Origin of the sequence: Pseudoalteromonas sp. DL2-H2.2 (genome assembly GCF_021532535.1) — a bacterium.
Taxonomy (GTDB): domain Bacteria; phylum Pseudomonadota; class Gammaproteobacteria; order Enterobacterales; family Alteromonadaceae; genus Pseudoalteromonas; species Pseudoalteromonas rubra_A.
In genome coordinates this window covers 230,687-288,357 of sequence record NZ_JAKGBD010000003.1, presented here as the reverse complement: position 1 = coordinate 288,357, position 57,671 = coordinate 230,687, and the positions used below count along the sequence as shown (strand labels likewise).

Sequence of the window (57,671 nt, the reverse complement as noted above, 5' to 3'; positions counted from 1 at the left end):
TTGGGTGACCTTTGCACTGGGTGTGCACACGGATCTGGTGGGTGCGTCCCGTGACAGGCGATGCCTGAACCAAAGTCGCACCATTGAAGCGCTCCAGTACCCGAAAACGCGTATGCGACGCTTTGCCTTCTTCGTGATCAACTCGCACCACGCGCTCGCCGGATTGCAGGGTGTTTTTGCGCAGCGGCTCAGTGACATTTTTATGCTTTGCAGACCACTCACCACACACCAGTGCCCAGTAATTCTTTTCCATGGTTTTTTCTCTGAGCTGTTCGTGCAACCCTTTGAGAATGGAGCGACGTTTTGAGATCAATAAACAGCCGGAGGTATCACGATCGAGACGGTGTACTAGCTCCAGATTTCTTTCTTCCGGGCGCAATGCACGAATTGCTTCAATCAGCCCATAGCTCAGACCGCTACCGCCGTGCACCGCCATACCAGATGGCTTATTCATGACAATCAGATACTTATCCTCATACAGAATCGCATCTTCAAGCCCGGCTACTTTGTCCAGATTTTTCGGTACAAACTCTGACTTCTCTGCCACTTTAATCGGCGGAATACGCACTTCGTCGTTCAGTTGCAGCTTATAAACCGGCTTGACCCGCTTTTTGTTAACCCTGACCTCCCCTTTGCGAAGAATTTTGTAGATTGCACTCTTTGGTACCCCCTTGAGGTGGGTAAGCAAAAAGTTATCTATGCGCTGACCGAGTTGGTCTTCTGTTATGGTTACAAAACTTACCTTTAAGCCGGTTTTTTCTGACATTGCCTAATCACTGAATTGAGTAATAATTTAGTTGCTATCACGGAGGTATTAGTGGGATAATCGGCCCGCCTATCTTTGCGAGCGTGCTTTTTATCGCATTGATGCCGCTGTGATGCACATCTTGGGTGGAGGATCATACAGATTAGAGCTGAGATTTCCACAGCTTTATCGACCCGGCCCAGTGACAAATACGTGCGTTTAATCTGAAATGAAGCGTGTAATAGTTCATTGTACTGATTAAACACAGCTAAATAACCGAAATTAAAAGCAATAATTATTAATGTCTTGTGTAGTTTAGTCGGGATATGTTTAGGCCCGTGCGACATCCGTAAGTTGAGTAAAACACTCAGTAACCCGCCACTTAAAAAGCAGTGTGGCATAAGCGTTACATGCGGAAGTAAATGATTGTTCCCGTCTCCCAGTCGTGAGACTGCATTATAAAAATAGGAACACTAAACACCTGAACTAGCGTGCACAGGCAAAGTGTAAAAAAATTAAGTAGAGTAAAAATATGAAACGTATGCTGATCAATGCGACGCAGCAAGAAGAAATGCGCGTTGCACTGGTTGACGGCCAGCGTCTGTACGATCTTGATATCGAAAGCCCTGGTCATGAACAGAAAAAAGCTAATATTTACAAAGGTAAAATCACTCGTATAGAACCTTCCCTAGAAGCCGCTTTTGTTGATTATGGTGCTGAGCGCCACGGTTTCCTCCCTCTCAAAGAAATAGCCAAAACATACTTCCCATCAGGTTATACCTTCAACGGTCGTCCAAACATCAAAGATGTGATCAAAGAAGGTCAGGAAGTCATTGTTCAGGTTGATAAAGAGGAACGAGGCCAAAAAGGTGCGGCACTGACCACTTTTATCAGTGTTGCCGGTAGCTACCTGGTACTGATGCCAAATAACCCTCGGGCAGGTGGTATTTCTCGCCGTATCGAAGGTGATGAGCGTATCGAACTAAAAGAAGCACTGAGCCGCCTGAATCTACCTAAAGGCATGGGTCTGATCGTACGTACAGCGGGTGTGGGTAAGTCTTTTGAAGAATTAGAGTATGACCTGAAAGCCTTGCTGGTACACTGGGAAGCTATCCAAAATGCTGCGGACAGCGGCAAAGCACCTTTCTTAATCCACCAGGAAAGTAACGTTATCTTCCGTGCTATCCGCGACTATTTGCGCCGCGATATCGGTGAGATCCTGATTGATAAAGCCCGTGTATTCGAAGAAGCGAAAGCCCATATTGAGCGCTTCCGCCCAGACTTTATTAACCGCGTTAAGTTGTACCAGAACGACGTTCCGCTGTTCACGCACTACCAAATCGAAAGCCAGATCGAATCAGCTTTCCAGCGTGAAGTGCGTTTGCCTTCTGGCGGTTCAATCGTCATTGATCCAACTGAAGCACTGACCTCTATTGATATCAACTCCTCTAAGGCAACCAAAGGGGGTGATATTGAAGAAACGGCACTCAACACCAACCTCGAAGCGGCAGACGAAATTGCTCGTCAACTACGTTTGCGTGACCTGGGTGGTCTGATAGTGATCGACTTCATAGATATGACGCCACCGCGTCACCAGCGTGAAGTAGAAAACCGCTTGAAAGATGCAGTACGTGCCGACCGCGCCCGCGTACAAATTGGTAAAATTTCACGCTTCGGTCTGCTAGAAATGTCACGCCAGCGCTTGCGCCCTTCACTGGGTGAAGCCAGCCAGCATTCTTGTCCTCGTTGTGACGGCCAGGGCACGATCCGTTCAAACGAATCGATTGCTTTGTCTATCCTGCGTCTAATCGAAGAAGAAGCGATTAAAGAAAACACGGCTCAGGTTAACGCACAGGTACCTGTAAAAGTGGGCTCTTACCTGCTTAACGAAAAGCGCCGTGCGGTTCAGCGCATTGAAAAGCGCCATAACTGTGACGTTGTGATCATTCCTAACCAGCATATGGAAACACCACATTATGATGTGGTTCGTCTGCGCAAAGACGATGTGCCAGAGAGTGTGAGCTACGAGCAGGTTGTTACCCCTGAAATTGAAGAGATAGCCGCACCTATCGCTGCACCAGTGGTAAAAGAAGAGCCGGTTCTTAAAGGCGTTGCAATGCCAACTGCACCAGCGCCAGCACCTGCAGCAGCGCCACAAGCTGCACAAACAGCCAAGCGGCCAGAGACTCAAAACAAAGCACAAGAGGAAGCGGGCCTGCTAAGCCGCATCGGAACTTGGCTGAAAGGCCTGTTTGGTGGTGAGGAAGAGCAAAAAGAGGAAGAGCAACCTAAGCAGCAACCTCGACAGCGCCAGGACAATCGTCGTCGTAACCAGCAACGTCGCAAAAACCGTAACCGTAATGACCGTCGTAACGATGGTCGTAACGATGGTCGTAACGATGGTCGTAACGATGGTCGTAACGAAAACCGCAGCGATGAGCGTAACGACAGCCGTAAAACTGAGTTAGACAATAACGACAGCAAGACACGCAAAGATGAACGTAACGACAACCAGGAACGCAGCGAAGGCCGTAACAAGCGCCGTCGTCAGAACCAGCGTCGTCGCAACGATTCAGATAAAGCAAAGCAAAGTGCAGAGCCAGTTACTGAACAAAAGCAAGACAATACTGAAAACGCAACTCAGGAGAAAGCGAATAAGCCACGTCGCCAGCGCCGCAACCTGAAAAAGAAAGTACGTATTGAGGGTGAAGTAAAAGCCTCTCAGGCCAAAGATGAGAGCGCTAAAACGCAACCTGAGTATGCACAGACTCCAGAGCAGCAGCCTGAGCCAGTAACTGAGCAAAGCAATGACGCTACCGTCAAAGCCGCTGCCCCGCGAGAAGCCGTGGAGCAAGTGCAAACAGCAGATGCACCGGCTGATGAAGTGGTAACACAGGCTCAAGCATTGAACCAGAATAATGCGCAAGGTGAAGAGGCAAGCGAAGAGGACAAAGAGCAGCGAGAGCAACCTCGTACTCGTTCACGTCGTTCGCCGCGCCACCTGAGAGCAGCAGGCCAAAAGCGTAAACGCAACGACAATAAGGATGCAACACCAGCGTTTGTACCTGTTGCTGATCAGGCTGCCGCTGAGTTTGAAGCTGAGCTAAACGCTACAGCAAAAACATCAGACTCAGAGCCACAGCAAGTGGCGAGTGAAACTGAAGCGCCTGTTGTAGGCGCGCCAGTAGCGGAGCAAGTGGAATCATCGGTTGCTAAAGCGCCTGCTACAGAGCAAGTGGAAGCACCTGCTGCTGAAACACCAGCTACAGAGCAAGTAGAAGCGCCTGCTGCTGAAGCACCAGCTACAGAGCAAGAGGAAGCGCCTGCTGCTGAAGCGCCTGCTACAGAGCAAGTGGAAGCACCTACTGCTGAAGCGCCTGCTACAGAGCAAGTGGAAGTAGCTACTGCTGAAGCACCTGTGACAGAGCAAGTAGAAGCAACTGCTGATGAAGCGCCTGCTACAGAGCAAGTGGAAGTAGCTACTGCTGAAGCACCTGTGACAGAGCAAGTAGAAGCACCTGCTGATGAAGCACCTGCTGATGAAGCGCCTGCTACTGAGCAAGTAGAAGCAACTGCTGATGAAGCGCCTGCTACAGAGCAAGTGGAAGCACCTACTGCTGAAGCGCCAGCTACAGAGCAAGTAGAAGTAGCTCCTGTTGTTGAAGCGCAGGAAGTTCCTGTAACTGCAACTCCTGCCGAGCAAGTTGTATCGGGCCGGGCACGTTATCAATACGGCGCCGAAGCGCCAATGACAAAAGCAGCAGCTGATAACAGTGCAGAGATTGCTATTACTGTCTCGGTAATGCCAGACTCAATGCGTGAAAAGGTCAGTGACAGTGGTCAGGGTTCTGGCTCTAAGTCGCCAACAGCACGAGCCAGCTCAGCCATGGCATCGCCAGCAAGCTACGAATAAGCGTTGCGTAACCACTTAAAAGGGCCGCCCAAGCGGCCCTTTTTGATCCTCCCTAAAGTCCCCATGAACGCTGAAAGTTCATAGCGCATACTCAGTCAACCAATGTTAAATCAAGCTCAGAAAAAAGCACCGTACATTCATCCGCTCGCCTCAATAGCTTTAGTTCCTATGCACAAGGTTCAAGATGATGGGAGCCACCCGCTTGTTTAAACAGTCAGCAAGGCAGGAATATCTCGCTGCTAAACAAGTAAACTTTGCTGTTTTGCACCTATTGACTAGACCTATGCCCAATAAATATCAGAGGTTTTCTGCTTAGATATGGCTTTCAGGTAAATGGTGATGGGTATCAGGTGGCAGCGATCAGCCAGGAGCGCAAAGAATTGCATCAGGCTGGTCATTCGATAAAAGAGAAGCGCAATGAGCCGGGAATACCAGCTCTGTTCGAACTGTTATTCCCGTGAGGAATTAAATATAGAGTTTTTCAGTCGCCAGTACTTTTTTCAGATAACGGCGCGTTTCGTTGTAAGGCAAACCCTGCTGCAATGCCTCTAGCACACGCTCAGGAGACAATGAGTTAATCACCCTCGCCGCACGCTTGATATTGCGAGAGCCGTCAGCATTAAACACACTCGCGACATTACCAGCACCCGTATTATACGCAGCAATCATGCAGTACTTACGGCTCAAGGGATCCTTAATCGCACTCAGATAACGATCATTGAGCAAGTGTAGGTAGGCTGTGCCGGCCTCGATGTTATTATCAACAACATACAAATAAGGCGGACTCATTGGCTCATCCAGCTTGTGCAGGAAGCGATTAACATCAACCCCCGCGCTGGTAGGCACGATTTGCATTAAGCCAAATGCCGGAATATGTGATTTTGCTAACGGATTAAAGTGGCTTTCTGTATGCATAACCGCCAGTACCAGACTGGGTTCTATTTCAAAACGCTCACTTTGCTTTGCTATCTGGCCTTGGTACTGGGCTGCACGTTTATGTGCCAGGCCATTTTTCGGCATTTTAATCCGGACCTGGGTGACCTGCTGAGGCTCAGTCTTTGAGATTTGTTTAACAGATTTGGTCAGGTTTTTAATGCGCTTGGTAGCTAGTTGATCCAGCTCCGTCTTTTTGGTTGTAAGCTGCTTGCTCGCGGCTTCAACTACTTGCGGATCAGACTCCAGCGCCAGTGCTTCGTCGGCTTGTTGTTCTGCGAGCTTCTTCTGCTCCTGAGTTTGCTGCTTGATCTGGGCTTTTGCCGCTATAATGGACTTTACACGAAGTCCATTATCTATCGCAACTTGTTTGCGCTCACTCACGCCATCGTCCAGAGCACCGCCACTGAGAAATGAATGAAACAGCTCATCTTCAGATTGTTTAAATCTCTCAATCGCCTGTGAAACCTGCTCATCCGAGACATGAGAGCCGGCATGATGCCGTACACTGAGTACGATTTCATTGTTTTCAAAATCGACCTCCAGGCGCTCCCGGTTATCCTCAGAATAACTAACAAACTGGCTTTGGTCAGAAACCTTCGCTTCTCCCCACTGTTGGATCAGTTGGTCACGAAACGCATCGAACTCCTCAAAATGTGCCTCAACATAGTCATTAAATTCTTGTAAATGCTGCGCCTTATAGCGCTCAAATTCCGTTTGTTCCTGGGCGCTGTTGTCATAGGTTTGCATTGCCGCTTCCAGCTCATTAAATAAACTGGATGTACTGGCAACCGCTGCCGCGGCGGCAAACTGAGATGCAATCGTCAATGCAAGTATGGTTTTCACAGCCCACTCCTATCAATGAATAGCGCACCTTTCGGTGCGCTAACGAGTCGATTAATTGGTTAATCTGGCGATTTCTTTTTCCAGATCTTTTTCTGCTTTAAATGCCTTGAACTCCTGATACAGGAACTGCTCATCTTGCGGATTAATTTGTTTCTTGCTCTCTTTCACCAGGTCTTTAAACAGACTTTTTGTCAGTGCCGGTGATAATGTCGTCAGTGCACAGAAATAATCTTTGCCGCCAATTTCAACGACGTCGGCTTTAATCACGCGAGAGCCATTAAGCGTTTGCTTTGTTAGCTGCTTTGAAACTGAGCTAAACGTCGCGCCCACTGTGGTTTCTTCGTTCGCATCGGTACGGTTAGCAAAGGTTTTGTCTAGCCCTTCAATGCGTGTTTCAATCTGTTGAGCTAACGCCAGTCTTGCGTTAGCCACTGCCATTTTCTGGTCAATCGAGATGTTTCCAGAGAACTTCACACAATCGGCAGCTGCGATGCCATTTTCAACAGCCGGGTTCAAAACCCAGTCTGGTATATTTATCTTCGACTCAGAGGCAGTTTTTTCTCCAGTCGAGCTACAGGCTGTTAACATCCCTGCCACGAGCATAGTAGTAATAAGCGGTTTGATCTTCATGATATTGTCCTTCGAGCTATTGATTGCTAAGCGATGAATTAAATTTAACAAAAGCCAGATTGCTTTACAGTAATAAATTGTAAGAACGATTTCTTACAATATTCAGCTTCAAAAAAAGCAAAATAATCTTTAAGTTAGTGCAAATATATCCAACTTTTTTGGTATAGTCACCGTAAACTTTATTACAAGCAAAGGAAGCGTAATGCTATCTCTATTCAATACTTTGCATTATCGAGCTTGGTTAACCGTGACACTGATTGTGGTTCTGACTGGATGCAATACAACACCCGCTAACAAAAATGCAATTCTGCTTGCCCAGCAAGGCCAGTTTGAACAAGCAAAGACTGCGATTGAAACCTCGTACCCGGCTTCAGGCAAAAACAAACTGTTACGCCACCTTGAGCTCGGCACTTTGTATCATCTTGAGCAAAGATACCAGCTAAGTAACGAAAACCTCGACAAAGCCAAAGCGATTATTGAAGAGCAATACACCATCAGTGTTTCGGAGCAAGCGCTGGCATTGCTAAGCGGCCCGACTTACACTACGTTCTCCGGGAAAGAGTTCCACCGCCCGCTGATCAATGTTTTTAAAGCACTGAACTATAACGCTTTGGCAAATCAATACCCCGCACAAAGACAATATTACCTGGATGCCGCTCTGGTTGAAATGCGCCAGCTTGATACCTACTTATCAACGCTCACTGATGAAACAGGAGGTTATGACGGAAAACCAAGCGGTGACGGCCTCACTGACCGAGTGATGCGCATTTTGCAGCCGCTACTGGCACCAAACGACCTGCTCAAAGACATCGATTATAAGGATGACGCCTTCGCTCATTACATCAGTGGCATTCTTTATGAGAGCAGCAACGAGCTGGATGCAGCCCGTATTCAGTATCAAAGGGCCGCAGAGGCATTTGAGCAAGGTTTTGCAGACCAATACGACTTAGGCACTCACGCTACAAAACAGGCTTATACGGATCTCGCACGCGTCATGCGAAAAGCCGGTGGCTATCGTAATGAGCTGAACGAACTCGAGGAAAAATGGGGCGACAGCATTAATGAAGCCAGGCAAGCGGGTCCCCGCCTGACCGTGGTTCAAAATGCGGGCATTGGCCCGCAGCGTAAAGAGTTCAATTTACTGCTACGCGCAGATCACAGTGCTAAAGCATTGGTTGTTACCCCTATCCTGTGGGGAACATCAGCGGAGCGAAAAGCGCAAATGTGGTGGTTCCAGATGCTGTACGCAGACACCAGCCTGTTCGATATGATGCAAAACTACGCCACCGGCGACCTGGGTGACGTTGCCATGGGGGCATTGACCAAACGCCTGCCATTAGGCGACACTCTGTGGCAAAGCGCAAAAACGGCTGGATTGATAGATGCACTGGAGCACGGTAGTCGTATTGCGGTGACCTACCTCGAGCCATTCGAGCAGAAAATAGATAAATCTGAACTTTGGATTGAAGGTAAAAAAGTCGCTGAACTGGATAACTATCACTCTGTTAGCCTGCTGACCTTACAAAGCGCGCTGAAAAATGCCAACCGGGAAATGCAAATTGCACTTACCCGTGAAGTGGTTAAAGCCATGACTGCCCATAAAGCAATACAAAGCACCGGGCTGCAGGCATTTGATGGCTTTGCTAAATTGGCAACCAGCGTAGTAAACGCGGTCACGGCCGGTGCCGACCTACGCCAGTGGCAGTCACTCCCAGCGCAGATCAAGCTCACTCAGGTACCGGTAACCTTGGGCACAGTTAATATCACGCTCAAAACCAAACTGCGCTCGGGCAAAGTAATAGAACAATCTGACACACTTGAGATCAACAAAAATATGACGCTGTGGCATACCCGTACTTTCATTGAAAGTGCCCAATCCGCAGCACCAATCACTCTGCTTACAATGGAATAATTGTTATGAACTGTAAAACCACACTTTTAAAGCTAACTCCTTTGGTTGTTGCATGTAGCTTAGCTATTACTGGCTGCTCGTCAACAAAAGTACAAAGAGTAGATGCAAATCAAGAGGTTGCTCTTTCTGACAAGTGGAACGGTAAGGACTCGCAACTGGTTGCAGAGGCCATGATCAACGATATGTTGAGCTTTCCATGGGTTAACGATCACTTACAAAAAGAAGGCACTCGCCCTGCTATTATAATCCAGTCAGTACGCAACAAGTCGCATCAGCATATTGCGGTTGATACCTTTTTAAATGACTTAAAACGTTCAATTTTACGCAGCGGCCAGGCGGACTTTGTTGCAAACAAAGATGTTCGTCAGGAGATCCGCGACGAAAGGAAAGATCAGGAGCTTAACGCCAGCCTCGAGACACAAAATGAGATGGGTCAGGAACAAGGTGCGGATTATGCCCTGTCAGGCACCATCAACTCATTCGTTGACGAGCAAGGCGGCGATCGCGTGACTTTTTATCAGGTCGACCTGAGATTGATCGATATGACCACAAACCGTGAGGTATGGAATGGACAGAAGAAAATTCAAAAACTGCAGGAGCGCTCGCGCTTTGGTTTCTAAGCCGCTGCTTGCCACTTTGCTAACAGCCGCAATTCTTAGCGGCTGTAGCGCAAATAACGCAAGCCAGACACCTGCTGATACTAAGCCTGCATGGATCACAGCCATGCCCAGTTCTAGCTACATGATTTATGGTGTTGGCAGTGCGAAAAATACCGGTGACTTGCAGCAGGCCAAACTGGCGGCTCAGGAGTCAGCCAGACTTGCTTTGGCTAAACAGCTCAATGTAACCATCTCAGCCAATACCCGGATTGAGCAATCCGCCACTGAGAAGTCAATGCAGTTTCACGTCGATGAGCTCATTAACTCTCAGGTGCCTGACATTCATTTGCAGGGGGTTAAAATTGAAGATGAATACATCAGTGCGGATCAGCAAACAGCGTTTGCATTAGCCGCCTTTAACCGCACCGAAGCCGCCATGCAAACTGAGTTGACCATTCGTGCACTCGATGAAGAGATTGCTCAGTTCAGATTGGCAACCGGTGGCAGTAAGTCTCAGCGGTTAAAAAAAGCCGTCGCGCTTAAAGAGCTGTTAGTCAAACGCAGCAAGCAGAATCGTTACCTGACACAGCTACAAACAGCCCCAATCGCTTTGTCTGACGCTGTTCGCGCTAAGCAAGATGAAGCGGATGCAATCATCAATAGCATCAGCTTTAGTATCGAGGGTGACACTGCAGCACATCGCAAGGTCCGCGATATCCTGGCAAAAGCGCTCAGTTCTCAGGGGATCAAGGTCACCACCGGTGAGGCGGACTTTACCCTAAAGTTTACCGTAGACTGGCAGGACATGAGCAAGGCTAACACTTTTTACAGTGTGGCTGAGAGCTACTTAGTCGTAATGGAAAACGGCGAAGAGCAGGCACACTTTAATACCAAAGTGAAAGCAGCATCGGGTTATAAAGATACGGCCAGAAGCAACGCCATGACTAAGCTGGCAAACAAACTAGGCACTCAACTGGCGCAGTTTGTGGTGACCGGCAAATCCTAAGCTGAACAATCCATATTGTCGGCTTAACGAAAAGGGCTAACACAAGTTAGCCCTTTTTAATTTACTCACTGTCTTCTTGATAGAATTTTTCCAGCTGATCTTTGAGGTTTGGCGGCACACCCTTAATGGTTAAAGTGTCATTTTGCGGGTCATATAATACCCGCTCACCTAAGTGCTTGCGCTCGAATCCCACGCTAACGCCTCCACCGAGGCCGGAGAATTTAACCATCGTAGTGACCGTCTTTTTATCCAGCGGAAATGACTCCTCCAGCTCATAGCCTTGTTGCTTATAAAAGTCTTCAAACTGAACATCCGAAGACTTAGACACTGTGTCTGACAAAGATTCGACATCGGCATCTTCGCCACTATTGATACAGTCATTACAATAATCAAAGACCTCTTTGCGGATCGCGTCTTTCTCTTCTTTACCAAACTGTTGTTCAGCCAGGTAGTCTTCTACCGCGTGCAGCATAGTCTGCGACTGCTGTTTAGGGTCAATGCCTTCAGCACAGCCCAGAAAATCGAGGAAAAAATCCGCTACTTTTCTGCCCGCACGGCCTTTAATGAACGAGATATAGCGGTTTTCGTCCGCTTGCGTATCCCAGGCTGTCAGGTCTATACGTGCCGCCAGCTGCATACGCGAAATATCTAAATGTCTTGATGCCGCCAGGTCCAGCTCAGAGGTAATCGAGTAGTGCTCTTTGATGTTGATCATGGCTATCAAAAGATAGTCGCTGGCAACATACTGATAATGACAAAACACCAGATAGCCGGTCTCGTTGAACGCATATTTGTTCAACTCTTCTTTCAACACTTCGGTTGCTTGCTGTGTAAGATGCCAAAAGGCCAGCTCATTATTGCGGTAGCTTTGCATTGCTGAGGCAACGCGGCTGTCTTTATCGGGATCAAAAGCACAAAAGCCTTTTCCGGGCTTGCCATTGTAGGCGTGATGGAGCTGCTCGATAAATACCGCGACCCTATCATTAACCTGCATCTCATCTTCGCGTAAATGAATTTGTGTTTCTTCGTCTTGCTTGTCTACATAGTGTACAACAAGCTTGTTCACCTCAATGCTCATCTTTGTTTTTAACGCCTCTGGTGTTAGAATAGAAAGAATTATAACTCTTTTTATTTGAACCAACCGATGCCTATCCAGTCAAAATATTCCAACGAACAAGTAGAACAAATTGTCGACCAACTGTTAAACGTACTGACAGAGAATCAGGCAACCGTTGATTTAAGCTTAATGTGTTTAGGAAATTCTATCACGCACATCATTAAAGAGCATGTGCCAGAACAGAAAAGACAAGCGGTTGCTGAAAATTTTGCCAAGGCGTTGACACAGTCGGTAAAGTAACTGAATGAATCTTTCTTCGCACAGCCCTTTTTCTTCAAAGGCCAGTCAGCTATTAAGCTGGGGACATTGGTTTACCTTTGCCAACATCGGCTTGGTATTACTCATTACCTTAAGCTATCTGGCCGCTGATAAAGCCCCTACAACTATGCTTGGCTGGATCTACATGCTAGTCACTTGGCTCAGTCATACCAGCTTTATCACTTTTTGTGTTTTTGTACTGAGTATTTTTCCACTCAGCCTGATATTTCCCTATCCAAGGCATATTCGGGGCATGGCTGCCTGCATCGCCACACTGGGCATTACCGTGCTCAGTGTCGACGCCTTCGTCTATTTCCAGCTCGGGTACCATTTGAATCTTCAGGCATTGCCAGAGATATTATCCCTATTCTGGAAAACCATCAGTGGCTCCCCAGCAGTTAACAGCCTGATTGTACTGGCTATGATCGCCGCAATTTTGGGGTTTGAGCTTATCGTTGGCAATCATGCCTGGCGCCACCTGGAGCGATTAAAGAGCTACGCCTTTCCAAAGTTCGCCAGCACGGTACTGGTCACTTGCTTTGCAACCAGCCATATTATGCACATCTGGGCAGATGCCAATAGCTACTTCGACATTACGATGCAAGACAATGTACTGCCATTATCCTACCCAACAACGGCTAAGACGCTGCTTGCCAGGCATGAGCTGCTCGATATGCAAAAGTATAATCAGGCAAGATCGCTGAATGTCGGGCCTAACGAAGTAAGCTATCATCCACCGGCTTCACTGGCGTCATGCCCAGCTCAGGATACACCGGTCAACCTGTATATTGTCAAAACGCTCTCTGAACAAACCGATACAAGCCTGATGCAACTTGGTTGGCATCGCTCCGAACAGCTGCTTGTACCCACGTTGGCGGAGGATTTTCAGTTTAACCTGCTCTACGCTCTGCCAGCCTATTATAAACGGCCGCTGATGGACAACAGAGTACCGCCGGTATGGTCGAGCCGCCTGTCTTTATCCGTTACTGGCCTGGACAAATTTGCTTATATTGACGACACCAAGAGTGCCGATGTGCGGGTATCGTATCAAACGCAAAGCCCTGCTTTTAATGAAGACACCACACCCACCGTCGTCATTGTCGAGCCTGCAAGTTCAGATATGGTGACCACCACTCGTTTTTATACCAATATCCCGGCCTTTGCAGGCTACTCTGAACTGTTCCAAATCAGTGATGTGCTGACGACAATCACAGCCGAGCATTTCCAGTGTAGCGCACTCGCAACGGCGAGTATGTTGGGCAACAACATAGCAACCGACACGCTCAATGAAGGCGTCAACTACTCTCGCGGCGTGCTGGTTGCATACAAAAAGGACCGCATCACACTGATAGCTCAGGATGGTAGTTATAAACAAATTTCTGCAAAAGAAGGCTTTACGTTGGATCAGAAGTTGGATGTTCCTTTCTTAATCCAAAGTATTAAGCGTCTTAAGCAATTCAACCAGACGCCGGCTACTAAGTAGCTCGGCGTCCGCCTTCACACTTGCGATATCGAACAAATTTACTATCTTGAAATGTAAATACAGGTTTCAGGGAAGCACTTGCTATGAGGGTATTTATCATCATCTTTGGGCTGCTTTTGCCCATACTAGGCCAGGCAAAAACAACCTTCAGCTACTACAAATGTGTCACTAACAAGACCATAGTGTACAGCCAACATCCGTGCGCGGCCAATGCTGAGCAGCATACTTTGAGCCACTCAGATCCAAAAGCCCCCCCGCCCGATGGCCAACACACTAAAACACTGAACAACATTGAGCGCCAGCAAATGGTACTCAGGTTAAAAAAAACACTCAGGGCAAAAAAGCATCAGGCTGCAATCCTGGGCAGAAAGCGAGACGAGGCGACCCGGGATGAGCAACGGCGAATTTCCCGTCTGATGGAGAAAAGTGAGCGTGCCAAAATGCTCAAAGATGTCAAACGTAATATCAAATCCATCAATACCGCCTACCTCAAAGAGGTAAAGCTGCTTAATAAAGAAATAGCCCGTCTGGAAAAACGTCTCAAGCGATTAGAGTAGAAGTGCTTATGACGCTCATTGAGTGCCTGAAAATCTGTGGTTGAGCGCCTGACATTTATGCGCTAGAGTAACTCGGCAGATTAGGAGGTCCGATGAGTTACCAGGTTCAAACAATTGCACAACATATTCTGTCCGGGTTCCATACGCACTACGCGTTATTTCAGCAGATAACCGCACGCGCGCCACAGGCGTTTGCACTGCAGAAATGGGGCGAAATTGAGCAGATCAGCAAACAAAGGATCAGCCTCTATGATGCACGTGTTAACGACACGGTCACTGAGCTAAAAAAGCATACGCCACAACACACCCCCGACGAAGCATTGTGGCATCAAGTTAAGCAACATTACGCAGAGCTGTTGTCTTTTCACCCACAAGCGGAGCTGGCTGAAACCTTTTTTAACTCTGTGTTTTGTCGATTGTTTCACCGGCGCTACTACAAAAATGATTTTATCTTTGTTGAAACAACCCTAACAAAACCAACAACGTTACCTATTGAGGCCGAATTTCGCAGTTATTTCCCGGTTATTTCGGGGCTTAAACCCACCATCCGCAATATGATCTCGCACATGGACTTACAATGTGGCTTTCGCGACCTGGAACAAGACATTAGACTGCTGGTAAAAGCTTTCATTAAGCAGGCGCCAAGCACACACCATAGCCATCACGGGCTACGTTTCGATATCCTTACAGCGCCTTTTTATCGTAATAAAGGGGCGTACATCGTTGGCCGGGTCGTGTCTAAATCGGGCGTACAACCTTTTATTATTGCCCTATTACACCACCCTCAGGGCGGCTTGTATATCGACGCGCTGTTAACCAAAAGTGCACAGATGCGCATTATTTTTGGCTTTGCCCGGGCCTATTTTCTGGTTGAAACCCATGCCCCTTCGGCAATGGTTGGCTTTTTACAACAATTAATGCCAAATAAAACCACCGCAGAGCTCTATAATGCCATCGGCTTTCATAAACAGGGGAAAACCGAATTCTATCGTGATTTTCTGTTTCACTTACAACATAGTGAAGACGTTTTCACTATCGCCCCCGGCACACCTGGTATGGTCATGATGGTTTTTACCTTACCCAATTTCCCTTTTGTGTTTAAAGTGATCAAAGATGTCTTCGCCGAAAGTAAGCCGTTTGGCAGAGATACCGTACTGGCACGCTATCAGCTGGTAAAAAGTCACGACCGTGTAGGTCGCATGGCCGACACCATAGAGTATTCTGAGGTGGTGATCCCCAAAAAGAAATTTTCCCCGTCATTGCTGGAAACGCTCAAAGCCACAATCAGCAACAGTTTGCGAGACGAAGGGGATTACCTGGTGATCAAACATCTGTATATTGAACGCCGTATGACGCCACTGAATCTCTTTTTACAAACCGCTGATGAACAAACCGCCAAAAAAGTGATTGAAGACTATGGCCATGCCATCCGGGAAATGCTCAGTGTAAACATTTTCCCGGGGGATATGCTGCTCAAGAACTTCGGTGTTACCAAGCATCACAGAGTCATTTTTTATGATTATGATGAAGTTCAATATCTGACTGACATGAATTTCAGGCCCATGCCAAGTCCATCTCTGGAGGACTTATATAGCGGTGTGGCCGAACCCTCAGCAGCCCCAAATGACGTATTTCCTCAGCAGCTGTGTACATTTGTTCTCACAGACCCTAAACTCAGAGCGGTGTTTGAACACTCGCATGAAGCCTTATTAAAGGTGGAGTATTGGCAACAGGCGCAGCGGGATATTCAAACCCATGTGGTTAAACAGATTTATCCCTACCCTGCTTCACAGCGCTTCTATCGACACATAAAATAATAAAGGAACACAGTGAACATAAGTAAAATTGATCTGAACCTACTGGTCTACCTAGATACACTATTACGAGAGTGTAACGTCACCCGTGCGGCAAACCAGCTGAGTATTACCCAGCCTGCAATGAGTAATGGCCTGAAGCGGCTCAGAAACTTGTTTAACGATCCGATCCTTGTGCGTACCAGTGAGGGCATGGTCCCGACAGAGCGGGCCCTCGAACTCCAGCCTGTGATCCGTGGTATTTTGATGACACTGGAAGAAACTCTGGCACCTAACCGCGAATTCGATCCCCGACAGAGTAAACGCGTATTTCGCATCATGGCCAGTGATTACGCAGCCAGTACATTGGCTCCTAGGCTACTTAATAAACTGCATATGGAAGCGCCGGATACCACACTCGACATCCTTACGCCAAGTGACGTGACTTTTCACGATGTGGAAAATGGTAAGGTTGACATGGCCATCAACCGCTTTGAGAACTTGCCTCAGTCTTTTCATCACAAACGTATCTGGAAAGACAGCTTTTGCTGCCTGGTTAAGTCGGATAACCCAATCAAAGCAAATTTTAATTTGGATGCTTATCTCAAAGCTAGGCATATCTGGGTGAGTAAAACCGGTTTCGGGGTCGGTGTCGGGATGGATCCAGCAGATGTACAAAAGCTGGGCTGGGTAGACGAAGCGTTGGCCCACTTCGGCAAACACCGTAACATCGCCACATTTACGCGAAATTATCACGTTGCCATCCACCTTGCCAAAGAACAAAACCTGATTGCAACCTTGCCATCAAAAGCGGCGAATATCTACAGTGACGACCCAAACCTGGCGATACTGGAGCCACCTTTTCCTATTCCCCCATTTGAGTTAGATATGATCTGGAGCCCGCTGCTACACCGCGACGCCAGCCACATCTGGCTCAGACAGAAGATAGCCGAAGTAGCGGACGCACTTAAGTAAACACTTATCTGCAGTCAGATATAGGGGACCTTCCCTATATCTCGCTTTCCAGCATAGCCAATGCACGCTTTTCACTGTCGCAAACCTCGCCGTTGGCTTCGCTGATCCTGTGGGCTATCGACACTGCCAGCTCACGCATGGGTTTATCGACAATGTGACTCAATCTGTGCTGAATAAAACACTCTGTCTCATCTTGCTTAATCGCTATCAGGCACTTACCCAAGGCATCATCCATATAGTCCTGCAGTGCAATAGCAGAGTTCCAATGAAGCGTATTTGCCCAATCCCGAACAATCTCCATTTCCTCGGTTTCAATCTTTTCATCGATACAAACAAACAGCAACGCAATATCCAACAAGGATTCTTTTTGCAATTGCTCCACACATATTCCCATATCAAAGTGGTTCAACAGTTGTTCAAATTTCATATTGGTTTCCTTGTAATTGAGATAACGCCGACCAATCAAGACACAGGTATCTGCGCCGATCCACCTGACCCATTTAAGATACCTGACGCCCAGGTGCTGACAAAAACAACAACACCCATAGCATTCAAACATATTCTACAAAACTCGGGTTGTCACTTTAAAAATAGTCAACTGATTGGCTGTGAACTAGACTAGCCTTAGTACTTACAGGAAGTCGCTATGTCTTGGCTGAATCGTTTATATTTGAAACTACTACTTTTTTTGAGCTTGGTAATGCCCGCGCACGCACGAATCTCAATTTCAATAGAGCAAGACATATATGAATACGCAAAGGAAATACTGGCCGATCAACCCATTGCTGAATTCTCAGCTGAAATTTTCGATCACCCCAAATGTCAGCGCGATGTCGTTGAATTTCTGATCGCACAGCGCGCCCTGTTAGAAGGAGGCTTTTCGCATCCCTTTCATTTTACGCTCGGAAACTATGATGCAAGGAACCTGAAACTGCTGGAATCTGGGTTGCTACTAATGAGCTTTGACACAAAGCTGGCTGTCTCAGGCACAAACAATCAAGGACGATATTTATATTCCAGAACCGATAATAGAAAAAGGCGCATATTTTGCCGGGATCTATACGTCAGGCTCCAACAAAGTATCTTTACGGAACAAAATCTCAAAGGTTCTGAGCCAGATAAGTGTCGTAAGCAGCCGTGCCAGGCTCGTTGACTGGGTCACCCTGAAAGCACTGAAACCCAAACAGCTGCACCACGAAGATGACTGGATCACCATGGCGAAACTGGTCAGCTATGGCTGGGTTGATGCCATGCTGGTTTCGTTTAACAACACTCACCCTTTTTTCTATGAAGGACAAGGATACCGAATAGAAGCCATCGAAGGTATTAAGGTCGCACTGCGCGATAGCCGACATTTTGTGATCTCCAGGCATCACCCATACGCAAAAGAAGCCTATAACGCGTTGCAACTTGGTCTGGAAAAACTCAAAGCACACAAGTTCATTTATCAGGCTTATCACCAGTGCGGGTTTATCACCCCTTTGGTTGACGAGTGGTACACTCTTTAGCCCTAAAATCGCAATTATCTGGTTTAATTTCGGGTATTCATATTTCTTCCATTTTCTTCTCCTAAATTTCCAGCCTCTCGGGAATATGTCAATTTAGGAACAACTAATGAATGAATTAAAACTGGAAGTAAATACGGCTTTTTACAGCGTTGTTGGTGTTTTCGTTATTACGTTATTGGCACTGTCGGGGCTGTTTACTGAACTCAACCTGTCATTTCTGGCAACAGTACAAATCGCGATAGCCAGCGTAGTAACTGTTGCATTGGTTATTCACTTACTACTGAGTATGGCAGGGCATAAACGCGTCACACTGTGTAACCAGGGGCTGTCATTTTTCAGTCTGACCGGGCGCCAACGTTACGTTCCAGCCGAAAACATTCAATCCATTGAATTTGTTAGCTACATTGGTCTGACGATGACCCATGTTAAGACCAATAACGGGGTGATTAAGCTGCTGGCATTCAGAGTACGCAAAGAACAGCAACAGCGTCTGAAAAGTATGGGTTACCTGGCGTAACCCCCTTGCCCTTGGCCCACAATCAAATTAGCATTCAGATACAAATAAAAAAGAGACATGTTATGACTGATCAGTACCCGATAGGGCAAACCGGCAAACCTTGGCAAGCAGCAGAAAAACAGCAGTGGTTCGCGACACAAATCAAGAAACGTGACTACTTCGAGGATATTGAACCACTTATCAATGCCCTCAAAGCAGACTTGCGAGTTGAGCAATACGGTGTACTCAGTTACGATACCCAGTATCCGCTATATGCACTGAAATCCGCCAACTGGCATGCAGAACTACCTGTAGTACTGGTGACTGGTGGGGTACATGGCTATGAAACCAGTGGCGTGCTTGGTGCATTGGCGTTTGCAAAGCAGCATGCTCAAACTTTTGAGGGTCAGTTCAACCTACTCATACTGCCCTGTATCAGTCCCTGGGGTTATGAAACCATTAACCGCTGGAACCCAGAAGCAGTAGACCCTAACCGTTCCTTTTATACAAACAGCCCTGCTCAGGAATCACAGCTTGCAATGGATTACGTCAATCAATATCAGGGGTCCATTGCCCTGCATATCGACCTGCATGAAACCACAGACACAGACAACAGCGAATTTAGACCGGCACTGGCTGCACGCGATGGGAAAGTAAATCATAACTGGAATATTCCGGACGGATTTTATCTGGTTGGTCATACCCAGAAACCACAAGCGGCATTTCAAAAGGCAATCATTCATGCCGTACAACAGGTCACACATATTGCCGAAGCGGATGAGCATAATGCGCTCATTGGCGTACCGGTAGAACAATTTGGTGTTATCAACTACGACGCCACGCACCTTGGTTTGTGTATGGGCATGACTAATGCGCCCTATGTCACAACTACCGAAGTTTATCCGGACAGCCCCAACACAACACCGCAAAATTGCATCGATGGCCAAGTTGCTGCCATCGAAGGCGCAATCGCCTACCTGGCAGCCCAATAGTAGTCTAAAGGTAATTTAGGCCATCAACTCCCCGTGCTCGTGAATGATTTCAAAGATATCTCTAAAAGAGTGTGCTTTTTGAAAGATATTCACGGGTACATGCAAGGCTCGGGCAATATCTGACGACGAAATCATCCCCCTCAGGCCCCCTTTTTCGTCCATTAATAAAACATGCTGCTGACCAAGCTCTTTCAGCGTCTCTAAGACATCCCCTATTTTTGCTTTAGCAACGGTGGTAAAGCGCATTGCATGTAAGTCCTGTTTTTTGGTCATGACATCTTCAACCGTTAAATCACTGCGCGATACTTGCCGCTTCTGGGCAATGGACAAAACCCGCCGACCCGACAAGTCTTTTGAATTAACCACGCCAAGAAAGGTATCGTCATGATCAACAACCAGCTTTGAGCGCACATGGCCGTTTAACATCATATAAACGGCATGATCTATGTCGACGTCCTTTTGGATCATCTGAGGCTGACGTTTGGCAAAGTCGGTGATCACTTTGATGGCAGGACTCGATAAACTCAGCGGCTCTGCATCAGAGTAATCACAAAACTGATAAACCCCTTCTAATTTAAGTGTTTTTAGCGATTTATATTCACTCATATCCCCTCCGCTGCCGGCGCTGCGACCGAACCTTGTGATGCCACTCTAGTAAAAATATGGAACATAGTTGTGTTTTATGCAAGGGAGTAGGTTACGCGGTGTAATCTGCTGTAATGGCGAGATACCTGTGTTCTGGTTACAATGATAGTGTTCGCAATTGTCTTTGCCCAGACATGATAATTGCCTGTTTCAGGTCGATTATTATTGTGAATATTTCCTGAAATAACAGTACCCTCTGCGGCGGGTTCTTTTTATAAATTGAAGGTAACTAAGGAAATAGTGCCTTCAACAAGGTAGAATCTCCACCGAAAAGCAAATTCGCGTGCGTCACTTATACGGAAAGTTAGGAAAATTTTATGGCTTATTTAATCGATGAACAGAAACTGGAAAAAATTTACCTGAAAAGTTATCACACTTTTGGGCGTTACAAATTTAATGTGGATACGTTCGTCGATAAGCCCGGTATATCCCGACATCATGCCATCATAGAACACGCCAATAATACCTGGCTAATTCGCGATGTCAGTACAAACGGCATTTGGATCAATGATAAAAAGATTGATAAAAACCTCCCGTATCAGCTCTGGGAAAATGACAAAATTGACTTTGCAGCCCCGGGACAAAACTCCTACGTAGTGGCTAACCTGAATGCCAATTGCCAGTATTTGGTATCGCAAACCAATGCCAATGAAGTCATTGAACTTGAGAACCAGATCCTGTTGCCCAATGACGAGGAAGCAAGCCATATCGTGTATTTCGATGCCCTGCTCAATTACTGGTTTTTGGAAGATTTAAACACCTCAGACCGCCAGGCTTTGATTGATGGCGGCGTAGTTTCCCTGTTTGGTCAACAATGGCTGTTTTACTGTGCCAATACCTCCACCATGACCAAGCACCTGGACAATCAGCCGATTGTAAAACCCATTGCACTCAATTTTAGTGTGAGCCAGGACGAGGAAAAAACGGATTTAACATTGGAGCTTGAAGGTCAGGAAATCGACTTAGGTTGCCGCACACACCACTACCTGATGTTACTGCTGGCAAGAACCCGGATTGACGATAAGCAAAATGGGATGGACATTGAGTCTCAGGGCTGGCTTTATCGCGAAGACCTTGCCAAGGCACTTGGTGTGCAAACCAATCATATGAATATCATGGTGCACCGCGCCCGTAAGCAACTAACTGAGGCAGGCGGAGATAGAGCACCAGAACTGGCCTACGTGCTGGAAACCAACAATGGTAAAATTCGCCTTAATTGTCAGAATATTACCATTGTTAAAGGATGCCAACTGGAAACCCGCATCTCAATATAAGCGGGTATCAACAACTCAGGGCCGGTACGGACCGGCCTCATTATTTATCTGCTGCTCCAGGGCTTTAAAACACCCTACTTTGTTAAGTAGCTCCATCATCACAAATAGCGGACCTATCAGTAACCCCATCAGGTCGTCTGCAAAAGCCGGTTTCTTTCCTTCAAAATAATGCCCAACAAATTGGATCACCCAGCCAACAACAAACAATGTCAGCCCTGTAACATAAAACCACACCACATCGACCCCTGCCTGGGCCATCGCACTAAATGCATAACCAGCTCCCGCCTGACACAGCAGCAGAAACGCTATCATCCAGCTACCCAGTGTCGGCGACAAGGCTAGATAATAAATGCTAACCAGCAAAATTAAACAGGTAGAGAGACTGACCGGGATCTGAAAGAACGCGCCCAATGGCACAAATGTCATCCAGACCACAGCAAATACGATTAAAGGGACACCCACAAAGTGGGTTGCAATATTGCGTTTATCTCTGTGATACAAGGCATAGTTGATCAGGTGTTGCTCAAGTGATTTCATCGTTCTTATTCTTTTGAGTAATTACTTTATTTTATAAAGCCGTAATCCGCTGAAAAAGTCAACACTGTTACAAGATAAAGCCGCAGTTCTTCGCATTTACACGCAATAAAAATGCCGCCAGATGAGTGGCGGCATAAATCACTGGGTTATTAACGCAGATGAACACTCTCTGTCATCTCCGTTATTTACAACTGTAGCCCAAAGAAAAAAACAAACAAGATAAAAACACAAATTTAACCAATATGTAACCTGTGAGCCATTCCAGATTGTCGTCCTGCCTCGGTTTGCATGGATAATTGCAGCACTTGCGGCTGGCAATTGAGCTCCAGGTGTTGCTTTGCACGCGTAATACCTGTGTAAACCAGCTGACGGTTCACACCTTTACCGGCGCGCTGGATTGGAGGCAAAATCAATGCCGTGTAATCAAACTCCGAGCCCTGAGACTTATGGATAGTCATGGCATACACTAGTTCAAAGCTGGGCAGTCTTGCGGGATAAAAGTGTCGCACTGTGCTTTGCTCATCAATGAAGGTTGCATAAAGCTGGCCCTGTGCATCAGGTAATAAAATGCCAATATCGCCATTAAACAGTTTAAGCTGGTAATCATTTTGCGTGATCATAATCGGCATACCGGCGTAAAAGCGGCTATACGGAGCAACCAGCCTGCGCTGAGCAAGTTTCTGCTCGATACGCTTATTGAGCTCTGCGACGCCATAAGGCCCCTCTCTGACCGCTGCAAGCAGCTGGTACTGACTGAATAACGCGTGCACCTCTTCTGGCTCACTGTGACTCTGAATAGCCTCGAGGTATCGGCTGTAGTGATCCGCCGCCCGCTCAAGCAAAGCATTATATTGATCCACGCCCAGTCCGTAAAAACTCAGATCGCTGAATCCGTGATTGATCACCTGTTGTAGCTGCTGCGGATCGTTGTTATTAACCGCAAAGGCCAGCTGACCAATGCCGCTATCACTTTTAAAGCGATGACTTTGCTGCAAAAATGCCGTGGCGTCGGCGAGTGCATAACGGCTTGCTTTGCCCTTTAGCACATCACGCCCGGCAAAACAGACCTGATTTAAAAAAGCCGCACGATTCATGGTATATGCCGGCTGCGTTCCGAGAATTAGATGACCACACAAGTCACTCAATATACTGCCGGTATCAACCGAAGCCAGTTGGTCTTTATCGCCCAGCAGGATCAGTCTGGCATGCGGCGGCAGCGCCCTGACCAGTTTATTCATCAGCGCCAGGTCAACCATAGAGGCTTCATCCACTATCAACAAATCAATGTGCAATGGATTTTGCTGATGATGAATAAAGCGGTTGGTGTTCGGGATCACGCCAAGCAAACGGTGAATGGTTTGGGCTTGCTCCGGGATAAGCGCTGCCAACTCAGGTGACAGCGACAGCCGCCCTTTCGCACCAATGATAGACTCGCTGAGTCTGGCTGCCGCTTTGCCTGTCGGAGCCACCAGCTTAATGCTCAGTGGTGCAGCCGTATACAGGGACTGTAAAATCGCCAATAACTTGGTAACTGTTGTGGTTTTGCCTGTGCCAGGGCCTCCGGTGATAACACAAAACCCGCTGGATGCGGCCATGGCACAGGCAACCTTTTGCCAATCTACGTCCTGAGCATTGCCGAGCGGAAAATACTGGTCCAGCAAGGCACTCAACTGCGCTGCATCTTGCTGTATCGGTTGCTCTGCCATCTGCCGAAAGCGGTCACTCAGGTAAGCTTCATAGTCTGCCAGACGTCCCAGATATAGCCGCCCGGCAAATAGCCGTAAAGGACGCCCTTCGCCCACCGCCGGATGCGAATTCAACGCTGCCAACGCCATGTCAGAGTTACCAAACGGGGTGTATGGCAAACGCTGAGCCTCTGACACTGTGTCCGATCCGGCACTCATATCGTCCGCGCTTAAAGAAAATGGATTCTGCCAGTCAATCTCAGTCAGTAGCAAGCAAGTGTGCTGACTTTGCTCTGCTCGTTGCAACAATAAAACCAGGTAAAATACCGCGCCATACTGCCCCTGGCACAAAAGCTTTGCCAGCGCCACATCGGCGGCTCGCACACGTCGGGTGTGGATCAGTAGGGTAATATAGGCCTGATGATCCAGCTCCTCCGCCGGGAATTCAAACATGTCCTGCATCATTCTTGTTCTCCCGCCTCAAATAAGGCATCCAGTTGCAGTAAAGTCTTTTCGTCCAGTTGGGTGAAGAAGCAACCGGCCCCATCCGGTAAAGCACGTAAAAACAAGTAGTACACGCCCCCCAGATGCCGCTGCGGGCAATAATCCGCAAGGCGATGTTTTAATAACCGGTGCAAGGCCACAGAGTAAATTAGGTACTGAAGATGATACTGATGCGAGCTCATCGCCAGCGCCAGGTTATCGGCCTGATAATCCGCCGCCGCGTCCCCAAGGTAGTTTGATTTATAGTCGAGAATAAAATAGCGCCCCTGCCAGACAAAGATCAGGTCAATAAAGCCTTTGAGCATGCCCTGTACCTCATCAAAGCGTAAATGGCTCGGCGCACCTGTGATTTGCGCTATTAATTTGTTTAATCTCGTATAGGACAGGCGCTTAAGTGGTAACTGAAACTCCATCTCCACCAGACAATCCGAGACGCTCAGCTGGCTCAGCATCAGCTCCGGATGCGGATTGAGAGGCGCACTCAGACATCCCAGTATCCACTGCTCTACGGTTTCCTGCCACACGGTATCAAGATGATACTTCTCCAGACAAGCCTGGGTTGCTTCAGCTAAGGTCAATTTGTCTGGCCGGGTAGGTGCATGGGGCGCCGTGAAGTCAATTTGCTCAAAGATCTCATGTAAACAACTACCGGCGCGCGCACCTTTAACAAAGGTGTAAGGGGTAAAGCGTTTGATCACGCTAGGCTCGGGAAGGTCAATTTTATGGTTTTCATCAAGTGCCCCCACCGGGCGATCTGCACTGGTTTCATGGTAACTCAACTGGCTAAAACTGGTCATTCGCCAGTTTTGCTCAATCGCGACTTCGACAGGCCGACTATGCAACAACAGTGTTTCCTGGGTATGCTGCGCCTGATACACACAAGGCGCTATGCGCAACACCTCATACGCCATCCCCTCATGGCGTGAACACAGGTCGCGAAGCTGGTCATGCCATTGGGCTGCGTCTGTGATTTTATCCTTGTCAAACAACACATGCCCAAGAGCACATTGCTGGATCCCAGGCTTTTTACTGCGCCCCAGAGGCAGGTTATACAGGCCCAGGCTACAAAAATGGATTGCCCGGGTCAGTGCCACGTACAGCAGGCGAATATCCTCTGCAAGACGCTCACGCTCGGCATTATGCTGTGCGTTATCGTCCGCATCCAGATTAAGCACCAGCTCACCATTTTCGTGATATATCACCTCACTGGCCTCGCGGTATGCGGTGGCAAACGGCATGTAAACCAGCGGATATTCCAGCCCTTTGGAAGCGTGCATAGTAACGATTTTGACCAGATCGGCATCGCTTTCGAGGCGCAGCTGGGTGCCTTCATAGCTGGGGTTGGCACACTGAGCTTGCAACCAGCGCATCACCCTGTGTGTGCCTTCCAGCTCTATCTGTTTATGCTGTAGCAACTCGGCCAGATGCCGGTAATCCGTCAGCCAGCGCTCAACTTCATAGCCTGCCTGCTGCCACAGCGTAACCAGTTGATTATCGACCAGCAAAGATTCCAGAGTGGCCATTGCGCCTTGCTGATACCACAGCTGTTTTAGCTGGGCAAACTGCATCAGGTAACGCTGCCACTGCCCTTCCTGAGTACGCAATGCAAAGATCTGTTGCTCGTTTAGCGCGAACAAGGGACCGGCCAGCACACCACGTAATGCCGCTTCATCATAACTGCCATGTACAACATGCAGTAACTGCCAGACAGCCAGCGCCACAGGTTGTGAAAACACGCTATCCCGGGCCAGATAAACACTACTTACGCCAGCCCTTTGTAACGCCTGTTTTATCACACTGGCTTCAACGCGATCCCGAACCAGTACACAAATATCCGCCGCCAGCACCGGGCGTTTGCCAATGCGGGCGCGGCCCTCCTGCGCCTGGGTCAGCAACTGTGCGATTTGCGCCGCGAAGCCCTCGGCAAGCTGTGGATAGGCGCTGGCTTTGCTGGTAACTGGCGCGTCCTCATCTTCAAGCACATTGAATTGCAATGCCGCAGGCTCAGTGCCATTCAGAGTAAAGGTATTGTCGGCATCTTTGCCCGCAGCGTCGACCTCAATAAACGGAATGTCGCGGTTAAAGATAAAACTGTCGGCTTGCGCGGTAAAAATGGCATTCACTGCACTGACCACGCGCCGGGCCGAGCGATAATTCTTATCCAAAGTAAACTGGCGGGTTTCATCCACCAGATGTTTCGCACCAATGTAAGTGAAGATATCCGCACCACGAAAACCATATATGGCCTGCTTGGGGTCGCCTATCATGGTCAGGCCTTGGGCGCCCTCAGTGCCATAGATGCGAGAAAAGATGCCAAACTGAATGGGATCTGTGTCCTGGAATTCGTCTATCATCGCAACCGGATACAGCTGCGCAATTTTTTTAGCCAGCGTCTCACCCTGCGCACCATGTAATGCCTGATGCAAGTTTTGTAGCAGATCGTCTGGCGAGATCAGGCTGTGTTCAAGCTTTGCCTGACTCATCAGCGCGCGCACTTCTTTCAGTGCATGCTGCAACAAGGCAATGGGTAATCCTTTGGAGACATTTTGGTGCAGCTGCGCCATCTCATCAAACCAGCACAGCGCCGGGTGGACAATCGGCTTACCCGTTTTGGTATAGTTTTTCGGGTCGCTCAGCTGAGCCTCTCCCCATAGGGCAAACGAATGCTTGCTGCTGCCAAATTCAAAGTACCAATCGTCGCCCATGCAATAGTCGATCAGCGCCTGGATATTGGCCGGGCGTCCCGGCGCTTTGCTCTTTGAAATTCCACTGTCGCGCAATAACTGGAAAAAATCTGAGTTTAACAGCTGTTGTTTAAACCCTGCCGCCCGGCGCTGATACTCAGCTCTTTGCTCCAGCACAACTGCCAGGTCCAGCTCGGGCGCCAGACGGGCATCGCCGCGTTTAAGCAAAGGATAAAGGCGCTTTGCCAGTGCCTGTGGATGAGAGAAATGCGACAACACCAGCTCAGTTTTATCCGCATCCAGGGGATAGACAAAGCGTCGCCAATGGTCCTCTACAGCGGCGTTAAACAGCTCACTGTCATCGAGGATAAACTCCAGATTAAAGCTCAGGTTAGATTCAAACGCATGTTGTTTAAGCATGCGCTGACAAAAGCCATGAATGGTAAAAATAGCAGCCTCATCCATGGATTTCGCTGCGGCATCGAGCAAGTGATAAGCCGCTTCCTGATCCGCCACTTGCGCCAGTAGCGCACTGATCAGCGCATCGTCACAGCCGCCGCCGAGCAAAGCATCCCGAGCCTGTACTATGCGCTTGCGGACCCTGTCTTTGATCTCCTGAGTCGCGGCGTCTGTAAAGGTAACGACCAGGATCTGCTCAACACTCAACGGGGTAGTCTGACTCTGTGCATCAACAAGCCCCAGAAGGTAGCGTAAATACAGCCCCGTGATAGTATAGGTTTTACCCGTTCCGGCACTGGCCTCAATCAGGTTATGGCCCGACAAGGGCATGGTTTGGGGATCAAGCCGTTTCATAGCGGGACTCCTGTGCAAGGTCGATAAGCGGGGTTAGCAGTTCATTACTCCACTGTGCAAACTCCGCTTCGCAGGCCTGCAATGACGGGAAACTCAGTGCCACATACGGATCTTCACTGTCACCAAAGCCGATGTACTGGCCTCCCTGGAATTTGTTCAGTGCTTTGCTCATATCCTGAGTTTTACAAAACTCATAACTGGTGGCCGCAAAGAAGGGCACTGCGCGGGTGACAAGCTGGGCATAAAAAGCCTGCCACTTAGCTAACTGAACCTGTGCGTCATCACGACTGACTGACGGAAAAACGACTTGTTCATCGAGTCCATAGATGTGTGTTTCTGTGTTGGGTGTCACGCAATTGGCTATCAGGTGCATCAGGTAGCCTCGGATCCTGTCTTTGCCTTTGATACTGGCTGTACGATAAAATATTTGCTTGCCCTGGTATAAGTCTCCCAGCCAGCCAAGCAGACGCGTTGAGCCAATTTGCACACATACCTCCACCGGCTCCATTGGCTCACCCATCACGTCTTTCAGGCGTCCTGACATAGCCGCTACGCGTCCCTTTAACTTTTGCAGTTCAACCACACCCACATTGGCCTGTGGTAACTGGGCACGTTGCAGCAGCTGCGCCTCGGGCAGCGGTGTGTCGCTCAGTTCGCTGTGTAAGATTTCGTCCAGATACTGATAACGCGTCAGAGGGTCCAATGCAAATGGCTCACTGTCGGGCGTATCTTCCTCTAACGTCACTAACCTGACGCCCAGCGTATACTGATAAAACCAGCGTTGCGGTGCCAGACAGGCACGCAAAAAGTCCGGTAACTCCAGCTCGTCTGGCGGCTCAAGTGCAATCGCCTGCTCAGTGGGTTGCTGTGCCAATTCAGACGGTGGCTCACTTTGAGATGGACACCAGTTGGGGTTAAAGCTGTGTAATGAGCCGCTTTGATAATGCTCGCTGCTAAATGGTTGCAAAGGTGCCTGGCGGTAAAGCTGCTCACTGGGCTTGAGGCTGTCATCCTGGTAGCAAAAAGCCCGGTCCAGGTATTCACATAACTCGCTCACCAAAATGGACGGCACCTGCGGCTCATTGTTATAACAAGAGCGACCCAGATAACTGATATAAAGTTGCTCACGCGCACTGAGCAGTGCCTCCAGAAACAGATAACGGTCGTCCAGCTTACGTGAGCGGTCTCCTTTACGGCGCCGCGAATACGGTACCAGGTCAAAACCAATCGGTTGTACCTGGCGCGGATAATCGGCATCATTCATGCCAAGCAGGCAGACAACTTTAAACGGCACGGCCCGCATTGGCATCAAAGTACAAAAGTTTACTGCCCCGGCCAAAAAGCGCTGACCAACCCCTTTGTCTTTGATCCCCTGGCGAACCTGATGTAATACGATCCTGGCATCAACCGGACCGGCAAAGTCGCCGTTAATATGGTGTTTTTCCAGCTCGTCGATGACTTTATGCAACTGCATCAGATCCCAGCTCTGTTCGGTGTCCTGATCGTAAAAGTCTGCCAGCATGTGTCTGAGCACGTTACACTTCTCGTCCAATGGCGTTGCTGCTAAGAGCTGCTCTCGCGCCTGTTCCAGCGCTTCAATGAAGGCAATTAGCTTGCTCAAGGTGTTCACAGCCATGCCTTCTACCGCATCGGCCGGGTATATCTCATTGTATGCTGTCAGTTCATCTGCACTGGCAATGCCAAGCAGCAGACGTTGTAGCCCGTGCCGCCAGGTATTCAATGAAATCTCCGGCAACCCGTAATCGCGCTTATGCTGGCCATCTAAGCCCCATTTAACCGCCACCTGCTGCAGCCAGGTCTGGATCTGTACAAACTCACTCTGCTCTACCCCAAAACGCTTGCCAATGGGCTCAACGCCCAGCAGATCGAGTATATCGGACACGCTGAAACGGCTAAAAGGCAGCCCCGCCAGTGTAACGAAAGAATTCAGCACCGGCTTTTCTTGCTCTATGCTCATATCGGCCAGCGCAAAAGGGATTTTTCTCGCCCCAGATGCACTGCCAAACACTGCTTCTATATATGGACTGTAGGTGCCAACGTCCGGCATCATCACTATGATGTCTTTTGGCGTCAATGCCGGGTCTTCATGAAAGAGCGTCAGCAGATGATCGTGCAGCAACTCGACTTCGCGCAATGGCGTGTGGCAGTCGCATAGCAGTACAGAGCTGTCATCCTCTTTGATGGTCAGCTGCCCATCAATACTGACATACCAGTTTGGGTCATCGACCAGAGACTCACCTTTAAACGCCAGTTGATAGATTTCCTGCTGCAATTGGGCCAACAGGCTGTCATCAAACTGATCAATAAAGCCATCCAGCCAGCGCGCATCGGTTTGCAGCAGCTGCTCAAGATAATCGCGACCTAGCTTCCCCCAGGAGGACAACAAGGGGTTACCGGTATTGTAGTAACCGCCCTCACCAGCTTGTTTTTGCAACTGAGCATCCAGTGCCGGTCTTACCTGATAGTTGGCCAGGATCTTTGCCTGGGTTTTCTCATCAACCAGGTCGCCCCAGTAGTGTTCACTGGGATTAAAGAAAAACAGCAATACATCGATTTTTTGGGCAAGGGCATTGAATATCTCTAGCTGGTTAGTCGCCATCGCTGAAAGACCAAATATGCTGATCCGCTGGGGCAAGCTGGTGATGTCAGCATCCGCCAGCTTTGCCAGTAATTGCTGATGCATATTGGCCCGGTTATAAGGGCTTTGTCCTAAATTATGAGTATGTTCGACCAGTGCCCGCCACAGGTCCGGCTGCCAGGGCGCAATACCTACATCGACATCTTCCAGCGTATCTGTGCCCAGCTCCCATTGTTCCAGCCAGTTTGGCCGGTACATCAGATATTGGTCGTATACATCGGCAATTTTCTCACATAAAGCAAAGCGCTTAAGGTCACTCTGTGGCTGATCACTGCCTTGTTCAAGATACATTCTCAGCGGCTCGTAAAGCGGATTACTGAGCTTCTGTGGTAGCAAGGTAAACAGCTTCCAGCTCATGTTGTTTTTATTAAAAGGTGACTCTTTGGGCACATCCGGCAAAAACTGTTGATACAGCTGCCAGATAAAACTGAGCGGCAGTGGAAACTCAACCTGTGCCGCATAGCCGATATCGCGGCTCAAGCCATTTTTAAGCCACTGAGACATGCCCGGAGACTGTACCAAGACAATTTCGTTAGCAAAAGGGTCATCGAGCGGCGCCTGCTTCAACAAGGTTGTAAACTGTGCTTGAAGGGCTTCCATACGATTTGATTGGATTATGTGCAACATAATGATGTCTCGGGCTTTTTAAGCGGGTTTTGGACTTTGGTCAGTGTAAGAGATTTCACAGGGTAATAGCAACGTGGCTGAACACGCCGCTAACCAGAAGAATAGCAAAAGAGGAAACGGTAGCAGGCTGCCATTACCGCCACTTGTCCTGTCGGCTCAGAACAAGTCAATCCCAGAGCCCTCGTCATGGCGCTCCAGTTTATTGGCATTCAACAATGTTTCAAAGAACGCAACCTGATCGCGACCGTTTTCCTTGGCGTAATACAGCGCCCTGTCAGCATTCTCTAATACATTAATCGGAAAATCATAGGGGCTGATCCGCGCCAGTCCCGCGCTGACGGTCAGGGTTTTTACAAATGGAAAATGGGTATTGCGGATAAGCGTTAAAAACTGTTCCATTTTTGCCTCGATAGAGGCCTGATCGGTTGGCTCGAACACCAGCACAAATTCTTCGCCACCAAACCGGAATAACAAGTCGGTCGAGCGGAAAAACTGCTGCATTTTCTGTGCAACCAGCAGTAAAACTTCGTCCCCGCAAACATGCCCATAGTTATCATTGACCTGCTTGAAATGATCTATGTCTATCATCGCCAGCCAGGATGTGGCCCCCTGGTGGAAAGTACGCGGATCCTGCTCATCACGAATATGGCGATTTTGCTTGATCACTTGTTTCTCAAGCAGCTGCTTAAGCTTTTTCTCAAAGGTCTGACGATTCAGCAGGCCTGTGAGCTTATCCCGCTCATTTTCGTGCAATATGGTCAGGTAGTTTTCGTAGATGCGTACAAAGGCATTCAGAAGTACCTGTTCATTACTGTTCAGGCCACCTGAGTGCACTTCTATTGCACCAACCGGTGTTTCATGAATATTGATAGGCAGCCAGCGTTTTTCTATACCATCCGCATTTTGCACCGTGATAATGCAGGAGGACTGCAAACAGGAGATCAATTCAGACTGAGGCTGTTCAATTACTTGTCTGTCGAGCCATTCAAACTCCCGCTCACCATGCATAGTCAAACCAATGCTTCGTTCAACAGCGAGATCTTCCTGAGTATTAAAATTCTTATACACACACAGATGCTGACAGCCTACCAGTTCCTGAATGGTCGATAGCAGACTGTATTCGAGCGAATCTATGTCTCTTGTTTTTGTTATTTTGATTACTGAATTGAGCAGTTCTTCTTGCATTAGATACTCGCAGACTCGCTTAATGCTGATTATAGTAACGGCTTTTCACCCAAGTGTGTACTACCAAGTGTAGCACCACAAAGGTCTGACAAGGTGTATTTATATAAAGAAGCAAAACGCAAAAAGGCGTCCACCGGACGCCTTTTTAAAATTTGGAATGGCGGAGAGAGAGGGAGTCGAACCCTCGATACGCTATAAACGTATACACGAGTTCCAGTCGTGCGCCTTAAGCCACTCAGCCATCTCTCCGCGCTGTAGCACCGCTTGGGTGCGGCGCTAATACTATGAAAAGCTTACCGCTTTAGCAAGTATTTTTTGTAAAAACCCAGCTAAATGCTTAGTTACTAAGCAACTTAGCTTATTTTTGCAAGCTTGCTGAAAAGTCCAGCATGCGATTCAATGAACGCAATGCGCCTTCTCGTAGGTCCATATCTACGAAGACTTCTTTACCGCTTGGGTCTAGTAGCGCTTCTTCAATGGCTTTAAGGCCATTCATTGCCATCCACGGACAGTGAGCACAACTCTTACAAGTTGCCCCTTCACCCGCCGTTGGCGCTTCAAAGAACTCTTTTTCAGGACACAATTGCTGCATTTTGTAAAAAATGCCGCGATCAGTCGCAACGATGAACTTCTGATTAGGCATTTCCTGCGCGGCTTTAATCAGCTGGCTTGTTGAACCCACAGCATCTGCCAGGTCAACGATCTCGGCTGGTGACTCAGGGTGCACCAACACCGCCGCATCCGGGTGCAGGGCTTTCATGTCTTTCAGCGCTTTGGTTTTAAACTCGTCGTGGACGATACAAGCACCATTCCACATGATCATATCCGCACCGGTTTTCTTTTGAATGTAAGAACCCAAGTGTTTGTCTGGTCCCCAGATGATCTTCTCACCTTCTGAGTCCAGGTGCTCAACAATTTCAAGTGCGCAAGACGAAGTCACAATCCAGTCAGCTCGCGCTTTCACTGCGGTTGAAGTATTCGCGTATACAACAACTTTTCTATCCGGATGTTGATCACAAAACGCAGAAAACGCGTCGATAGGACAACCCACATCCAGTGAACAGGTTGCTGCCAGAGTCGGCATAACAACGGTTTTTTCTGGTGTTAAGATCTTGGCGGTTTCACCCATAAAGCGTACACCGGCAACGATGATCATATCGGCATCTTTTTGCTTGGCACCAAAACGCGCCATTTCCAGTGAATCTGCAACACAGCCACCGGTTTCCTCAGCCAGAGCTTGGATCTCCGGATCTGTGTAATAATGGGCAACCAGAACCGCGTTCTTTTCTTTTAACAACGCTTTAATTCTGGTTTTATATTCGGCTTGTTCCTGCTTAGTTAACGGCGCAGGCTTTGGAGGAAAAATATAATCCTCCGGCATAATTTGTTCTGCTAGACTCATTCTCTCGACCACTAGTCCACATGACGGAATATCCGCGAATTATACGAAAATCGGGGCAATAATCCTAGTTGAAGACGGTATTTTGAAGGAATATTTAAGAGAATATGAAAGGAAAGGAATTCAGCAAGAATGGTGGGTCATGATGGACTCGAACCATCGACCAATGGATTAAAAGTCCACTGCTCTACCAACTGAGCTAATGACCCGCTCGGTGTTAAAATGCCATTAAGTCGTCCTGACGCTTGGGCCCGGCTATCGGTTACCGTTGTCGTCCTGACTCGCGTTCGAAAACTGCGAAGCGGTGCTTCGTTTTTCTCACCCAACTGAGCTAATGACCCGCTCGAAAGTTACTTAAGTATTGCACCAAATTTGAAATGGTGGGTCATGATGGACTCGAACCATCGACCAATGGATTAAAAGTCCACTGCTCTACCAACTGAGCTAATGACCCGCTCGAAAGTTACTTAAGTATTACACCAAATTTTAATGGTGGGTCATGATGGACTCGAACCATCGACCAATGGATTAAAAGTCCACTGCTCTACCAACTGAGCTAATGACCCGCTCGAAAGTTACTTAAGTATTACACCAAATTTGAATGGTGGGTCATGATGGACTCGAACCATCGACCAATGGATTAAAAGTCCACTGCTCTACCAACTGAGCTAATGACCCGCTCTGGCTTTACTTAGAGTAAATATAACAAATTTGAATGGTGGGTCATGATGGACTCGAACCATCGACCAATGGATTAAAAGTCCACTGCTCTACCAACTGAGCTAATGACCCACTAAATTGTTTCGCTGCAAGAAGTGTGTAACACTATCGGCTGCTGCGGGCGCTTATAATACTTATTTAAAAATCTTGTGCAACCGAAATCGCCTGTTTTTTTCAAATTTCGCGTCTAAGCGCCTAATTTTAAATCACTCTGAGAAAATATCCGCCATTTAGATTTTACTCAGCCGCTCCGTTGCCAGTTTTGCAGCCGTTGTGCTGGGATATTCTTTGATTAGATTTTCAAACAAGGTCTTCGCTTGTGCAGATTGTCCGGTTTTCTGAAGCAAGGTGCCCAGCTTTAACATCGCATCAGGTCGCTTATTTGAATCAGCAAACTGATCAACCACTGTGCGGAAGTGCACCATGGCCTGAGCATCCTGATTCTTAATAGACTGAAGCTGGCCCAGCCAATAATGTGCATTCGGAATATAAACAGAATTTGGGAACTGCTTTAAGAAGCCTTCAAATTCAGGAATAGCGGCATCGTAGCGCTTGTCTTTCATGATCAGCGCAACGGCTCTGTCATACGCTTCATTTTCCGACAAGTCTGTGCTTATAGCCTGCGTAGTCGCGCTGTCAGGTGTTACAGCAGGTTGTAACTGCTTGCTTTGTTCATAGACTTGGGTAACACGCGTCTCTATTTCCTGATAAAGCTCACGCTGGCGCTGCAACACTTTTTCGAGCTTATAACTTTGCTCTTCCGTTACACCCCGGATCTGGCTTACTTCATCCTGAAGTTGATCAAGTTGCGTTTGCAGCTCAGCCTGGATCAGATTGCGGTTGCGCATCAGGTTCTCAAGCACAGACAAACGTTGTTCAATAGTTTGGATAGAACCAGCAGCATCAGATACAGCAGCGGGAGCTGCCCACAATTGGGAGCTCCCGCTGACTAAGATGATGGCTGCCAAAATAGTATTCGGCTTCATAGCATCTCTTTACAATTAGTATACCAGTACCGCGCGGCGGTTCTTAGCAAAAGCTTCTTCGTTGCGCGCTTTGTCCATCGGCTTCTCTTCACCGTAGCTCACAACAGAAATTTGGCTGTCAGATACACCCAGGCTCTGTAAGTACTTAGCAACGGCTTTACCACGGCTTTCGCCCAGTGCGATGTTATACTCAGGCGTACCACGCTCATCGGCATGACCTTCAATCAGTACTTTTACGCTTGGGTTTTTAACCAGGAAATCAGCGTGTGCTTGTAGCAGCTCTACAAATTCGCTGCGTACAGTAGACCGGTCAAAGTCGAAGTATACGATCTGCTCTTGACGCAACGCTTCATACTTTTCTTTCAGTAGCTCTTCTGCTGATTTCTGACGTGTTGCAGTGTTCACATCAACGTTGCTGCCGTTGTTTGCAGTAGCTGCGTTTGTTTCGCTGCCAGCGCCTGCATCAGTGCCCGATGAAGAGCTACATGCAGCCAGCGTCATCACAGGCAACGCGACCAAAAGGGCCTTGAGAGTTTTGTTAAGTTGCATCGAGTATATTCCTATATCTTTTATAAGTCTTACCAGCAAAATTACTGTAAAAATGGCGACCAAGCTGGTGCCTTAACCTGTCCGTCTAATACCGGCAGGCGAGCCTTGAAACGGCCATCCATCGACACCAACGCCAGTACCTGCTTATTATTATGCAAGGTACTATAAATAATCATAGAGCCGTTCGGCGCAATACTCGGTGATTCATCGAGTCTGGTGCGCGTTAATACCTGAAACAGCCCAGAATCCAATTCTTTCTTAGCAATATGGTAACGGCCTAACGTACGATTTACCATTACCAGTTGTTTACCATCTGGCGTGATTGACCCGGCTAGGTTCATGTCGCCGTCAAAAGTTACACGCCGTGATCTTCCTGTATCTAAATTTAACTTATATATCTGGGCATTACCACCCCTTTCAGATGTATAGACTATTTCTTTGCCATTTGGGTGCCAAGTTGGCTCAGTATCTATACTACGGTGCTTAGTCAGACGTCTTTCTTTACGCGTTTCAAGGTCAATCAAATAGACTTCTGTTGCGCCGCCTTTATCTTTTGACAACACGATCAGCATTTGTGTGCCGTCCGGAGAAAATTGCGGTGCACCATTGATCCCGGGATAACTGGTTAAGATCTCACGCTTACCTGTATAGATATCCTGAATATAAATTTGTGACTGACGATTCTCAAACGTGACATACGCTAACTTGTTACCATCCGGTGACCAGGCCGGTGACATCAACGGCTCTTTAGAGCGCAGCAGCACCTGTTCATTGTAGCCGTCATAGTCTGCAACAACCAGCTGATAAGGTTTATCCTGCTCTTCACGCACGATCACATACGCAATCTTAGTACGAAATGCGCCTTTTTCACCCGTCAGGGCTTCATAGACAACGTCACTGATCTGATGCGCATAATAGCGAAAGCTCTGCGCATCAATCACACTTTGGCGCGCCTCAAGAACATGATCCTGGCTTTTCATCAATTTGCCATTGGTCATCATACGAGTTTCACCACCAGTAATTTGAGCGCGGATCACATCGATCAGCTCATATTTTACCAGATAGCGATTTGCTGGTTGCTGAGTAATGGTTCCAACAACGACCGCTTCTACACCCAGCTCAACCCAGGCATCGTAATCTACTTCTTCATCAGTCGTTGGCAGCTGAGGCATTTGTTCCTCAGCCACCGGTTTAAACTTACCGCTGCGGATCAAGTCAGCGGCAATCACTGAACTCAGCTCGGCAGGTGCCTCGCCATTACCTATGTATTTAAACGGAGCAATCGCAATTGGTCGGGCACTGTCGACCCCTTCTGTAATTACGATCTCCAGTGCTGCGTAGGCGACCCCTTGCGCAGCGAAAGCCAGAACCAAGAGTAAATTTCTTAAATGGTTGTACATGGTCTTCCTTTATAGAGTTGGTTTAATCGTCAGGTTAATATTCTTAAGCTGTTCGAAAACATCTTTATTTTCAGAAACCGGTAAGGTATCTGCCATTCTTACTGCACGTAAAGCGGCTTCACATACCAGCTTATCACCACCAAGCGACTCCGCTTGTGTCACCAGGCCATTAAAGCCAAGACGAATATTCAGCCGACACTGCTTACCTTTCATCTTTTCATCGATTAACAGGTTAGACTGGATCCGCTGCATGATCAGCGCCTTATATTTGTCCACTTCAGTCAGGACCTGCTGCTGGCGAACTTTGGCTCGTGCGGCTTGCTCCTGCGCCAGTTGTTCCTGAAGGAGTTGCTCTTGCAGGGCTTTTTGACGTGCTTCTTCAGCTGCCTGCGCCTTACGTTTTGCCTCTTCTTCTTGTTGCTTACGTTTTGCTTCCGCCTGTCTCAGCCTGTCTTCTTCCGTTTTACGCTTCTCAGCAGCGGCTTTGGCAGCCTGCTCAGCGGCCAATGCTTCCTGACGCGCTTTTTCAGCCTGCTGGCGCTCTTTGTTTTGAATTTCCTGAGCACGTTTGGCCTGCGCTTCGGCCTTGCGTTTTTCTTCCAGCTTGGCAAGGCGCTGTTGTTCCAGCTTCTTGATCCGTCTGGCTTCGGCTTCACGGTCTTTTCGGGCCTGCGCCGCACGACGCTCTAAATCACGGATCCTTTGCTCTTCAGCACGCTTTTGTTGCGCTTCTTTTTCACGTAACTGAGCAATTTTCTGCTCTACTGCTTGCTCGTTTACTGAAATGGCTGAAACCGCTTTGGCTTCTTCAATCTCATTAACGGCCGGGTTGAGCTGAACTTCCATCACACTGGGGCTGGAAAACTGAAAATTAGCCGTTGCAAAGAGTAACCCGGCTATCGCGAAATGCAGTAAAAACGACTTAAATATTCCGCTGGTTAAAGCATCCATTAACTGTCCTCAAACGATTTTGTCATTAACCCAACAGACGGCACACCGGCATTTTTCAAAAAGTCCATAAGCAGCAGGACTTCCTGATAAGACACATGACCTGAGCCTTTGATCATCACCGGGGTGTCCGGGTTTTGTTGCAATTTAAGCTTGATCACAGCGGCTACTTCTACCGCATCCATGGGCGCTTCCGGATCGGTTCCTACAGAAACATAATAGCGACCTTCAGCATCTATACTGGCGATAATGGGTGGGGCGTCTTTGGTATCGACCAGATCAGACTCTTCCATCTGTGGTAAATCCACTTTCACACCATGCGTGATCAGTGGCGCCGTTGCCATAAAGATAATCAGCAGCACCAGCATAACATCAATGTATGGCACCACATTGATCTCTGCGACCGGGCGTCGTCTCTTAAGCTGATACATTTTGCTTAGCCTCAGTTAAGCTGGCAGCCTGACGATGCAAAATATTGGCAAACTCTTCCATAAAGTTGATGTAGTTTGACTCCAGCTTTTCTACATTCTTTGCAAAACGGTTATAGGCCATGACCGCCGGAATAGCCGCAAACAAACCCATAGCAGTTGCGATCAGGGCTTCTGCGATACCAGGCGCAACCATCTGTAGTGTTGCCTGCTTAACTTCACCCAAGGCGATAAAGGCATTCATTATCCCCCAGACGGTACCAAACAGACCAATGTACGGGCTGATAGACCCCACAGTTGCCAGGAACGACAGTCCGGACTCTACTTTCTCAACTTCACGGGACAACGCGACACGCATAGAACGATGCGTGCCTTCAATGATCATGCTGGCCGATCCGGTGTTTTGCTTTTTATGGCGGGCGAACTCTTTAAACCCGGATACAAACAAAGCTTCAAGGCCGCTCGAGCTGCCTGCTCTTGCTGTAATTTCATTATATAACTTGCCCAGGTCCATGCCTGACCAGAACTTTTGTTCAAACTTCTTCGCATCAGCCAAAGACTGCGCCAGGATACTGCGGCGCTGAAAAATAATGGCCCATGATGCAACTGACATACCGACCAGTGTCAACATCACAAGTTGCACGAGGATACTGGCTTCTAAAATGAGATCTATGAAATTAAGTCCCGATTCCACGTTGTTATACTCCTAGAAAATAATTGTGTTCTCGGCCAAGGCAGCCTTCACCGTATTGACTGTAAGCCAGCAAAAATTGCAAGTAGTTTAACCACACTAATAAGGGCTTACAATCTCAATGCCGTAAAATTCACTTAAATGCCGATAATTCGCACATTCGTTACCTTGACTCGTATTCTTGCCCGGATAGACAGACGTCAACCCGGTTGCACTTCACACCAAACACCACTGGTACTGGACGTCACCAACGGCAAAAAATACCAGTGCCAAAGTTAAACTGCCCTGAATTACAACGCCCAGCGTGTGATTGTGAAAGAAAATTTAAGTGGTCGGAGCTGCCGACTCCCCTCTGTGTTTATTTATTTATGCAAGCTGCATAAAAGTGTTGTTTTATTCACTATCTGAGAATAAACCCTCAAAATACGATTGGTAATACCAATTAACAACAAATAATCTAATATTCACAAATTGAGTATAATAAAGACAATCCGTTATTTTACATGCACTTGCAGAAAATCTTAAGTTCACGATTTGTACAATACCTGACTTAGAAAACCCATCGCATTAGTTTTTTCTATAGCAAAACTGTAATTTTTCTAGTTTGATAAAATGCGTCAGTGGGCTTATTATACTCCCCGTACTGAGCGAGCAGCATCTCTCAATGCAAATGCACAGTTACTAAGGCAGCAGAATTCTGATTTATTCTGCAGTCATGATGAGAAACTTTTGGATAAAACCTTAACGGACTCATCAGTTCCCTGGATTACTTCCTTCAACTTGTTGTTTTCGCCCGCACACTGTGCGGGCTTTTTTTTGCCCGCAATTTCTCGTCTCGTTCGCACAATTTAATCAGACATCGCCTAACATAGAGCAATGAAATGGGTGTGATACCAATTTGCTTAATTAAGTGTTCTATTTTGAGGCGAGAAAATATGTTCGATAACTAGGCAAAAATTTTGCTATTTAGTTGTTCTAAATGAGGAATTTTTAACACAGTTAGCGCCATATTTGCTCCGTCAAATTGAACAGGTATTCAGTGAAAGTGGTATAGCAGGAGGAAAGACCCAAGAAACACATGATGTGCTTCTTGGCAGCCAGGTAGGATTTAGAAAAGTCTGGTCAATCAGTTGTTTGGTTTCGTTAGGTCGAAATGCAGATAGGCCCGGTCTGAGACAATTCGCCCTCTGGGAGTACGCTGGATAAAGCCCTGCTGGATCAGATAAGGTTCTATCACATCTTCTATGGTCTCGCGCTCTTCACCAATCGCGGCAGCCAGGTTATCCAGGCCCACTGGTCCCCCAGTAAACTTCTCAATAATTGCAAGTAAGTACTTACGATCCATGTAATCAAACCCACATTTGTCAACGTCGACCATATCCAGCGCCTGACTGGCAATCACTTCATCGACACTGCCATCTCCTTTTACCTGAGCGAAGTCCCGGACACGTCTGAGCAAACGGTTAGCGATACGCGGTGTACCACGCGCTCGTTTGGCCACTTCAACCGCCCCAGCGTCACTGATCTCGAGATTCAAAAAATGCGCAGAGCGCGACACAATCGATGCCAGCTCAACCACAGAATAAAATTCCAGACGTTGTACAATGCCGAAACGATCTCTCAGCGGTGAGGTCAGTGATCCTGCTCGGGTTGTGGCCCCCACCAGCGTAAAAGGTGGCAAGTCCAGCTTTATTGAACGAGCCGCCGGTCCTTCACCTATCATAATATCGAGCTGGTAATCTTCCATCGCAGGGTAGAGGATCTCTTCAACCTGGGGACTCAGGCGATGTATTTCATCAATAAACAACACATCGCCCTGCTCCAGGTTGGTCAGCATAGCGGCCAGGTCGCCTGCTTTTTCAAGCACCGGGCCTGAGGTGGTTTTGATATTCACACCCAGCTCATTGGCAACAATGTTGGCCAGTGTTGTTTTACCTAACCCCGGCGGGCCGAATATCAGCAGGTGGTCCAGTGCTTCTTCACGGCTGCGCGCCGCTTCGATGAAGATTTCCATCTGCTGCTTTACATGCTGCTGGCCGGTATAGTCCGACAGTAATTTAGGCCGTATTGCTCTGTCTACGGCCTCTTCACTGCCCTGCACTTCCGGCTCAATGAGTCTGTCTGCTTCAATCATAATTACTTAATCAGCCTTTCTTACATCATAGATCTCAGGGCTTCTTTGATCAGCCCCTCAGTATCCATGCCTGGTTTGCTCACCGCTTTCAAGGCTTTTTGTGCTTGTGCGGGTTTATAGCCTAGCGCAAGTAGTGCTGCCAGCGCATCATCTTCGGGCGTATTCGCCACCGTGGGGTCTTCCTGAGGCGCTAACACGGCACTATCGCTGAACGGGGTCAGCAGATCATGGCCAAAGTTTTTCAGTTTGTCTTTCATCTCAAGCACCAAACGCTCAGCGGTTTTCTTGCCTACCCCGGGAATTTTCACCAAAGTAGACGCATCGCCCTGATTGACACAATGAACAAACTGTTCCGCCGACATACCCGACAAAATTGCCAGAGCCAGCTTCGGGCCAACACCATTGGCCTTGATCAACTCACGAAACAACGCCCGCTCAGTTTTGTGGTTAAAGCCAAACAATAATTGCGCATCCTCACGCACCACAAAATGAGTATAGATGGTTGCTTCATTACCCGTTTGCGGCAATTCATAAAAACACGTCATCGGCATTTGCACTTCATAGCCGACGCCACTCACCTCTAACAGGATCTCAGGTGGCTGTTTTTCTACTAAAAGACCTTTGAGTCTGCCTATCATAATTACCTCAATCTTCCTCGTACGGTTTTTTTCGCATTGCCAGCCAGCTTGATCAGGTTTTGCTCTGAATGTGCATGACAGATGGCGATGGCCAGCGCATCAGCGGCATCGGCCTGGGGGGTGCCTGGAAGCTTTAATAGCCGTTTGACCATTTCCTGAACCTGCGACTTATTCGCCCCGCCGGTACCAACCACGGCTTGTTTAACCTGCCGGGCCGAATATTCAAATACCTCAATCTCTTTCATGGTGGCAGCGACGATGGCAGCCCCCCGTGCCTGACCTAGTTTTAAAGCGGAATCTGGATTATGTGCCATAAAGACTTGCTCAATGGCAAATCCCTGCGGGTTAAACTGCTCGATGATCTGGCTAACGCCCTGATAAATCATCTGCAGTCGTTGTGGAAATGGCTTATCACCCAGTCGGATACAGCCACTGCCCAGATACTGAAACTGGCTACCCTGGCGCTGAACTACACCATATCCGGTCAGCCTGGAGCCTGGATCTATGCCTAAAATTACTGCCAAGGCGCATACTCTCGTTGTTTTTTCGCTATCATGCCAAAATACTGTATGAATTTCCAGTTACCTTGAGTTTTCAGAATAAAAAAAGCGGCATAATCGCCGCTTTATTTATTCCTTTAGCTGTCGTTATTCAGCGTCTTTTTGCTGTGCAGTGACGGTGACTGCAAGCTCCTTCAATGCATCCGGGTTAGCAACGCTCGGCGCATTGGTCATCAGACACGATGCCTGAGTCGTTTTCGGGAACGCAATCACATCACGGATGTTGTCTGTGCCACACAGCAACATCACCAGGCGGTCAAGGCCAAATGCCAGACCTGCGTGTGGTGGCGTACCGTACTTCAGTGCGTCCAGCAGGAAGCCGAACTTATCTTGTTGCTCTTGCTCATCAATACCCAGAATACGGAAAGCCGCCTGCTGCATATCGTTGTTGTGGATCCGCACCGAGCCACCACCGACTTCATAGCCATTCAGTACCATGTCGTACGCATCTGAAATAGCGCCTGCCGGGTTAGCTTCCAGCTCTGCCGCTGAAATGTCTTTAGGTGCCGTGAATGGGTGGTGAACTGCATGCAGGTTACCTTCGTCGTCTTCCTCAAACATTGGGAAGTCAACAACCCACAGTGGTGCCCACTGACCAAGGTTGGTCAGCTCAAGGTCCAGACCTACTTTCAGACGCAGTGCACCCATTGCTTCGTTAACCACGTTGCGCTTGTCAGCACCGAACAAAATGATGTCGCCGGTCTGTGCGTTAGTGCGTTCAAGAATGCCTTTGATCACTTCTTCGTTCAGGAACTTAGCAATTGGCGACTGAATACCTTCAAGGCCAGCGTCCAGGTCGTTGACCTTCATCCAGGCCAGACCTTTTGCACCATAGATGCCAACAAACTTGGTGTACTCATCAATTTGCTTACGAGAAAGTGATGCGCCACCCGGTACAGTCAACACCGCCACGCGGCCTTTTTCATCGTTTGCAGGACCTGCCAGTACTTTGAATTCGACGTCCTTAACCAAGTCGGCAACGTCGATCAGTTCTAGCGGGTTACGTAAGTCCGGCTTGTCTGAACCGTAACGACGCATGGCTTCTTCGTAGCTCATGACCGGGAACTGGCCCAGATCAACGTCAAGCAGCTCTTGCCACATTTCACAGATCAAACGCTCAGTGATATCACGCACCTGTGCGGATGTCATGAATGAGGTTTCTAAATCGATTTGAGTGAATTCAGGCTGGCGATCAGCACGTAAGTCTTCATCGCGGAAACATTTAACAATCTGGTAGTAACGGTCAAAACCAGACATCATCAGCAACTGTTTAAACAGCTGAGGCGACTGTGGCAACGCGTAGAAACTGCCTTTATGCACTCGGCTTGGTACCAGATAGTCGCGTGCACCTTCTGGTGTTGCTTTTGTCAGTACCGGCGTTTCGATGTCCAGGAAATCATTGCTGTCTAAGAAGCGACGTACAAAGCTCGATGCTTTTGCGCGCAATTTAATGCGGTCACTCATTTCCAGACGACGCAGGTCAAGATAACGGTAAGTCAGGCGACGCTCTTCTGAGTTTTCCTGGTTAAAGTCCAGAGGCAAAGGTTCTGCACGGTTGATGATAGTCAGGCCAGTGCCCAGGATCTCAACTTCACCAGTGGCCATGTCCTGATTGATTTGGCTCTCAGGGCGCGCACGAACAGTACCTGTAACCTGAACGCAAAACTCTTGACGTAAAGTGTTTGCAACATCCATCAGGCCTTCTACTTCAGGATCAAACACGACCTGGACCAAACCTTCGCGATCTCGCAGATCAATGAAGATCAAACCACCCAGATCACGACGTTTGTTGATCCAACCACATAGCTCCACTTCCTGACCTACATGGTCCTTGTTTAATTTTCCGCAGTATATTGAGCGCATAATAATCCTATTTGCCTACTAACTCTAAAGGGCATAATGAATGATAAATTTAATCGCCAATTATATAAAATTGCCACGCTTTGTCATCCCACAAAACCGGGATTCTTTCGCTGTTACGATTTTTTCTCCATCTGGACTTTGTTAGACTCTTCTTTAAGTCAATCAGGGAGCAAATTTCATGCTGTATTTGGGGTGTCCTCAGTGGAGCTCTGCACACTGGAAAGGTCGGTTTTTCAGCAGCGACTGCAAAGCCGCGGATATGTTAAGCGAATATGCGCAGATCTTTAACAGTGTTGAGGGCAATACCAGCTTCTATGCCAGCCCAAAGCCAGACACCATCGCCACCTGGTCAAATGCGGTGCCAGAAGACTTTCGCTTTACCTTTAAAATACCCAAACAGATCTCTCATGAGCTGGCGTTGACTCATTGTCAGCAAGAACTCAGGCAATGGCTCGAGCTGTTTTCGCCATTATTTTCACAACTTGGGATGGTGCTGCTGCAACTGCCTGCCAGCTGTAGCCCGCAATATCTTGGCCGGATAGCCGATTTTATCGCACAATTACCTGAGGAGTTGACCCTGGGCATCGAAGTCAGGCACAGAGCGTTTTTTGCCAAAGGCGACGCTGAAAAGCGTTTTAACCAGCTGCTGATGCAGACCGGTGTAAATCGCATTATTATGGATACTCGGCCTTTGTTTAGTGAAGCGCCCAGTACCCCGGCCATTATTGATGCCCAGCAAAAGAAACCGCGCGTGCCCGTCAATGTGATTGCAACGGCTCAGGCGCCCATGCTGCGTTTTGTCGGGTGTTCAGATTTGGCTGCAAACCGCACCTTTTATGCCCCCTGGCTCAACAAAATTCGTGACTGGCTAAATGAGGGGCGTACACCGTATGTGTTCTTTCACACCGCCGACAATTATGATGCTCCTCTGCTGGCCAGGCAGTTTATTCAGGATCTGGGCGCTGCCCATCAAGTACTCGAGCCATTTCCGGCAGAGCGCCAACCACAGCAACAAGCGTTAATTTAAGCACTTGACAAATATCAAGTTTTACAGGACTTTAAAAGGTGAATAAAACAACAATAAGGAAAATACCATGCGTTTAAAACTCAATAAAAAACCTGTAAAACAACTTTCTGACGACCAGTCTGCACTACCAGCCAAAGCAACCCGAGCTGTCGGTGGTGCAGGCAGAGCAGAGCTGCAGAAAAGCGGTGGTAACTCACGCGCATCTGACTGCTGTGCGATGACAGATAACTAAGCACTTAGCCGCAGGGCCTGAAACGGCCCTGCTTATTATTTCCGACCCGGCTCTTTACTTTCATAGCGAGGTAAGTCGGCATCCAGATCTTCCCAATTCGCTTTAGACGTTACATAGTTGTGTGACATTGGCCGCTCCGCTATATCAGAGTCGAGAATTCCGAGTCGAAGCCTGAGTTTTTCAGGGTTATCCTGATTAGAGCTGTATAAAGGAGACGCACAAATCCCACAGAAGTGACGCAGCCTGCCAGGTTTAAACGCGTAGTGACGGATATGCTCCTCCCCGGCAATCACTGTTAATTCATCACGACTGACAAATCCGTTGGTGGCATAAGCGGTGCCAGACGACTTGCGACATAAGGAACAGTGGCAATGAATGATACTCGTAATGGCACCACGAAGTTCCAGTTTAACGGCCCCACATAAACAACTCGCCTGATACATTTATCTCTTTTCCTGCTATGATCTTGAGCCATTAGCTTAGAATGTTCGTCCCCGGATTACTACCATCGATATGAATTATTTGCAGTACTTTGCGCACTATCCGTCAAGCTTACAAGCACAAATCAAACCCCTTTTGGAAGGCGACAAGCTTGCCACGTATTTCAGGGCAAAATACCCACACGGCCATCAGTGTCAGAGCACCCAGGCGCTCTATGATTATTGTCATGATTATAAGAATAAATACCTGAAGAACGTGCCTCGTTTGCATAAAGTCAGCTACGCAAAAGGCCGGGATCTGATGACAGGTACGCTGGGACATCACAGCCAGACACGTAAACAGCATGGCGGAAAAGTCAAAACCCGTTATGAAATTGCCCTGTCCCAGCAGCTGAAATATGCCCCGGAGGCGGTATTAAGGGCACTGGTTGTACACGAGCTGGCTCACTTCAAAGAGCTGGATCATAACAAAGCGTTTTATCAGCTTTGCTGTCATATGGAACCGGATTACCACCAACTGGAGCTGGATCTCAGACTATTTATTGTGCTCGACAGACTGGGCGCAAACTTTTATCACAGCAGCGCCCAGCAATAGTGGCTTATTTACAAGCGGGGTTACGACCCTGACGCTTGGCATCCGCAGCCTGTGAATTGGCTTGTGCCATCTTGCTTTGTAATAAGGCAATGCGGTTTTCGGGTGAAGGGTGCGTTGATAAAAACTCCGCCGGGCGCTCTCCTCCTGCCTTGTTCATATTCTGCCAAAGCTCAACAGCCCCCTGCGGCTTAAACCCGGCTTTGGCCATCAGCTCCAGGCCAATGACATCCGCCTCACTCTCATGGCTGCGGCTAAAAGGCAATGTAATGCCATATTGTGCGCCCAAGCCCAGCCCCTGCATTATGGCATTACGGTATTGCACATTGCCCATTTCCAGCGCCACGTTGCCTGCCTGCAAGCCAATTTGCAATAAGCTGTTTTGTGAGACACGCTCATTAGCATGCTGAGCGATAACATGACCCACTTCGTGGCCCATTACGGCTGCCAGTTGGTGCTGGTCTTTGGCAACATTCAAAAGTCCGGTGTGTACGCCAATCTTGCCTCCGGGCAAAGCAAACGCATTGGCACTGGGCTCCTTGAAGACCACCACTTCCCATTGCTGCTGCGCATACTGCGCCGGTAGCTGAGCTATCAGTGCATCAGCAATACACTGTACATAACGATTGGTTTTTGCGCTTTTTTCAATCGTCTGTTCCTGTTTCATTTGCGCAAAACTGGCTACGCCCATTTCATCCATTTGTTGCTCTGAGTAAAGCGCTATCTGCGTGCGCCCGGTCGGGGACGTTTTACATCCCATAAGCGTCACGGCAATGGCAACCGCTGCCACTATTTTTTTATTCATCACCCTGTACCTGCTGAAACTAAGTTATCTACTATTTTAAAAGGAGACCTGAGTCTATGCAAATCACCAATAAAAAAGCCCGCTGGTGCGGGCTTTTAAATCAACATGTTATTATTCTGGACTAGTCTGCTGCCTTAGAAACCATCACCATCGCAGGGCGCAGTAAACGGCCATTCAGGGTATACCCTTTTTGCATAACGGCCAGTACAGTGTTTGGAGATACATCGTTGCTAGGCTGCATCGACATCGCCTGGTGCAACTCAGGATTGAATGCCTCACCCTGAGGGCTGACGGCTTCAACACCAAACTTAGCCAGTGCATCATTGAATGACTTCAGTGTCATTTCAATGCCTTCAATAATGGATTTTGTCGCTTCGTTTTCTTTGTCGGCAAACTCAATTGCACGCTCCAGGTTATCAACCACAGGTAATAACTCATTTGAAAACTTTTCCAGCGCGAACTTCTGTGCTTTTTCTACGTCCTGTGCGGCACGACGACGCACGTTCTCGGCGTCAGCAGCAGCACGGATCACACTGTCTTTTTGACCTTCAATTGTTTGCTTAGCCGCTTCCAGTTCTGCATACAGACCTGCAATCTCTTCTTCTGGGCTCAACTCAGCTTGCTCAGTTTGTGCACTCTCTTGCGCTTGTTCAGCTTGCTCTGCCGCGTTTTCCTGTACGTCTTCTTGCACTAACTCTTGTTCCTGCTCTTGGGCTTTTGTCTGCTCAGACATGAAAAATTCTCTCCGATTCTTTACAACTGCCGTAATTATGGGGATTCAAATTCGTTATTCAAGCTTCTTTTTTTGGGATTTGTGTAAATTCGCTGATTATTGCCTCAATCGGCGCATCCGCCGGACAAATCACACAAAAACGACTTTGATATTCGCTCGCCGTAAAATAAGGCACGCTCAACACCACAAATCGTTCCAGATTCAGATAACTCAGCTCACTGCCCAATAATACCGACAGGCCGTTCTTCAGTGCCAGTCTGTCTTCTACCTGATGTAAAAAGCTCACGCCCAGATTGAGTTCATTGTGCCCTTCGAGGCGGTTATACAAATAACGTTCTCCGACCACAATGCTGTTATCGGTGCCCAGCTGCAAGCTTAACTCGCGGCTCCACTGCATTAGGGAGCCACGGCAATCGGCCATCGCGCTTTTCGCCATGGCTCGCATTCGGTGTAACCCTTCTTTAAGCGTTTGCTGACTAAACACCGTGTTCATCCAGGCTGCGAACTGATAGCGCACCGGATCAGAATTAGACTCAGGCTTATTGATAAGAATGTTGTTAGACTGGCCCGTGCGGTCAATCAGCAATACCAGCCAGTGCTTACGGTCAAAGTCTAACACCTCTACCCGAAATATGGTCTGCTCGCTTACTTGCGGCAAACCAACAATACAGCACACCTGATACTTTTGGCTCAAGGTATGGGCAAAGCCCGTGAGCTGCTCACGCTCAGGCTCCCAGTAAGGGGCAATCTCTTCCAGCCCAAAATATTCTTGTAACCAGTATTTGATCCCCTGATCGGACGGGACACGCCCGGCCGACGTATGCGGCGAAAAAAGTAACCCCTGGTTTTCCAGGCGTGCCATGGCATTACGGACCGTGGCAGAGCACACCGCCATACCTTTTAATTTTGCTATCTTACTCGATGCCACAGGATGCCCTTCACCATTACAGTAAAGACTCATTACAGCAGAGAAGACTTGTTTATCACGTGCACTAAGTTTCATAACATCATAAATAAGGTTAAATTTGCGAGTTTCAAGCGAATTCATTTTAAGATAATCTTGGCGACAGATAATTTGCCAAGGAAACTCACCGAATGAGCGCACCATTTAAAACCATCGGCCTGATTGGAAAACCAAACCATGATGGCGCTGCCCTGACATTACAACGCCTGTACACTTTTTTGCAAGCTCTTGGCTATGAAGTTTTTGTGGAGCAGCGAGTTGGCAAACAAATCGCAGAACTGCCCGACTCACACATACTCGATGTGGTTGCGCTGGGCGAGCGCTGCGATCTGGCCGTCGTCGTTGGCGGCGATGGCAATATGCTGGGTGCAGCCCGGGTGCTGGCCAGGTTTGATGTCGCCGTAATTGGCGTCAATCGTGGAAATCTGGGATTTTTAACCGATCTCGATCCGGACGACTTTGAAGCCGAACTGGAACAAGTATTGAGTGGTAAATTTGTTGCCGAGCAGCGCTTTTTACTGGAAGTCGAAGTCTTTCGTCATGCCGAATTAAAAAGTGCCAATCTGGCGGTCAATGAAGCCGTACTGCATGCCGACAAAGTTGCTCACATGATCGAGTTTGAAGCTTTTATTGACGATCAATTTGTCTTTTCGCAACGCTCAGATGGCCTGATAGTCACTACCCCTACGGGCTCTACTGCATACTCTTTGTCCGGTGGCGGTCCTATTTTAACACCGGAGCTCAACGCCATGGCTTTGGTTCCCATGTTCCCACATACGCTGTCTAGCAGACCGCTCGTGGTTGATGCCAGTAAACAGGTAAAACTCAAACTGAGCCCGGAGAACACCGCCAGCTTACAAGTCAGTTGTGACAGTCATGTGGTACTTGCATTGCTTCCCGGAGATGAAGTGGTCATTAAAAAAGCAGAAAAAAAGCTCCGTTTGATCCACCCCGAGAGCTATTCCTACTACAATGTTCTGAGACAGAAATTAAATTGGGGCAGCAGGCTTTACTAAGCGCCGCAAGTTCAGCAGAATAAGTGAAATTTGTTTTCTATTTTAGGGAAAAGTAAACCAACATGAGCTACGTTGTTTTCGTATCTATCACCTTATTGATCACCATTTTAGGGGTCTATGTGGTGATTGAGAATAACCGCAAAAAAGCACGCGAAGCCGAAAAGCGGGTGTTCAATGAGCGCCTCAAAGAGATCAGCAGTCACTTTAAAAGTAAAATAAGTGAATTTGTGAGTTACAAGCTGATCAGACCCAAGCATGCACCGCAATTTAACGCCATTGTCGGCAACTTTTTTGTTGTCCAGGCGCATAATGATGAAAATCTGGAAGCACTGGAACGTGTTACCGATCACTTACTTGCCACGGTTGGTAATGAGCTGAATAAATGTCGTGAAAATGGCAATATGGAGCTACTAGCCGACCAGCTGTTTATGTTTGTCAGTGAGCTGCCTTCAGCCGGGATTGCCTATAATAAGGCGTTTTACAATGAAATTTTGCCTGCCCTGATCTCGCGGATCCAGACGCCTGACACACCCGTACAAACCGACACGCAAGAAGCAGAGCAGAGCGAGGAAGACGCCACAGCTCAAGCAGAGAATAACGACCCTTCTGTGCAGCAACAAAAAGCCGCGGCACTTTAAACAGGCCGCGCACAACAAAACGCAATTTCAAGTTGCATTTCCAAGAAATGCTGTATAAATTAACAGTAATTGTACTGTTTGGATATACAGCATGCTTATCAGTCTGCAAATTAAAAACTTTGCCATTGTTAACGAATTAACCATTGACTGGCGCTCAGGTATGACTGCGATCACCGGTGAAACCGGTGCGGGTAAATCTATTGCAATCGATGCACTTTCTCTGTGTCTGGGCGAGCGCGCAGATGTTGCCAGCATCCGCCCGGGAGCAACCAAAGCAGAGATCACGGCTCAGTTTGATATCAGGCAACTCCCCTACGCGCAGCAGTTTCTCAGCGACCTGATGCTCGATGATGAAGAGCAAAACTGTATTTTACGTCGTGTTGTTATGCAAAATGGCCGCAGTAAGAGTTTTATCAACGGTAACTCTGTAACCGCAGCCCAGCTTAAGGAGTTAGGCCAGCGCCTGATAGCCATTCATGGCCAGCATGCCCACCAGTTACTGCTCAAGCCTGAACATCAGCTTAGATTGCTGGATGCTTACGCCGGACACGATAACCTGCTGCACGCTGTACGTGCTCAGTACCAGCACTATCATACCTTGCAGAAAGAACATGCCGAGCTCATTAAGCAACAGCAAGCTCAGGCAGCCAAAAAACAACTGCTCGAATATCAGGTTCAGGAGCTGGATGAGTTTGCCCTGGAAGAAGGCGAATATGAGCAGATTGAAACTGAGCATACGCGCCTGAGCCATAGCCAGACGCTGGCCGAAAGCTGCCAGCGCGAGTTAATGTGTTTGTCTGAGCAAGATGATCAAACCGTTTTAGGCCAGCTTCAGCATAGCGTACAAACCTTCATTGAATTGAGTAACTACGACCCTAAATTACAAGCGATCAGCCAACTATTAGGTGAGGCCGCGGTGCAACTCGAAGAAGGCTGTCGTGAGCTGCGTGCCTACGGGGAAAATATTGAGCAAGATCCAGAGCGCCTGCAGAGCGTCGAAGACAGACTGGCTCAGGCCATGGCGTTGTCGCGTAAGCACCAGATCAGCCCCGAATTACTACATCAGCACCACCAGCAATTGCATGAAGAGCTGGCATCCATTTGCTCTAACAACGAGCGTATAGAAGATCTGCAGCACGAAATAGCAGAGGCCCTGCACGCCTATCAAATCTCCGCGGCTCAGCTCAGCGAAAGCCGTGCGCAAGCAGCGCTGACCTTAAATGAACTGATCAGTCAAAGTATGCATGAACTGTCAATGGAGAACGGCCAGTTTGCCATCCAGCTTAACCAGCATGAAGACAGACGCCCCAATGAGCTGGGCATGGACCAAATTGATTTTCTGGTTTCAACCAACCCCGGCCAGCCTCTGCAAGCCCTGGCCAAAGTGGCCTCTGGTGGTGAGCTGTCACGGATCAGCCTGGCGATCCAGGTGATTATTGCGAACCGGGTCACTACGCCGACCCTGATCTTCGATGAAGTAGATGTGGGTATATCAGGCCCAACTGCCTCTCAGGTGGGCAAACAGCTGCGCCAGCTAGGTAACTCAACTCAGGTGATCTGTGTAACCCACCTGCCTCAGGTTGCCTGTAGTGGCCATCACCAGTTCTTTGTGTCCAAACGCGTTGAAGACGGTGAAACCTTTACGTCGATGCTCCCGCTAGTTCAGGAACAACGTATTGATGAAATCGCCCGTTTGCTTGGCGGCGATAAAGTCAGCAGCACCACACGCGCCAGTGCCAAGGAGCTACTTGAGGTGCAGGGCGCGTAGTGCTTTATATGCCGTTGGCCATGCTTACTAAATCAAGAAGCTTGGCCACCACACTCTCATATCCATCATAATGAAAATTATCTCATCGTTGGTACTGTTATGACATTTCTACATATTTGTAATCTACGATATCTGAAGTACCACGCAGAACCATATTTCCGTTTGCTTCTTCCAATGCTGAACTACTTAATCGCCAAATTTGGTCATCTCCAAAACCGACCATTAGGCTAAAAACATGTGTAAGGCCTTCCTTATTATTTGGGAACATATTGAATCTAAAGTTCAGCCTCCCATTTACGTTTGTGTTTTCATCTATGAGGTCAGCAACAAACTCTCGGCGGCCACAATTTTCTTTCAGCCATACCTTCTTCGTCACTCGATTAATTTCTATTATTTTAATCCAGGCATATGACTGAGTGTCCATGAGCTCAAACACAGCTACTTCATTATCGTAGTAGCTTGGTTTAGAGATGCTCTTTGGAGGGGGGTAAGGTGCATAAGCTAGTATATCACTCCACTCTTGAAATCCAGAATTAACCAAGCCGTTCTCAATTAACCTAACAGCTTTTTTACGGCTAGAGAACAGAGAGCTTAATGAATTTGTATTCTTGTGATTGTTTTCCCGAATAAATTTCTCTGCGTTCTCTACAATATCAAAATTCCTGAGAGATCGGACTAGTTCCTCATGTTGAGACCGCAACGGACTTTCTTCCAACAAGTAAATTTCATATGGCTCTAATAAAAAGTACTCACCGCTATTCTCTTGTTTTGACAGAAAGTCAATGCTGTACTTAAGCACATCCGATGAGCAGTGCTTTTCAATAATTTCCTTAAACTGATACAAGTTATCCAAAGCGTGCCGGTATTCCATTGATATTGCAAAAGGTGTGTCAAAGTCCCAAATTAGTGAATCAACACTTTCTATCCCCTCGCCGGATACTAGAATTTTATATATTAAAGGAATGTCATAGTTCCATTCGGAGAGGCCACGTAATATAAGTGAATCCGCTCGTTTCGGTTTTTGATTTGCTGAAAATAAATAACTTCTATTTGCCATACTTCCCTCTCAGAGAATAAATTCCTGCTATTAACTGAAGTGCATGTTACATCATTAGCTTTTTGTTTTTAAAAGTTTAAAATTAAAAAATAAAATGTATCTGAGGGCATCTCTACTGAGGTGACATAAGTATCAGGTATACTTGTGCCTTTAAACTTTTTCTTAGGGAAAGTTTGGTGAATGATAAAATGGCGTTTATACACTAAATAAACGCCACATTTAGGATAGTTGGCTTAAGATCTGGCACTAAGCATAAATTAGCACTTTTTATAAGAGACCAATTTACCTTTATACCCCAAGATAATCCATGATCCCTTCCGCGGCGTTACGACCTTCAAAAATCGCAGTCACCACTAAGTCAGAGCCACGTACGGCATCGCCACCTGCAAAGATTTTTTCATTACTGGTTTGGTGTGTAAATGCGCCTTTTTCTGGGGCTACGATACCACCCCACTCGTTGATTGCGACATCATACGCTGCCAGCCAGTCGAGGTTATGCGGTTTAAAGCCAAACGCCATGATCACGGCATCCGCTTCAATCACGTGTTCAGAGCCGGCCACTTCTTGCGCGCGCCTTCGACCATTTTCATCAGGCTCACCGAGTTCAGTCCGCACCATACGAACGCCTGAAACCTGACCATTTTGGTCAAGTTCAATGCCCTTAGGCTGAACGTTAAAGCTAAATTTAACGCCCTCTTCTTTGGCATTCTTAACTTCCCGGCGCGACCCCGGCATATTGGCTTCATCCCGACGATACGCACAGGTTACCGATTTTGCCCCCTGACGCACGGACGTTCGCACGCAGTCCATTGCGGTATCACCGCCACCGAGTACCACAACGCGCTTGTCGGCCATATCGATATATGCCTGCTTACTCTCGTCGTAACCCATGACCCGGTTGGTGTTACCGATCAGGAACGGCAGGGCATCATAGACGTGCTCCGCATCCTCATTCTCCAGACCAGCCCGCATATACTGATAAGTGCCCACACCGATAAAGACCGCATCGTACTGAGACAGCAAGTCGTCCATGCTAATATCTGTGCCTATCTCCGTATTAAGACGGAATTCCACCCCCATTTCCGTGAAGATTTCTCGGCGCTTTTCCATCACAGACTTTTCTAACTTGAATGATGGAATACCAAACGTCAACAAACCACCGATCTCGGGGTTTCGATCAAACACCACGGGCTTCACACCGTTGCGCACCAAAATATCCGCACAACCAAGCCCGGCAGGGCCCGCGCCAATAATCGCGACCTTTTTATCAGTCCAGGTGACATAAGACATATCCGGCTTCCAGCCCTGGGCAAACGCTGTATCTGTGATGTATTTCTCAATATTGCCTATGGTTACGGCACCAAATTCATCATTGAGCGTACAAGACCCTTCACACAGCCGATCTTGCGGACAAACCCGGCCACACACTTCGGGCAGGCTATTGGTCCGGTGCGACAACTCCGCAGCTTCCAGGATCCTGCCCGTACGGATCAGCTTTAGCCACTGCGGAATATAATTGTGCACCGGACACTTCCACTCGCAATAGGGGTTGCCGCAATCCAGGCAGCGATCGGCCTGAGAGCTCACCTGCTGCTTTGAAAAGGGCTCATAAATTTCGACGAAAGAGCTTTTGCGTGTTGTAATTGGCTTCTTTCTCGGGTCGATGCGCTGAACATCGATAAATTGATAGACATTTTCGCTCATACTTCCCCCTATTGTGCCTGTACACGTAATTCAGCACTGCTGCGTGCGCGATGCCCCAGCAAGCTCTTAACATCGCTTGATTTTGGTTTTATCAGCCTGAACATAGGCACATACAATTCAAAGTTAGCCAGGATCTGCTCTGCCCGGCATGATGCAGTATGCTCCAGGTGTTCAGCTATCAGACCACGTAAATGCTCCTGCATGGTATCGAGCCCATCCAGAGGCAGTACTTCAACCAGCTCAGGGTTATACCGTTTATCAAAGTCACCGGCTTCGTCGAGTACGTAGGCAAAACCTCCTGTCATACCGGCGCCAAAGTTAACCCCTACCTGACCTAACACACAAACCACACCACCTGTCATGTATTCACAGCCGTTATCACCTAACCCCTCAACGGTGGCCTGCACGCCTGAGTTGCGCACTGCAAAGCGCTCACCAGCGCGTCCTGCGGCATACAACTTGCCGCCGGTCGCACCGTACAAACAGGTATTACCCGCAATGGTGGCCTGATGAGTCTGAAAACTCGAGCCTACCGGTGGGCGCAATACTAGCTTTCCGCCCGCCATGCCTTTACCGACATAATCGTTGGCATCACCCACCAGTGTCATTTCAAGGCCACCTGCATTCCACACTCCGAACGCCTGCCCGGCAGTACCGTGCAGTTCGATCACCACAGGATCTGCGGCCATGCCCTGGTTACCATGACGAGAGGCAATATAGCCAGACAACATGGCACCCACAGAGCGGTCGGTATTTTTGATCCGACTCACCAAAGAAGTACCTGTTGTGTCATCTATCGCCTGTTTCGCTTTTTCAAGCAGGCTCTCATTGAGTTGGCCCTGATAGTGCGACGTGTTCGGCGCACTGCAATAGAGCGTTTCGCCCGACGGGTTCGCCGGTTTTGCCAGCAAAGGTTGAAGATCAAGCTTTTGCTGTCTTGCCGTTGTGCCATCTAGTACCTCAAGTAAATCCGTTCGGCCAATTAAATCCGTCAGTTTACTGATACCCATAGACGCCATAATTTCGCGCGCTTCCTGGGCAATAAAACGGAAGTAGTTCATCGCCATTTCCGGCAAGCCATGGTAGTGCTTCTGTCGCAGAGTTTCATCCTGCGTAGCAACACCCGTAGCGCAGTTATTCAGATGACAGATCCGCAGATATTTACAGCCAAGTGCAACCATAGGGCCTGTACCAAAGCCAAAGCTTTCGGCACCCAAAATAGCCGCTTTGATGATGTCCAGGCCAGTTTTCAGGCCCCCATCCGTTTGCAAACGAATACGATGACGCAAGCCATTTTCGACCAGCGCCTGCTGAGTTTCGGCCAGGCCAAGCTCCCAGGGGCTGCCCGCATATTTAACGGATGTGAGCGGACTGGCGCCTGTGCCTCCGTCGTAACCTGCAATAGTGATTAAGTCTGCGTAGGCCTTTGCCACCCCCGTGGCAATGGTACCAACACCCGGTTCAGAGACCAGCTTAACGGAAATCATCGCCTTGGGATTAACCTGCTTAAGGTCGAAGATCAGCTGTGCCAAGTCTTCAATAGAGTAGATGTCATGGTGCGGCGGGGGGGAAATGAGCGTTACGCCCGGCACCGAGTATCTGAGTTTGGCGATATAAGGGGTCACCTTTTCACCTGGCAACTGACCGCCCTCGCCGGGCTTAGCACCCTGTGCGACTTTTATCTGGATCACATCTGCACTTTGCAGATAGTGGGGGGTTACGCCAAAACGACCCGACGCCACCTGTTTAATCCGCGAGTTTTTCTCCGTACCAAAACGTAATTTGTCTTCTCCGCCTTCACCTGAATTGGAGCAGCCGCCGAGACGGTTCATGGCAATCGCCAGCGCTTCATGGGCTTCCGGCGATAAAGCACCAATACTCATTGCCGCTGAATCAAAGCGTTTATACAGCTCTGTAGCAGGCTCCACCTCGTCCAGGTCAATTGCGGGCCCTTGTGTGTTGAGCTTCAAAAGATCTCGCAAATTGGTAACTGGACGATTGTT

Annotated in this window: 48 protein-coding genes and 6 tRNA genes (2 of these 54 running past the window's edge); 19 read left to right on the top strand and 35 right to left on the bottom strand. The window is 48.1% G+C overall.

Features of this window, described 5'->3' with window-relative positions; all coding sequences use genetic code 11:
- On the bottom strand, positions 1 to 766 hold the 5' portion of the coding sequence (rluC, locus tag L1285_RS06965; protein WP_235411502.1) for a 23S rRNA pseudouridine(955/2504/2580) synthase RluC. It extends 197 nt beyond the left edge of the window; the window shows 766 of its 963 coding nt (coding positions 1-766); it begins with the start codon at positions 764 to 766; the stop codon falls past the left edge of the window.
- A gap of 511 nt (positions 767 to 1,277) precedes the next feature.
- Between rluC and rne the strand changes: the two genes are divergently transcribed.
- The gene (gene rne / locus L1285_RS06960) at positions 1,278 to 4,658 is read left to right on the top strand and encodes a ribonuclease E (protein ID WP_235411500.1); all 3,381 of its coding nucleotides are present in this window, start codon (positions 1,278 to 1,280) and stop codon (positions 4,656 to 4,658) included.
- Positions 4,659 to 5,123: 465 nt separating this feature from the next.
- On the opposite strand, the gene L1285_RS06955 is transcribed toward rne, so the two are convergent.
- The gene (locus L1285_RS06955) at positions 5,124 to 6,437 is read right to left on the bottom strand and encodes a transglycosylase SLT domain-containing protein (protein ID WP_235411498.1); all 1,314 of its coding nucleotides are present in this window, start codon (positions 6,435 to 6,437) and stop codon (positions 5,124 to 5,126) included.
- Positions 6,438 to 6,488: 51 nt separating this feature from the next.
- Positions 6,489 to 7,067 carry an LPP20 family lipoprotein gene (locus L1285_RS06950; RefSeq protein ID WP_235411496.1) on the bottom strand — a complete coding sequence of 193 codons (579 nt, stop codon included), beginning with the start codon at positions 7,065 to 7,067 and terminating at the stop codon, positions 6,489 to 6,491.
- A 202-nt stretch (positions 7,068 to 7,269) separates the two neighbouring features.
- Here L1285_RS06950 and L1285_RS06945 point away from each other — a divergent pair, with 202 nt between their 5' ends.
- The 3 genes from L1285_RS06945 to L1285_RS06935 all read left to right on the top strand — a co-directional run bounded on the left by L1285_RS06945 (position 7,270) and on the right by L1285_RS06935 (position 10,584).
- Complete coding sequence (locus tag L1285_RS06945; RefSeq protein WP_235411494.1) at positions 7,270 to 8,979, top strand: hypothetical protein; 1,710 nt, start codon at positions 7,270 to 7,272, stop codon at positions 8,977 to 8,979.
- A 5-nt stretch (positions 8,980 to 8,984) separates the two neighbouring features.
- On the top strand, positions 8,985 to 9,599 hold the full coding sequence (locus L1285_RS06940; RefSeq protein WP_046005918.1) for a penicillin-binding protein activator LpoB: 615 nt from the start codon (positions 8,985 to 8,987) through the stop codon (positions 9,597 to 9,599).
- 103 nt (positions 9,600 to 9,702) lie between these two features.
- Positions 9,703 to 10,584 carry a hypothetical protein gene (locus tag L1285_RS06935; RefSeq protein ID WP_235411492.1) on the top strand — a complete coding sequence of 294 codons (882 nt, stop codon included), beginning with the start codon at positions 9,703 to 9,705 and terminating at the stop codon, positions 10,582 to 10,584.
- A 61-nt stretch (positions 10,585 to 10,645) separates the two neighbouring features.
- Here the strand turns inward: L1285_RS06935 and yejK are convergent, their stop codons facing one another.
- Positions 10,646 to 11,662, bottom strand: a complete 1,017-nt coding sequence (gene yejK, locus L1285_RS06930) for a nucleoid-associated protein YejK (RefSeq protein ID WP_235411490.1) — start codon at positions 11,660 to 11,662, stop codon at positions 10,646 to 10,648.
- Positions 11,663 to 11,728: 66 nt separating this feature from the next.
- Here yejK and L1285_RS06925 point away from each other — a divergent pair, with 66 nt between their 5' ends.
- The 5 genes from L1285_RS06925 to L1285_RS06905 all read left to right on the top strand — a co-directional run bounded on the left by L1285_RS06925 (position 11,729) and on the right by L1285_RS06905 (position 16,767).
- Positions 11,729 to 11,941 (top strand): DUF1414 domain-containing protein, encoded by a 213-nt coding sequence (locus L1285_RS06925; RefSeq protein WP_010382154.1) that lies wholly within the window; start codon positions 11,729 to 11,731, stop codon positions 11,939 to 11,941.
- A 4-nt stretch (positions 11,942 to 11,945) separates the two neighbouring features.
- Positions 11,946 to 13,442: a DUF3413 domain-containing protein gene (locus tag L1285_RS06920; protein ID WP_235411488.1), complete on the top strand. Its 1,497-nt coding sequence runs from the start codon at positions 11,946 to 11,948 to the stop codon at positions 13,440 to 13,442.
- Between the two features lie 83 nt (positions 13,443 to 13,525).
- Positions 13,526 to 13,999 (top strand): DUF4124 domain-containing protein, encoded by a 474-nt coding sequence (locus L1285_RS06915; RefSeq protein ID WP_235411486.1) that lies wholly within the window; start codon positions 13,526 to 13,528, stop codon positions 13,997 to 13,999.
- 92 nt (positions 14,000 to 14,091) lie between these two features.
- On the top strand, positions 14,092 to 15,816 hold the full coding sequence (gene aceK, locus L1285_RS06910; protein ID WP_046005914.1) for a bifunctional isocitrate dehydrogenase kinase/phosphatase: 1,725 nt from the start codon (positions 14,092 to 14,094) through the stop codon (positions 15,814 to 15,816).
- Between the two features lie 12 nt (positions 15,817 to 15,828).
- Positions 15,829 to 16,767, top strand: coding sequence for a LysR substrate-binding domain-containing protein (locus L1285_RS06905; RefSeq protein WP_235411484.1), 939 nt, complete (start codon positions 15,829 to 15,831; stop codon positions 16,765 to 16,767).
- Between the two features lie 34 nt (positions 16,768 to 16,801).
- Here L1285_RS06905 and L1285_RS06900 read toward each other — a convergent pair whose 3' ends face one another.
- The gene (locus tag L1285_RS06900; protein WP_046005912.1) at positions 16,802 to 17,194 is read right to left on the bottom strand and encodes a hypothetical protein; all 393 of its coding nucleotides are present in this window, start codon (positions 17,192 to 17,194) and stop codon (positions 16,802 to 16,804) included.
- A 535-nt stretch (positions 17,195 to 17,729) separates the two neighbouring features.
- Here L1285_RS06900 and L1285_RS06895 point away from each other — a divergent pair.
- The 3 genes from L1285_RS06895 (at position 17,730) to L1285_RS06885 (ending at position 19,763) form a co-directional block, all read left to right on the top strand.
- Positions 17,730 to 18,275 (top strand): hypothetical protein, encoded by a 546-nt coding sequence (locus L1285_RS06895; RefSeq protein WP_235411482.1) that lies wholly within the window; start codon positions 17,730 to 17,732, stop codon positions 18,273 to 18,275.
- 106 nt (positions 18,276 to 18,381) lie between these two features.
- Entirely contained in the window at positions 18,382 to 18,792 is a 411-nt protein-coding gene (locus tag L1285_RS06890) for a hypothetical protein (RefSeq protein ID WP_235411480.1), read from the top strand.
- Between the two features lie 62 nt (positions 18,793 to 18,854).
- A complete protein-coding gene (locus L1285_RS06885) occupies positions 18,855 to 19,763 on the top strand; it encodes a M14 family metallopeptidase (RefSeq protein WP_235411479.1) in 909 nt (302 codons plus the stop codon).
- Between the two features lie 15 nt (positions 19,764 to 19,778).
- Here L1285_RS06885 and L1285_RS06880 read toward each other — a convergent pair whose 3' ends face one another.
- Positions 19,779 to 20,369: a CBS domain-containing protein gene (locus tag L1285_RS06880; RefSeq protein WP_235411478.1), complete on the bottom strand. Its 591-nt coding sequence runs from the start codon at positions 20,367 to 20,369 to the stop codon at positions 19,779 to 19,781.
- 356 nt (positions 20,370 to 20,725) lie between these two features.
- Between L1285_RS06880 and L1285_RS06875 the strand changes: the two genes are divergently transcribed.
- A complete protein-coding gene (locus tag L1285_RS06875) occupies positions 20,726 to 21,682 on the top strand; it encodes an FHA domain-containing protein (protein WP_235411477.1) in 957 nt (318 codons plus the stop codon).
- A gap of 15 nt (positions 21,683 to 21,697) precedes the next feature.
- Here L1285_RS06875 and L1285_RS06870 read toward each other — a convergent pair whose 3' ends face one another.
- From L1285_RS06870 to aspS, 22 genes are all read right to left on the bottom strand, one after another.
- Positions 21,698 to 22,219 (bottom strand): Mpo1 family 2-hydroxy fatty acid dioxygenase, encoded by a 522-nt coding sequence (locus L1285_RS06870; RefSeq protein WP_235411476.1) that lies wholly within the window; start codon positions 22,217 to 22,219, stop codon positions 21,698 to 21,700.
- Between the two features lie 233 nt (positions 22,220 to 22,452).
- Complete coding sequence (recD, locus tag L1285_RS06865; RefSeq protein WP_235411475.1) at positions 22,453 to 24,369, bottom strand: exodeoxyribonuclease V subunit alpha; 1,917 nt, start codon at positions 24,367 to 24,369, stop codon at positions 22,453 to 22,455.
- Positions 24,366 to 27,905, bottom strand: coding sequence for an exodeoxyribonuclease V subunit beta (gene recB / locus L1285_RS06860; RefSeq protein ID WP_235411474.1), 3,540 nt, complete (start codon positions 27,903 to 27,905; stop codon positions 24,366 to 24,368). The genes recD and recB overlap by 4 nt, the downstream gene beginning before the upstream one ends.
- The gene (gene recC / locus L1285_RS06855) at positions 27,892 to 31,191 is read right to left on the bottom strand and encodes an exodeoxyribonuclease V subunit gamma (protein WP_235411473.1); all 3,300 of its coding nucleotides are present in this window, start codon (positions 31,189 to 31,191) and stop codon (positions 27,892 to 27,894) included. The genes recB and recC overlap by 14 nt, the downstream gene beginning before the upstream one ends.
- Before the next feature lie 156 nt (positions 31,192 to 31,347).
- Positions 31,348 to 32,376 carry a GGDEF domain-containing protein gene (locus L1285_RS06850; protein WP_235411472.1) on the bottom strand — a complete coding sequence of 343 codons (1,029 nt, stop codon included), beginning with the start codon at positions 32,374 to 32,376 and terminating at the stop codon, positions 31,348 to 31,350.
- Positions 32,377 to 32,534: 158 nt separating this feature from the next.
- A tRNA-Ser gene (locus L1285_RS06845) sits at positions 32,535 to 32,625 on the bottom strand.
- Positions 32,626 to 32,734: 109 nt separating this feature from the next.
- A complete protein-coding gene (nadA, locus tag L1285_RS06840; RefSeq protein WP_046005902.1) occupies positions 32,735 to 33,778 on the bottom strand; it encodes a quinolinate synthase NadA in 1,044 nt (347 codons plus the stop codon).
- Positions 33,779 to 33,908: 130 nt separating this feature from the next.
- Positions 33,909 to 33,984, bottom strand: a tRNA-Lys gene (locus L1285_RS06835).
- A gap of 169 nt (positions 33,985 to 34,153) precedes the next feature.
- A tRNA-Lys gene (locus tag L1285_RS06830) sits at positions 34,154 to 34,229 on the bottom strand.
- A gap of 36 nt (positions 34,230 to 34,265) precedes the next feature.
- A tRNA-Lys gene (locus tag L1285_RS06825) sits at positions 34,266 to 34,341 on the bottom strand.
- A gap of 36 nt (positions 34,342 to 34,377) precedes the next feature.
- Positions 34,378 to 34,453 (bottom strand) — tRNA-Lys (locus L1285_RS06820).
- A 38-nt stretch (positions 34,454 to 34,491) separates the two neighbouring features.
- Positions 34,492 to 34,567, bottom strand: a tRNA-Lys gene (locus L1285_RS06815).
- A gap of 158 nt (positions 34,568 to 34,725) precedes the next feature.
- On the bottom strand, positions 34,726 to 35,481 hold the full coding sequence (gene ybgF, locus L1285_RS06810) for a tol-pal system protein YbgF (protein WP_235411471.1): 756 nt from the start codon (positions 35,479 to 35,481) through the stop codon (positions 34,726 to 34,728).
- A gap of 15 nt (positions 35,482 to 35,496) precedes the next feature.
- The gene (pal, locus tag L1285_RS06805; RefSeq protein WP_235411470.1) at positions 35,497 to 36,030 is read right to left on the bottom strand and encodes a peptidoglycan-associated lipoprotein Pal; all 534 of its coding nucleotides are present in this window, start codon (positions 36,028 to 36,030) and stop codon (positions 35,497 to 35,499) included.
- Positions 36,031 to 36,071: 41 nt separating this feature from the next.
- Positions 36,072 to 37,430 carry a Tol-Pal system beta propeller repeat protein TolB gene (gene tolB / locus L1285_RS06800; RefSeq protein ID WP_235411469.1) on the bottom strand — a complete coding sequence of 453 codons (1,359 nt, stop codon included), beginning with the start codon at positions 37,428 to 37,430 and terminating at the stop codon, positions 36,072 to 36,074.
- 9 nt (positions 37,431 to 37,439) lie between these two features.
- Positions 37,440 to 38,381 carry a cell envelope integrity protein TolA gene (gene tolA, locus L1285_RS06795; RefSeq protein WP_235411468.1) on the bottom strand — a complete coding sequence of 314 codons (942 nt, stop codon included), beginning with the start codon at positions 38,379 to 38,381 and terminating at the stop codon, positions 37,440 to 37,442.
- A complete protein-coding gene (gene tolR / locus L1285_RS06790; RefSeq protein ID WP_235411467.1) occupies positions 38,381 to 38,809 on the bottom strand; it encodes a protein TolR in 429 nt (142 codons plus the stop codon). Before tolR ends, tolA begins: the two co-directional genes overlap by 1 nt.
- Positions 38,796 to 39,500 carry a protein TolQ gene (gene tolQ / locus L1285_RS06785; protein ID WP_046006726.1) on the bottom strand — a complete coding sequence of 235 codons (705 nt, stop codon included), beginning with the start codon at positions 39,498 to 39,500 and terminating at the stop codon, positions 38,796 to 38,798. The genes tolR and tolQ overlap by 14 nt, the downstream gene beginning before the upstream one ends.
- Before the next feature lie 1,123 nt (positions 39,501 to 40,623).
- Positions 40,624 to 41,631, bottom strand: a complete 1,008-nt coding sequence (ruvB, locus tag L1285_RS06780) for a Holliday junction branch migration DNA helicase RuvB (protein WP_235411466.1) — start codon at positions 41,629 to 41,631, stop codon at positions 40,624 to 40,626.
- A 20-nt stretch (positions 41,632 to 41,651) separates the two neighbouring features.
- A complete protein-coding gene (gene ruvA / locus L1285_RS06775) occupies positions 41,652 to 42,269 on the bottom strand; it encodes a Holliday junction branch migration protein RuvA (protein WP_046006728.1) in 618 nt (205 codons plus the stop codon).
- Positions 42,270 to 42,271: 2 nt separating this feature from the next.
- On the bottom strand, positions 42,272 to 42,793 hold the full coding sequence (gene ruvC, locus L1285_RS06770) for a crossover junction endodeoxyribonuclease RuvC (RefSeq protein WP_046006729.1): 522 nt from the start codon (positions 42,791 to 42,793) through the stop codon (positions 42,272 to 42,274).
- Between the two features lie 123 nt (positions 42,794 to 42,916).
- Complete coding sequence (gene aspS, locus L1285_RS06765; RefSeq protein ID WP_046006730.1) at positions 42,917 to 44,692, bottom strand: aspartate--tRNA ligase; 1,776 nt, start codon at positions 44,690 to 44,692, stop codon at positions 42,917 to 42,919.
- A 178-nt stretch (positions 44,693 to 44,870) separates the two neighbouring features.
- On the opposite strand from aspS, the gene L1285_RS06760 reads away from it, so the two are divergent.
- Both L1285_RS06760 and L1285_RS06755 read left to right on the top strand, forming a co-directional pair.
- The gene (locus tag L1285_RS06760; protein WP_235411465.1) at positions 44,871 to 45,719 is read left to right on the top strand and encodes a DUF72 domain-containing protein; all 849 of its coding nucleotides are present in this window, start codon (positions 44,871 to 44,873) and stop codon (positions 45,717 to 45,719) included.
- A gap of 67 nt (positions 45,720 to 45,786) precedes the next feature.
- Positions 45,787 to 45,951 carry a hypothetical protein gene (locus L1285_RS06755; protein ID WP_156158719.1) on the top strand — a complete coding sequence of 55 codons (165 nt, stop codon included), beginning with the start codon at positions 45,787 to 45,789 and terminating at the stop codon, positions 45,949 to 45,951.
- A 35-nt stretch (positions 45,952 to 45,986) separates the two neighbouring features.
- Here L1285_RS06755 and L1285_RS06750 read toward each other — a convergent pair whose 3' ends face one another.
- Positions 45,987 to 46,394: a GFA family protein gene (locus L1285_RS06750; protein ID WP_235411464.1), complete on the bottom strand. Its 408-nt coding sequence runs from the start codon at positions 46,392 to 46,394 to the stop codon at positions 45,987 to 45,989.
- 70 nt (positions 46,395 to 46,464) lie between these two features.
- Between L1285_RS06750 and L1285_RS06745 the strand changes: the two genes are divergently transcribed.
- The gene (locus tag L1285_RS06745) at positions 46,465 to 46,986 is read left to right on the top strand and encodes a M48 metallopeptidase family protein (RefSeq protein ID WP_235411463.1); all 522 of its coding nucleotides are present in this window, start codon (positions 46,465 to 46,467) and stop codon (positions 46,984 to 46,986) included.
- Positions 46,987 to 46,990: 4 nt separating this feature from the next.
- On the opposite strand, the gene L1285_RS06740 is transcribed toward L1285_RS06745, so the two are convergent.
- The 3 genes from L1285_RS06740 to L1285_RS06730 all read right to left on the bottom strand — a co-directional run bounded on the left by L1285_RS06740 (position 46,991) and on the right by L1285_RS06730 (position 49,524).
- Positions 46,991 to 47,788 (bottom strand): M48 family metallopeptidase, encoded by a 798-nt coding sequence (locus tag L1285_RS06740; protein WP_235411462.1) that lies wholly within the window; start codon positions 47,786 to 47,788, stop codon positions 46,991 to 46,993.
- Between the two features lie 121 nt (positions 47,789 to 47,909).
- Positions 47,910 to 48,521 carry a nucleotide exchange factor GrpE gene (gene grpE, locus L1285_RS06735; RefSeq protein WP_046006735.1) on the bottom strand — a complete coding sequence of 204 codons (612 nt, stop codon included), beginning with the start codon at positions 48,519 to 48,521 and terminating at the stop codon, positions 47,910 to 47,912.
- Between the two features lie 58 nt (positions 48,522 to 48,579).
- On the bottom strand, positions 48,580 to 49,524 hold the full coding sequence (locus tag L1285_RS06730) for an HrcA family transcriptional regulator (protein WP_235411461.1): 945 nt from the start codon (positions 49,522 to 49,524) through the stop codon (positions 48,580 to 48,582).
- Positions 49,525 to 49,616: 92 nt separating this feature from the next.
- On the opposite strand from L1285_RS06730, the gene nadK reads away from it, so the two are divergent.
- The 3 genes from nadK to recN all read left to right on the top strand — a co-directional run bounded on the left by nadK (position 49,617) and on the right by recN (position 52,907).
- Positions 49,617 to 50,501 (top strand): NAD(+) kinase, encoded by an 885-nt coding sequence (gene nadK, locus L1285_RS06725; RefSeq protein WP_046006736.1) that lies wholly within the window; start codon positions 49,617 to 49,619, stop codon positions 50,499 to 50,501.
- Positions 50,502 to 50,563: 62 nt separating this feature from the next.
- Entirely contained in the window at positions 50,564 to 51,139 is a 576-nt protein-coding gene (locus tag L1285_RS06720) for a hypothetical protein (RefSeq protein WP_235411460.1), read from the top strand.
- Between the two features lie 91 nt (positions 51,140 to 51,230).
- Positions 51,231 to 52,907 carry a DNA repair protein RecN gene (gene recN, locus L1285_RS06715; protein WP_235411459.1) on the top strand — a complete coding sequence of 559 codons (1,677 nt, stop codon included), beginning with the start codon at positions 51,231 to 51,233 and terminating at the stop codon, positions 52,905 to 52,907.
- Between the two features lie 97 nt (positions 52,908 to 53,004).
- Here the strand turns inward: recN and L1285_RS06710 are convergent, their stop codons facing one another.
- The 3 genes from L1285_RS06710 to gltB form a co-directional block, all read right to left on the bottom strand.
- Entirely contained in the window at positions 53,005 to 53,964 is a 960-nt protein-coding gene (locus L1285_RS06710) for a DUF7822 domain-containing protein (RefSeq protein WP_235411458.1), read from the bottom strand.
- A 288-nt stretch (positions 53,965 to 54,252) separates the two neighbouring features.
- A complete protein-coding gene (locus L1285_RS06705; RefSeq protein WP_235411457.1) occupies positions 54,253 to 55,668 on the bottom strand; it encodes an FAD-dependent oxidoreductase in 1,416 nt (471 codons plus the stop codon).
- An 8-nt stretch (positions 55,669 to 55,676) separates the two neighbouring features.
- Positions 55,677 to 57,671: the 3' end of a glutamate synthase large subunit gene (gene gltB / locus L1285_RS06700; protein ID WP_235411456.1), read on the bottom strand. Its footprint extends 2,466 nt past the window's final position; 1,995 of the gene's 4,461 nt are visible here — the last part of the coding sequence; its start codon lies off the right edge, out of view — the gene reads right to left on this strand; its stop codon occupies positions 55,677 to 55,679.

Bases quoted from the DNA above. Each gene is read 5' to 3' on its own strand.
- rne (WP_235411500.1), top strand. From the start codon at position 1,278: ATGAAACGTATGCTGATCAATGCGACGCAGCAAGAAGAAATGCGCGTT.
- L1285_RS06950 (WP_235411496.1), bottom strand. From the start codon at position 7,067: ATGAAGATCAAACCGCTTATTACTACTATGCTCGTGGCAGGGATGTTA.
- L1285_RS06945 (WP_235411494.1), top strand. From the start codon at position 7,270: ATGCTATCTCTATTCAATACTTTGCATTATCGAGCTTGGTTAACCGTG.
- L1285_RS06940 (WP_046005918.1), top strand. From the start codon at position 8,985: ATGAACTGTAAAACCACACTTTTAAAGCTAACTCCTTTGGTTGTTGCA.
- L1285_RS06935 (WP_235411492.1), top strand. From the start codon at position 9,703: ATGCCCAGTTCTAGCTACATGATTTATGGTGTTGGCAGTGCGAAAAAT.
- yejK (WP_235411490.1), bottom strand. From the start codon at position 11,662: ATGAGCATTGAGGTGAACAAGCTTGTTGTACACTATGTAGACAAGCAA.
- L1285_RS06925 (WP_010382154.1), top strand. From the start codon at position 11,729: ATGCCTATCCAGTCAAAATATTCCAACGAACAAGTAGAACAAATTGTC.
- L1285_RS06920 (WP_235411488.1), top strand. From the start codon at position 11,946: ATGAATCTTTCTTCGCACAGCCCTTTTTCTTCAAAGGCCAGTCAGCTA.
- L1285_RS06915 (WP_235411486.1), top strand. From the start codon at position 13,526: ATGAGGGTATTTATCATCATCTTTGGGCTGCTTTTGCCCATACTAGGC.
- aceK (WP_046005914.1), top strand. From the start codon at position 14,092: ATGAGTTACCAGGTTCAAACAATTGCACAACATATTCTGTCCGGGTTC.
- L1285_RS06900 (WP_046005912.1), bottom strand. From the start codon at position 17,194: ATGAAATTTGAACAACTGTTGAACCACTTTGATATGGGAATATGTGTG.
- L1285_RS06890 (WP_235411480.1), top strand. From the start codon at position 18,382: ATGAATGAATTAAAACTGGAAGTAAATACGGCTTTTTACAGCGTTGTT.
- L1285_RS06885 (WP_235411479.1), top strand. From the start codon at position 18,855: ATGACTGATCAGTACCCGATAGGGCAAACCGGCAAACCTTGGCAAGCA.
- L1285_RS06880 (WP_235411478.1), bottom strand. From the start codon at position 20,369: ATGAGTGAATATAAATCGCTAAAAACACTTAAATTAGAAGGGGTTTAT.
- L1285_RS06875 (WP_235411477.1), top strand. From the start codon at position 20,726: ATGGCTTATTTAATCGATGAACAGAAACTGGAAAAAATTTACCTGAAA.
- L1285_RS06870 (WP_235411476.1), bottom strand. From the start codon at position 22,219: ATGAAATCACTTGAGCAACACCTGATCAACTATGCCTTGTATCACAGA.
- recD (WP_235411475.1), bottom strand. From the start codon at position 24,369: ATGATGCAGGACATGTTTGAATTCCCGGCGGAGGAGCTGGATCATCAG.
- recB (WP_235411474.1), bottom strand. From the start codon at position 27,905: ATGAAACGGCTTGATCCCCAAACCATGCCCTTGTCGGGCCATAACCTG.
- recC (WP_235411473.1), bottom strand. From the start codon at position 31,191: ATGTTGCACATAATCCAATCAAATCGTATGGAAGCCCTTCAAGCACAG.
- L1285_RS06850 (WP_235411472.1), bottom strand. From the start codon at position 32,376: ATGCAAGAAGAACTGCTCAATTCAGTAATCAAAATAACAAAAACAAGA.
- nadA (WP_046005902.1), bottom strand. From the start codon at position 33,778: ATGAGTCTAGCAGAACAAATTATGCCGGAGGATTATATTTTTCCTCCA.
- ybgF (WP_235411471.1), bottom strand. From the start codon at position 35,481: ATGAAGCCGAATACTATTTTGGCAGCCATCATCTTAGTCAGCGGGAGC.
- pal (WP_235411470.1), bottom strand. From the start codon at position 36,030: ATGCAACTTAACAAAACTCTCAAGGCCCTTTTGGTCGCGTTGCCTGTG.
- tolB (WP_235411469.1), bottom strand. From the start codon at position 37,430: ATGTACAACCATTTAAGAAATTTACTCTTGGTTCTGGCTTTCGCTGCG.
- tolA (WP_235411468.1), bottom strand. From the start codon at position 38,381: ATGGATGCTTTAACCAGCGGAATATTTAAGTCGTTTTTACTGCATTTC.
- tolR (WP_235411467.1), bottom strand. From the start codon at position 38,809: ATGTATCAGCTTAAGAGACGACGCCCGGTCGCAGAGATCAATGTGGTG.
- ruvB (WP_235411466.1), bottom strand. From the start codon at position 41,631: ATGATTGAAGCAGACAGACTCATTGAGCCGGAAGTGCAGGGCAGTGAA.
- ruvA (WP_046006728.1), bottom strand. From the start codon at position 42,269: ATGATAGGCAGACTCAAAGGTCTTTTAGTAGAAAAACAGCCACCTGAG.
- aspS (WP_046006730.1), bottom strand. From the start codon at position 44,692: ATGCGCTCAATATACTGCGGAAAATTAAACAAGGACCATGTAGGTCAG.
- L1285_RS06760 (WP_235411465.1), top strand. From the start codon at position 44,871: ATGCTGTATTTGGGGTGTCCTCAGTGGAGCTCTGCACACTGGAAAGGT.
- L1285_RS06755 (WP_156158719.1), top strand. From the start codon at position 45,787: ATGCGTTTAAAACTCAATAAAAAACCTGTAAAACAACTTTCTGACGAC.
- L1285_RS06750 (WP_235411464.1), bottom strand. From the start codon at position 46,394: ATGTATCAGGCGAGTTGTTTATGTGGGGCCGTTAAACTGGAACTTCGT.
- L1285_RS06745 (WP_235411463.1), top strand. From the start codon at position 46,465: ATGAATTATTTGCAGTACTTTGCGCACTATCCGTCAAGCTTACAAGCA.
- L1285_RS06740 (WP_235411462.1), bottom strand. From the start codon at position 47,788: ATGAATAAAAAAATAGTGGCAGCGGTTGCCATTGCCGTGACGCTTATG.
- grpE (WP_046006735.1), bottom strand. From the start codon at position 48,521: ATGTCTGAGCAGACAAAAGCCCAAGAGCAGGAACAAGAGTTAGTGCAA.
- L1285_RS06730 (WP_235411461.1), bottom strand. From the start codon at position 49,524: ATGAAACTTAGTGCACGTGATAAACAAGTCTTCTCTGCTGTAATGAGT.
- nadK (WP_046006736.1), top strand. From the start codon at position 49,617: ATGAGCGCACCATTTAAAACCATCGGCCTGATTGGAAAACCAAACCAT.
- L1285_RS06720 (WP_235411460.1), top strand. From the start codon at position 50,564: ATGAGCTACGTTGTTTTCGTATCTATCACCTTATTGATCACCATTTTA.
- recN (WP_235411459.1), top strand. From the start codon at position 51,231: ATGCTTATCAGTCTGCAAATTAAAAACTTTGCCATTGTTAACGAATTA.
- L1285_RS06710 (WP_235411458.1), bottom strand. From the start codon at position 53,964: ATGGCAAATAGAAGTTATTTATTTTCAGCAAATCAAAAACCGAAACGA.
- L1285_RS06705 (WP_235411457.1), bottom strand. From the start codon at position 55,668: ATGAGCGAAAATGTCTATCAATTTATCGATGTTCAGCGCATCGACCCG.